Origin of the sequence: Streptococcus sanguinis (assembly GCF_008329445.1) — a bacterium.
Taxonomy (GTDB): Bacteria; Bacillota; Bacilli; order Lactobacillales; family Streptococcaceae; genus Streptococcus; species Streptococcus sanguinis_O.
Genome location: NZ_VIBR01000001.1, coordinates 1 through 57,671, shown reverse-complemented (window position 1 = coordinate 57,671; position 57,671 = coordinate 1). Strand labels below are relative to the sequence as shown.

At 43.4% G+C, this 57,671-nt stretch carries 56 protein-coding genes, 2 tRNA genes and 1 pseudogene (1 of these 59 running past the window's edge); 12 read left to right on the top strand and 47 right to left on the bottom strand.

The genetic code is table 11. The annotated features are described in order from the left end of the window. Together trkA and FKX92_RS00290 are read left to right on the top strand one after the other, a co-directional pair. Positions 1 to 1,191 carry the 3' portion of a Trk system potassium transporter TrkA gene (gene trkA / locus FKX92_RS00295; protein WP_149565176.1) on the top strand. 159 nt of this gene lie to the left of the window's left edge, so 1,191 of the gene's 1,350 nt are visible here — the last part of the coding sequence; its start codon lies beyond the left edge, outside the window; it ends in the stop codon at positions 1,189 to 1,191. Between the two features lie 4 nt (positions 1,192 to 1,195). Then, positions 1,196 to 2,635, top strand: a complete 1,440-nt coding sequence (locus FKX92_RS00290; protein ID WP_149565175.1) for a TrkH family potassium uptake protein — start codon at positions 1,196 to 1,198, stop codon at positions 2,633 to 2,635. Between the two features lie 49 nt (positions 2,636 to 2,684). Here the strand turns inward: FKX92_RS00290 and yidD are convergent, their stop codons facing one another. The 14 genes from yidD to FKX92_RS00220 all read right to left on the bottom strand — a co-directional run bounded on the left by yidD (position 2,685) and on the right by FKX92_RS00220 (position 12,154). Continuing rightward, positions 2,685 to 2,939, bottom strand: coding sequence for a membrane protein insertion efficiency factor YidD (gene yidD / locus FKX92_RS00285; RefSeq protein WP_033179204.1), 255 nt, complete (start codon positions 2,937 to 2,939; stop codon positions 2,685 to 2,687). Then, positions 2,936 to 3,664, bottom strand: a complete 729-nt coding sequence (locus tag FKX92_RS00280; protein WP_002894611.1) for a pseudouridine synthase — start codon at positions 3,662 to 3,664, stop codon at positions 2,936 to 2,938. Before FKX92_RS00280 ends, yidD begins: the two co-directional genes overlap by 4 nt. Then, positions 3,651 to 4,220, bottom strand: coding sequence for an SMC-Scp complex subunit ScpB (scpB, locus tag FKX92_RS00275; protein ID WP_002894610.1), 570 nt, complete (start codon positions 4,218 to 4,220; stop codon positions 3,651 to 3,653). Before scpB ends, FKX92_RS00280 begins: the two co-directional genes overlap by 14 nt. Continuing rightward, positions 4,213 to 4,923: a segregation/condensation protein A gene (locus FKX92_RS00270; RefSeq protein WP_149565174.1), complete on the bottom strand. Its 711-nt coding sequence runs from the start codon at positions 4,921 to 4,923 to the stop codon at positions 4,213 to 4,215. Before FKX92_RS00270 ends, scpB begins: the two co-directional genes overlap by 8 nt. 2 nt (positions 4,924 to 4,925) lie before the next feature. Beyond that, positions 4,926 to 5,657 carry a site-specific tyrosine recombinase XerD gene (xerD, locus tag FKX92_RS00265; protein WP_149565173.1) on the bottom strand — a complete coding sequence of 244 codons (732 nt, stop codon included), beginning with the start codon at positions 5,655 to 5,657 and terminating at the stop codon, positions 4,926 to 4,928. Further along, positions 5,654 to 6,115, bottom strand: coding sequence for a cyclic-di-AMP-binding protein CbpB (gene cbpB, locus FKX92_RS00260; protein WP_002897025.1), 462 nt, complete (start codon positions 6,113 to 6,115; stop codon positions 5,654 to 5,656). The genes xerD and cbpB overlap by 4 nt, the downstream gene beginning before the upstream one ends. Further along, positions 6,112 to 6,633 (bottom strand): metallophosphoesterase, encoded by a 522-nt coding sequence (locus FKX92_RS00255; protein WP_002923538.1) that lies wholly within the window; start codon positions 6,631 to 6,633, stop codon positions 6,112 to 6,114. Before FKX92_RS00255 ends, cbpB begins: the two co-directional genes overlap by 4 nt. Next, positions 6,612 to 7,616 (bottom strand): nucleoside-triphosphate diphosphatase, encoded by a 1,005-nt coding sequence (locus tag FKX92_RS00250; RefSeq protein WP_149565172.1) that lies wholly within the window; start codon positions 7,614 to 7,616, stop codon positions 6,612 to 6,614. The genes FKX92_RS00255 and FKX92_RS00250 overlap by 22 nt, the downstream gene beginning before the upstream one ends. Continuing rightward, on the bottom strand, positions 7,613 to 8,407 hold the full coding sequence (racE, locus tag FKX92_RS00245) for a glutamate racemase (RefSeq protein ID WP_002923530.1): 795 nt from the start codon (positions 8,405 to 8,407) through the stop codon (positions 7,613 to 7,615). The genes FKX92_RS00250 and racE overlap by 4 nt, the downstream gene beginning before the upstream one ends. A gap of 98 nt (positions 8,408 to 8,505) precedes the next feature. Beyond that, the gene (locus FKX92_RS00240) at positions 8,506 to 8,754 is read right to left on the bottom strand and encodes a YneF family protein (protein ID WP_002918462.1); all 249 of its coding nucleotides are present in this window, start codon (positions 8,752 to 8,754) and stop codon (positions 8,506 to 8,508) included. Positions 8,755 to 8,810: 56 nt separating this feature from the next. Beyond that, positions 8,811 to 10,061 (bottom strand): diaminopimelate decarboxylase, encoded by a 1,251-nt coding sequence (locus tag FKX92_RS00235; RefSeq protein WP_048772955.1) that lies wholly within the window; start codon positions 10,059 to 10,061, stop codon positions 8,811 to 8,813. Between the two features lie 107 nt (positions 10,062 to 10,168). Beyond that, entirely contained in the window at positions 10,169 to 10,852 is a 684-nt protein-coding gene (locus tag FKX92_RS00230; protein WP_149565171.1) for a Bax inhibitor-1/YccA family protein, read from the bottom strand. A 25-nt stretch (positions 10,853 to 10,877) separates the two neighbouring features. After that, positions 10,878 to 11,369, bottom strand: coding sequence for an HD domain-containing protein (locus FKX92_RS00225; RefSeq protein ID WP_002899728.1), 492 nt, complete (start codon positions 11,367 to 11,369; stop codon positions 10,878 to 10,880). 44 nt (positions 11,370 to 11,413) lie between these two features. Further along, positions 11,414 to 12,154 carry a TrmH family RNA methyltransferase gene (locus FKX92_RS00220; protein ID WP_149565170.1) on the bottom strand — a complete coding sequence of 247 codons (741 nt, stop codon included), beginning with the start codon at positions 12,152 to 12,154 and terminating at the stop codon, positions 11,414 to 11,416. A gap of 84 nt (positions 12,155 to 12,238) precedes the next feature. Between FKX92_RS00220 and FKX92_RS00215 the strand changes: the two genes are divergently transcribed. Together FKX92_RS00215 and yidC are read left to right on the top strand one after the other, a co-directional pair. Then, positions 12,239 to 12,517 (top strand): acylphosphatase, encoded by a 279-nt coding sequence (locus tag FKX92_RS00215; protein ID WP_002897016.1) that lies wholly within the window; start codon positions 12,239 to 12,241, stop codon positions 12,515 to 12,517. A gap of 81 nt (positions 12,518 to 12,598) precedes the next feature. Then, positions 12,599 to 13,522, top strand: coding sequence for a membrane protein insertase YidC (yidC, locus tag FKX92_RS00210; RefSeq protein ID WP_125351257.1), 924 nt, complete (start codon positions 12,599 to 12,601; stop codon positions 13,520 to 13,522). Positions 13,523 to 13,638: 116 nt separating this feature from the next. On the opposite strand, the gene FKX92_RS00205 is transcribed toward yidC, so the two are convergent. The 30 genes and pseudogenes from FKX92_RS00205 to FKX92_RS00060 form a co-directional block, all read right to left on the bottom strand. Then, complete coding sequence (locus FKX92_RS00205) at positions 13,639 to 14,874, bottom strand: sensor histidine kinase (RefSeq protein ID WP_002905871.1); 1,236 nt, start codon at positions 14,872 to 14,874, stop codon at positions 13,639 to 13,641. Next, positions 14,858 to 15,559: a response regulator transcription factor gene (locus tag FKX92_RS00200; RefSeq protein WP_295345560.1), complete on the bottom strand. Its 702-nt coding sequence runs from the start codon at positions 15,557 to 15,559 to the stop codon at positions 14,858 to 14,860. The genes FKX92_RS00205 and FKX92_RS00200 overlap by 17 nt, the downstream gene beginning before the upstream one ends. Positions 15,560 to 15,563: 4 nt before the next feature. After that, positions 15,564 to 16,184 carry a GTP pyrophosphokinase gene (locus FKX92_RS00195; RefSeq protein ID WP_125402421.1) on the bottom strand — a complete coding sequence of 207 codons (621 nt, stop codon included), beginning with the start codon at positions 16,182 to 16,184 and terminating at the stop codon, positions 15,564 to 15,566. Between the two features lie 153 nt (positions 16,185 to 16,337). After that, a complete protein-coding gene (gene greA / locus FKX92_RS00190; RefSeq protein ID WP_002894584.1) occupies positions 16,338 to 16,820 on the bottom strand; it encodes a transcription elongation factor GreA in 483 nt (160 codons plus the stop codon). Positions 16,821 to 16,965: 145 nt separating this feature from the next. Then, positions 16,966 to 18,465 (bottom strand): endolytic transglycosylase MltG, encoded by a 1,500-nt coding sequence (gene mltG / locus FKX92_RS00185; protein WP_061595072.1) that lies wholly within the window; start codon positions 18,463 to 18,465, stop codon positions 16,966 to 16,968. A 50-nt stretch (positions 18,466 to 18,515) separates the two neighbouring features. Next, positions 18,516 to 19,031 carry a GNAT family N-acetyltransferase gene (locus FKX92_RS00180; protein ID WP_149565168.1) on the bottom strand — a complete coding sequence of 172 codons (516 nt, stop codon included), beginning with the start codon at positions 19,029 to 19,031 and terminating at the stop codon, positions 18,516 to 18,518. Then, positions 19,028 to 19,543, bottom strand: coding sequence for a GNAT family N-acetyltransferase (locus FKX92_RS00175; RefSeq protein ID WP_149565167.1), 516 nt, complete (start codon positions 19,541 to 19,543; stop codon positions 19,028 to 19,030). The genes FKX92_RS00180 and FKX92_RS00175 overlap by 4 nt, the downstream gene beginning before the upstream one ends. An 11-nt stretch (positions 19,544 to 19,554) precedes the next feature. Next, positions 19,555 to 20,889 (bottom strand): UDP-N-acetylmuramate--L-alanine ligase, encoded by a 1,335-nt coding sequence (murC, locus tag FKX92_RS00170; RefSeq protein ID WP_149565166.1) that lies wholly within the window; start codon positions 20,887 to 20,889, stop codon positions 19,555 to 19,557. Between the two features lie 281 nt (positions 20,890 to 21,170). Continuing rightward, positions 21,171 to 21,830 (bottom strand): cystathionine gamma-synthase, encoded by a 660-nt coding sequence (locus FKX92_RS00165; protein WP_149565165.1) that lies wholly within the window; start codon positions 21,828 to 21,830, stop codon positions 21,171 to 21,173. A gap of 54 nt (positions 21,831 to 21,884) precedes the next feature. Continuing rightward, complete coding sequence (locus tag FKX92_RS00160; protein WP_149565164.1) at positions 21,885 to 24,986, bottom strand: DEAD/DEAH box helicase; 3,102 nt, start codon at positions 24,984 to 24,986, stop codon at positions 21,885 to 21,887. Positions 24,987 to 25,113: 127 nt separating this feature from the next. Next, a pseudogene (gene engA, locus FKX92_RS00155) lies at positions 25,114 to 25,302 on the bottom strand (ribosome biogenesis GTPase Der); the annotation flags it as partial. Next, positions 25,302 to 25,640 carry a hypothetical protein gene (locus FKX92_RS00150; protein WP_149565163.1) on the bottom strand — a complete coding sequence of 113 codons (339 nt, stop codon included), beginning with the start codon at positions 25,638 to 25,640 and terminating at the stop codon, positions 25,302 to 25,304. The gene FKX92_RS00150 and the pseudogene engA, both read right to left, overlap by 1 nt. A 47-nt stretch (positions 25,641 to 25,687) precedes the next feature. Next, complete coding sequence (der, locus tag FKX92_RS00145) at positions 25,688 to 26,998, bottom strand: ribosome biogenesis GTPase Der (protein WP_149565162.1); 1,311 nt, start codon at positions 26,996 to 26,998, stop codon at positions 25,688 to 25,690. 42 nt (positions 26,999 to 27,040) lie between these two features. Then, positions 27,041 to 27,757, bottom strand: a complete 717-nt coding sequence (locus FKX92_RS00140; RefSeq protein WP_149565161.1) for an NADPH-dependent oxidoreductase — start codon at positions 27,755 to 27,757, stop codon at positions 27,041 to 27,043. Next, complete coding sequence (gene dnaI, locus FKX92_RS00135) at positions 27,754 to 28,653, bottom strand: primosomal protein DnaI (RefSeq protein ID WP_149565160.1); 900 nt, start codon at positions 28,651 to 28,653, stop codon at positions 27,754 to 27,756. The genes FKX92_RS00140 and dnaI overlap by 4 nt, the downstream gene beginning before the upstream one ends. Continuing rightward, positions 28,654 to 29,808 carry a replication initiation and membrane attachment family protein gene (locus tag FKX92_RS00130; RefSeq protein WP_002903252.1) on the bottom strand — a complete coding sequence of 385 codons (1,155 nt, stop codon included), beginning with the start codon at positions 29,806 to 29,808 and terminating at the stop codon, positions 28,654 to 28,656. Next, positions 29,809 to 30,282: a transcriptional regulator NrdR gene (gene nrdR / locus FKX92_RS00125; protein ID WP_002894570.1), complete on the bottom strand. Its 474-nt coding sequence runs from the start codon at positions 30,280 to 30,282 to the stop codon at positions 29,809 to 29,811. 170 nt (positions 30,283 to 30,452) lie between these two features. After that, positions 30,453 to 31,268, bottom strand: coding sequence for an endonuclease/exonuclease/phosphatase family protein (locus tag FKX92_RS00120; protein ID WP_149565159.1), 816 nt, complete (start codon positions 31,266 to 31,268; stop codon positions 30,453 to 30,455). A 17-nt stretch (positions 31,269 to 31,285) separates the two neighbouring features. Further along, positions 31,286 to 33,478, bottom strand: a complete 2,193-nt coding sequence (locus FKX92_RS00115; RefSeq protein WP_049553179.1) for a PTS transporter subunit IIBC — start codon at positions 33,476 to 33,478, stop codon at positions 31,286 to 31,288. 288 nt (positions 33,479 to 33,766) lie between these two features. Next, complete coding sequence (locus FKX92_RS00110) at positions 33,767 to 34,456, bottom strand: response regulator transcription factor (protein ID WP_049553178.1); 690 nt, start codon at positions 34,454 to 34,456, stop codon at positions 33,767 to 33,769. Between the two features lie 9 nt (positions 34,457 to 34,465). Beyond that, positions 34,466 to 35,890: an NADP-dependent phosphogluconate dehydrogenase gene (gene gndA, locus FKX92_RS00105; protein ID WP_002905853.1), complete on the bottom strand. Its 1,425-nt coding sequence runs from the start codon at positions 35,888 to 35,890 to the stop codon at positions 34,466 to 34,468. A 197-nt stretch (positions 35,891 to 36,087) separates the two neighbouring features. Continuing rightward, positions 36,088 to 36,963: a hypothetical protein gene (locus FKX92_RS00100; RefSeq protein ID WP_149565158.1), complete on the bottom strand. Its 876-nt coding sequence runs from the start codon at positions 36,961 to 36,963 to the stop codon at positions 36,088 to 36,090. Between the two features lie 3 nt (positions 36,964 to 36,966). Next, complete coding sequence (locus tag FKX92_RS00095; protein ID WP_149565157.1) at positions 36,967 to 39,084, bottom strand: ATP-binding protein; 2,118 nt, start codon at positions 39,082 to 39,084, stop codon at positions 36,967 to 36,969. Positions 39,085 to 39,096: 12 nt separating this feature from the next. Beyond that, on the bottom strand, positions 39,097 to 40,260 hold the full coding sequence (locus tag FKX92_RS00090) for a DNA cytosine methyltransferase (RefSeq protein WP_149565156.1): 1,164 nt from the start codon (positions 40,258 to 40,260) through the stop codon (positions 39,097 to 39,099). A 70-nt stretch (positions 40,261 to 40,330) separates the two neighbouring features. Beyond that, entirely contained in the window at positions 40,331 to 42,982 is a 2,652-nt protein-coding gene (locus tag FKX92_RS00085) for a valine--tRNA ligase (protein ID WP_149565155.1), read from the bottom strand. A 12-nt stretch (positions 42,983 to 42,994) separates the two neighbouring features. Then, positions 42,995 to 43,957 carry a ribosome-binding factor A gene (locus FKX92_RS00080; RefSeq protein ID WP_149565154.1) on the bottom strand — a complete coding sequence of 321 codons (963 nt, stop codon included), beginning with the start codon at positions 43,955 to 43,957 and terminating at the stop codon, positions 42,995 to 42,997. Next, positions 43,957 to 44,517 (bottom strand): GNAT family N-acetyltransferase, encoded by a 561-nt coding sequence (locus tag FKX92_RS00075; protein ID WP_149565153.1) that lies wholly within the window; start codon positions 44,515 to 44,517, stop codon positions 43,957 to 43,959. The genes FKX92_RS00080 and FKX92_RS00075 overlap by 1 nt, the downstream gene beginning before the upstream one ends. Positions 44,518 to 44,859: 342 nt before the next feature. After that, the gene (locus tag FKX92_RS00070) at positions 44,860 to 45,114 is read right to left on the bottom strand and encodes a DUF1912 family protein (RefSeq protein WP_149565152.1); all 255 of its coding nucleotides are present in this window, start codon (positions 45,112 to 45,114) and stop codon (positions 44,860 to 44,862) included. 26 nt (positions 45,115 to 45,140) lie between these two features. Beyond that, the gene (locus FKX92_RS00065) at positions 45,141 to 46,502 is read right to left on the bottom strand and encodes a DUF438 domain-containing protein (RefSeq protein WP_149565151.1); all 1,362 of its coding nucleotides are present in this window, start codon (positions 46,500 to 46,502) and stop codon (positions 45,141 to 45,143) included. Positions 46,503 to 46,504: 2 nt separating this feature from the next. Then, complete coding sequence (locus tag FKX92_RS00060; RefSeq protein WP_149565150.1) at positions 46,505 to 46,735, bottom strand: DUF1858 domain-containing protein; 231 nt, start codon at positions 46,733 to 46,735, stop codon at positions 46,505 to 46,507. Positions 46,736 to 46,989: 254 nt separating this feature from the next. Here FKX92_RS00060 and FKX92_RS00055 point away from each other — a divergent pair, with 254 nt between their 5' ends. The 4 genes from FKX92_RS00055 (at position 46,990) to FKX92_RS00040 (ending at position 52,748) form a co-directional block, all read left to right on the top strand. Beyond that, positions 46,990 to 48,414: a helix-turn-helix domain-containing protein gene (locus tag FKX92_RS00055; RefSeq protein WP_149565149.1), complete on the top strand. Its 1,425-nt coding sequence runs from the start codon at positions 46,990 to 46,992 to the stop codon at positions 48,412 to 48,414. A gap of 158 nt (positions 48,415 to 48,572) precedes the next feature. Beyond that, the gene (gene glpK / locus FKX92_RS00050; protein ID WP_002914506.1) at positions 48,573 to 50,081 is read left to right on the top strand and encodes a glycerol kinase GlpK; all 1,509 of its coding nucleotides are present in this window, start codon (positions 48,573 to 48,575) and stop codon (positions 50,079 to 50,081) included. 67 nt (positions 50,082 to 50,148) lie between these two features. Then, the gene (gene glpO, locus FKX92_RS00045; protein ID WP_011837394.1) at positions 50,149 to 51,975 is read left to right on the top strand and encodes a type 1 glycerol-3-phosphate oxidase; all 1,827 of its coding nucleotides are present in this window, start codon (positions 50,149 to 50,151) and stop codon (positions 51,973 to 51,975) included. 68 nt (positions 51,976 to 52,043) lie between these two features. Further along, positions 52,044 to 52,748 carry an MIP/aquaporin family protein gene (locus FKX92_RS00040; protein WP_011837395.1) on the top strand — a complete coding sequence of 235 codons (705 nt, stop codon included), beginning with the start codon at positions 52,044 to 52,046 and terminating at the stop codon, positions 52,746 to 52,748. A 197-nt stretch (positions 52,749 to 52,945) separates the two neighbouring features. On the opposite strand, the gene rlmD is transcribed toward FKX92_RS00040, so the two are convergent. Beyond that, the gene (gene rlmD, locus FKX92_RS00035; protein ID WP_011837396.1) at positions 52,946 to 54,316 is read right to left on the bottom strand and encodes a 23S rRNA (uracil(1939)-C(5))-methyltransferase RlmD; all 1,371 of its coding nucleotides are present in this window, start codon (positions 54,314 to 54,316) and stop codon (positions 52,946 to 52,948) included. A gap of 55 nt (positions 54,317 to 54,371) precedes the next feature. On the opposite strand from rlmD, the gene FKX92_RS00030 reads away from it, so the two are divergent. From FKX92_RS00030 to FKX92_RS00015, 4 genes are all read left to right on the top strand, one after another. Continuing rightward, positions 54,372 to 55,148 carry an aminoglycoside 3'-phosphotransferase gene (locus tag FKX92_RS00030; RefSeq protein ID WP_149565148.1) on the top strand — a complete coding sequence of 259 codons (777 nt, stop codon included), beginning with the start codon at positions 54,372 to 54,374 and terminating at the stop codon, positions 55,146 to 55,148. Between the two features lie 26 nt (positions 55,149 to 55,174). Further along, positions 55,175 to 55,951 carry a recombination regulator RecX gene (recX, locus tag FKX92_RS00025; protein WP_149565147.1) on the top strand — a complete coding sequence of 259 codons (777 nt, stop codon included), beginning with the start codon at positions 55,175 to 55,177 and terminating at the stop codon, positions 55,949 to 55,951. 86 nt (positions 55,952 to 56,037) lie between these two features. After that, positions 56,038 to 56,571: a nucleoside tri-diphosphate phosphatase gene (gene ntdP / locus FKX92_RS00020; protein ID WP_002920515.1), complete on the top strand. Its 534-nt coding sequence runs from the start codon at positions 56,038 to 56,040 to the stop codon at positions 56,569 to 56,571. A gap of 127 nt (positions 56,572 to 56,698) precedes the next feature. Beyond that, a complete protein-coding gene (locus tag FKX92_RS00015) occupies positions 56,699 to 57,016 on the top strand; it encodes a DUF960 domain-containing protein (RefSeq protein ID WP_149565146.1) in 318 nt (105 codons plus the stop codon). Between the two features lie 339 nt (positions 57,017 to 57,355). On the opposite strand, the gene FKX92_RS00010 is transcribed toward FKX92_RS00015, so the two are convergent. Together FKX92_RS00010 and FKX92_RS00005 are read right to left on the bottom strand one after the other, a co-directional pair. Further along, positions 57,356 to 57,429: transfer RNA gene (locus tag FKX92_RS00010), tRNA-Pro, on the bottom strand. Positions 57,430 to 57,475: 46 nt separating this feature from the next. Beyond that, a tRNA-Arg gene (locus tag FKX92_RS00005) sits at positions 57,476 to 57,549 on the bottom strand. Positions 57,550 to 57,671: the final 122 nt, after the last annotated feature.

Here is a 57,671-nt window from a genome sequence, read left to right as displayed (position 1 = left end):
AACTTCAAAATCTTAGAACAAGCGGATGTTAGTCACTGTGACATCTTCATCTCTATGACTGAGCATGATGAAGTAAACATGGTCTCAGCTGTTCTGGCCAAACGTATGGGGGCTAAGGAAACCGTCGTTCGAGTGCGTAATCCTGAGTATTCCAATCCTTACTTTAAGGAGAAGAACATCCTAGGCTTCTCGCTGGTGGTCAATCCTGAGCTCCTAACTGCTCGCTACATCGCTAATATCATTGACTTCCCTAACGCCCTGTCAGTAGAGCACTTTGCCAATGGCCGGGTGGCACTGATGGAGTTCAAACTCAAGGAAGACAGCAATCTCTGCCAGATGAGTATTTCCCAGTTCCGCAAGAAATTTGGAAATATCATTGTTTGTGCCATTGAGAGAAAAGGGCACTTGGAAATTCCTGACGGCGACTTCACTCTGGATGCCGGCGACAAGATTTATGTCACAGGTAACCGCCTGGACATTGTTCAATTCCACAATATGGTACGTCCACGGGTTGTTAAGAGCCTGATGATTATCGGGGCTGGAAAGATCGCCTACTACTTGCTCAATATTCTCAAGAATAGTAAAATCGAGCTCAAAGTCATTGAATCTAACCATGAACGGGCAAACTTTTTCAGTCAGGAATTTCCTGATCTCTATGTCGTTCATGGAGACGGTACTGCCAAGGATATCCTACTGGAGGAACGCGCCAATAACTTTGATGCCATCGCTACCCTGACTGGTGTAGATGAAGAAAATATCATTACTTCCATGTTTCTTAATAATCTGGGTGTACAGAAAAACATCACTAAGGTCAACCGTACTAGTTTGTTGGAAATCATTGATAACCAAGACTTTGCCAGCATCGTGACACCTAAAGGTATTGCTGTTGATACGGTTATGCACTTTATCCGCGGTCGCTACAATGCTCAGTTCTCTAACCTAGAAGCTCTGCACCATGTAGCCAACGGCCAAATCGAGACCCTGCAGTTCCAAATCAAAGAAGAAAACAAGATGACTGGTATTCCTCTATCTCAGCTTCATCTGAAGAAAGATGTCCTGATTGCGGCCATTATCCGCCAAGGTAAAGCTATCTTCCCTACAGGCGATGACAATCTGCAAGTTGGAGATAAAATTGTCGTGACCACTCTGCTGCAAAATATCACGCAGATTTACGATCTGTTAGCGAGGTAGACCCATGAATAGATCTATGATTCGCTACCTGCTGGCAAAATTACTGCTGATTGAGGCGGCACTGCTGATTGTACCTATTATCGTCGCTCTAATCTACGGTGAACCTTTAAAGGTCTTTCTCTCTATCGGGGCAACCATGGCTATCCTGCTAGTTTTAGGTGGCATAGGCTCTTATTTAAAGCCCAAGGACCTGCATATCTACGCCAAGGAAGGGGTGCTGATTGTAGCCCTTTGCTGGATTCTCTGGTCCTTCTTCGGAGCCCTGCCCTTTGTCTTCTCTGGTCAGATACCGGACATCATTGATGCCTTCTTTGAGATCAGCTCCGGCTTTACAACCACGGGAGCAACTATTCTCAACGATGTCGGCGTTCTCTCTCATTCGCTGCTCTTCTGGCGCAGTTTTACTCACTTAATCGGAGGGATGGGAGTGCTGGTCTTTGCCCTAGCTATTATGGACAATGCTAAAAATGGCCACTTGGAGGTCATGAAAGCAGAAGTTCCGGGCCCAGTCTTTGGCAAGGTTGTGTCTAAGCTCAAGAGTACGGCCCAAATCCTCTATATCATCTATCTGGCTCTCTTTGCAATTTTCGCCTTGCTTTATTTCCTGGCGGGCATGCCGCTCTTTGACAGCCTTGTGATTGCCATGGGAACAGCTGGTACAGGAGGATTCACCGTATACAATGACGGTATTGCCCACTACAACAGCTCACTAATTACTTATCTGGTCAGCTTTGGGGTCTTGGCTTTCGGGGTCAACTTTAATCTCTACTATTACTTGCTGATTCGCAAGTTTAAGGCCTGCTTTGGCGACGAGGAGCTTAGAGGCTATCTCTGGATCGTCTTTCTTTCCACTGCCTTGATTGCCTTTAATGTCTTCCACCTCTATCAAGGCTTTGCCAAGAGTGTGGAAATTTCCTTCTTTCAGGTCTCTAATATCATCACAACGACTGGATTCGGCTATGGGGATACGGTCAAGTGGCCCCTCTTTTCTCAGGTCATCCTGCTCCTGCTCATGTGTATCGGGGGTTCGGCTGGATCAACCGCTGGGGGATTCAAGGTTATTCGGGGGATTATCATTTCCCGCATTGCAAAAAATCAAATTCTCTCTACCCTATCACCCAATCGGGTCCTAACCATGCATGTCAATGGTGCAGTCTTAGATAAGGATACCCAGCACAAGGTCCTCAAATATTTAGCAACCTATGTTTTGATCGTGCTGGCACTCATTTTCATCGTCAGCCTGGATAACAACAATCTCATGACAGTTGTCAGTGGTGTTCTATCCTGCTTTAACAATATCGGTCCTATGATTGGGACGACGGATACTTTTTCTATCTTCAGTCCTTTTTCTAAGCTATTGCTATCCTTTGCCATGATTGGCGGACGTTTGGAAATCTACCCAATTCTCCTGCTCTTCCTGCCTAAGACTTGGTCTAGAAGATAGGAAATATTCGGAGAATATAGATATATTAAAAAGTCGCACTAGCTATTAGCTAGTGTGACTTTTTGCTTGTATCGTTCCTTTTCAGGCTGAAATGGTCTGGTACAGGATCCTCTCCTGGCTGAGACCAGGGATGACAGCGGAGAATTCGCGCCAAACCCATCAAAACTCCCTTGGCACCATGCTTCTGGATAGCCTCTATCATATAGTTAGAGCAGGTGGGACGAAAGCGGCAAGATGGAGGAAAAGCAGGCGATATGAAGCGCTGATAAAAACGGACAGGAGCAATGAGCAGTTTCTTTATCATTTCTTGGTCTTGGTTACAGCCAGTGTGTGCAGTTGGCTGACTTCTTTTTTACTGAGCTTACGATACTCACCAGGCTTGAGGCCCGTCAGGTCCAAATGACCAAAGCGAGTCCGTGACAGCTTATCCACTTGCAGTCCGACCGCCTGGAACATCTTCTTGACCTGATGGTTACGGCCTTCATGGATGGTCAACTGAACGACCGAGCGATTTTTTGCCGGATCAACCTTGATAATCTCATAAACTGCTGGCTTGGTTTTGCGCCCCTCTATCTCAATACCGCGAGTCAGAGGACGAAGAACTTCTTTATTAGCCAATCCTTTGACACGCGCCACATAGACCTTGTCAATCTCATTTCGGGGATGAATCATCTCGTCGGTAAAGTCCCCGTCATTGGTCAAAATGAGGATACCAGAAGTATCCCAATCCAAACGACCAACTGGATAAATCCGCTCCTTGACCTGAGGCAAAAGATCCACGACTGTCTTACGTCCCTTGTCATCACTGACAGAGGAGATAACCCCGCGCGGCTTATTGAGGAGGTAATAAACCTTCTCCTCATTGTAGATAGGTTGGCCTTCTACTTCCACACGGTCGCCAGACTTAACGTTCGTCGCCAGCTCACGTACCACTTGGCCGTTTATACTGACCTTCCCCTGCCTGATTAGCTCTTCTGCCTTACGGCGGCTGGCTATCCCAGCATGAGCGATGTATTTATTGATTCTCATCGATATCTGTCCTTTCAATAAAGAGCTGGCTTTCTTCAGCAACTAGCTCTGTTTCTTCGACAATCGGCAGCTCATCTAGGTGATTGATTCCCATATAGTCTAAGAAATAATCCGTTGTCACATAGAGATTTGGCCGGCCAATGACTTCCTTTTTGCCATCCTCTCGAACCAGTTCAAAAGCCAAGAGCTTAGCCAAAGCTCCACTGGAATTAACCCCGCGAATGTCATCTATTTCTACTCTTGTAATCGGCTGCTTATAGGCAATGATAGACAAGGTCTCCAGTGCTGCCCGCGACAAACTTTGATTGATTGGTGCCCGCGAATAAGCCCGCAGAATCTCAGCAAATTCTGGCTTTGTGACCAGCTTGTATGTCTTTGATGTTTCCAGTAGGGTCAGGCTAGAGTCTGGATTGGCTTCATATTGCTCAGCCAGCTTCTCCAAACTCTGAATAACCCCGGTCGGCGGCAAAGAAAGGATTTCTGCCAATTGATGAACCTTGAGTCCATCTTCACCCGCCACAAAAAGCAGGGCTTCAATCTCTGCTAACTTACTCATTTCCTCTTCCTACTAAATAAATATTTCCAAAATTTTCTTCCTGAATGACTTGCACTTCCTGCATCTTGACCAATTCCAATGTCGCCAGAAAGAGAGTAATAACTTCATTCATGTCCTTAGTCTCTGCAAAAATCTCCTGCAGAGCCAGACGGCTCTTACCAGCACAGCGCTGACGCACCACATCCATCATGTCCTCAATCTTGTACTCGTCTCGCACAATGGTTGTATGGCTCTTAGAAAACTCCTCTTGCTTCTTGGCGATAACTTTGGAAAAAGCCAAAAAAAGATCAATCGTTGACTTGTCATGCAGGAGCTCAGCGTCTTCATAAACCAGCTCCAGCTTGGGCTTAGAATAATAAAGCGCTCGGTCATCATGCTGGAGCGACATTTTCTCACCTAAGAGCTTGAACCTGCGGTATTCCTCAATCTGGCTCAAAAGGTCTTGCTCCAAATCATCTTCCAGCTCAGCATTATCCGCCACCTTAGGCAGAAGCTTGCGGCTCTTAATCAGCATGAGCTGGCTTGCCATGACCATGTACTCCCCCGTCACTTCCAGCTTCATGGCCTGCAAGGTGGCCACATAAGCCAAATACTGCTCAATGACCTCCGTAATGGGCACATCATAAATATCCACCTGGTACTTAGATACGAGGTGGAGCAGCAGGTCCAGCGGGCCTTCAAAATCTTTTAGTTTGATATCCATTTTTATCTGTATTTTTCTAGTGTAATCATGGTTTTCAAGCCCAAATCTTGGGCAATATCATAAAGGCCAATTCCCTTCTCCCGCTGACGCAAAATAAACTGCTCACGCAGGCTTTGGGCAGATAGACTGGCTTGTCCCTGCTCAATCAAGAAGGCCTCTAGCTGACGGAAGCCCCATTGACGAGAATAGGATTTGCCGTTTTTCTCAAATAAATACGTCCCCGTCAGATAGTCTTCTAACTCACCCGTCAGGCTCTCAGGAATCTTGATAACCCGCTTCTGACCGGCCTTTTCAATCTTCAAAACCTGAAAGTCAAGATTGACGTCTGCCACTCTGACCTGCAGAATCTCGCTGGGCAGTAAGCCCATTTCCAAGATAAGAAGAGCCATCAGCCGCCCCCTGGGAACGCTTGATTCCTGCCAAAAAGCAGACAGATCCAGCAGTTCATTTTCCTGCTCCTTCGATACGGAAACCTTGGGCAAGACCAAGCGGTGAAACTCCTCAATAAGCTGCTGCTGATAAAGGAAGTAGAGAAATTGATTGACTGCTGAGAGCTTCCGCTTCTGAACAGCTGCCTTAAAATCCTTGATAGAGGCCTGATAAATCCGCAAATTGGTCTCGCTAATCCGGCCATGTACTTCCTCGACAAACTGCTCCAAATCATAAGAATAGGCAATTTTAGAATTTTCTGAGATGTTTTTTTGATTTAAAAACGGTCTAATGTATTCTTTCATTTTTTGCGAATTTCGTACTTCTTGCTAAAGCCGTGCAACAAAGAATTGACAGCTTTCAAAATAGACTTTCTAGTAATAATTCCGTAAAAATGCTGATCCTCGCCCACAACCGGCAGAAACGACTCGTCGACCAGCTTATGAAGCACATCTGATACAGTATAATCTGGCCCAACTGTCAAATCGTCCATTTTGGTCATGTGGACGATATCTGTCATCATGAATTCCTCTTCTGGCAAATCATGGCGCATGCGATAGGACATGATGTCTGTCAGGGAAATCGTGCCAACAAACTTTTTATCTGCTGTCACGACTGGTACACGTGAGTAAGTCATCTGGCTCAGCAGTAGGATTGCATGATCCACATTGTGGGTGTCAATCATAACCGCCAGATTTTCCCCAGGCGTCAAAAAAGTTTCTTCATGTTGCAGCAGATAGTCTTCAAATTCCTTAGCAATCATCGGCTAAACTCCTTGGACAAGCTTGGATAGAGTTCATGATTTCGTGTATAGAAATCAACTTTAAAGCGGTCATCATCAATCTCTACCTTAGCGTAGAGGCGTTCGTTAATCAGGCCGCGTGGCTGGCTGATGGAGCCCGGATTCAGAAAGAGCGTTTTGCCTTCCATTCGAGCATCTGGGATATGCAGGTGACCATAAAGGCAGATGTCTGCATTAACCTCTTGCGCCCACAAATCCAGCTTTTGAAAAGAAAAGTTAATATGGAAGAGATGCCCGTGGGTCTGGGCAATAATGGTCCCCGCCAAATCCGTCACCAAGCGTTCTGGATAGCCGTCGTAAAAGTCCATATTCCCTGCAACAACCTGAATCCCTTGCCATACCTCATCATCAGAAGGAAGCTCAGAGTCTCCGTTATGGAAAATCGCATCTACCTTTCCAATATAATGATTCCTAATTTCTTCTACAATAGCACGGTCGCCATGAGAATCACTCATGACTATAATGGTTTGCTTTGCCATGCTGGAAATACCTCCACTAATTTCTTAACTGCCTGAGCCCGATGGGATTGCGCATTTTTTTCTTCCATCGTCAGCTCAGCAGACGTTTTTCCTGTTTCTCCCACTAAGAACAAGGGATCGTAGCCAAAGCCATTTTCCCCTTTTGGCTCATGGGCAATGTAGCCCGGCCAATCCGCTTCAACTACCAGAGACTCCCTATCAGGACTAGCCACCACAAGGGTCGTATGAAAATGGGCCGAGCGGTCCTTGACATCAAAAACCATAGCCAACTCATGCAGGAGCTTGATGTTGTTTTCATCGTCTGTCGCGCCTACTCCAGCGAAGCGAGCCGACCAGACTCCAGGCAAGCCGCCTAAAACATCGACCTGCAGACCTGAGTCGTCAGCTAGCACCATTTTACCGGTCAGCTTACTGATTGTCTCTGCCTTGAGCCGCGCATTTTCCTCAAAGGTGGTTCCCGTTTCTTCCACTTCTGGCAAATCAGGATAATTATTGAGATTTTCAACCTTATAGCCCAGCTTATCAAAGAGTTTGCGAAACTCTGCTGTCTTACCTTCGTTGCGAGTCGCAATCAAGATGATATCTCCGACAGCCATCTCGGTCTCCTGCCCCTGACCAAAAAAGTCGGTCATTTTAACTCCATCCTTAGACAGGAAGAAAACCTTGCGCAGCAAGTCCTTTTCTGTAATCAGAATAGCCCCCTTATGACTGGTCGCCTTAAAATCCCGCTCTTGGCGGTCGTTAATCATATTGAGGACAAACTGGATATAGGACATGGGCGAGCCGTATTTGACCACAACTGTGGTAAAGGCGTTGTATTCTTCATCCAAATCCCGCTCAATCAGCTCACTCAACTCTGCATCTATATGCTCCAAGAGCCTGTATGGGATGTCGTTGAAATGATAGCCAGCCTTGCGAAAGCGGGTCCATTCTCCAATATACCAATTGTTCTCGTCAATGTATTCATAAATTTTATTTGTCATAAGCTTACATGCTCCACATTCACTTTCAGGCCCAGCCAGCTTTCTGCAATCTCCGAAAAGCTTTTGGCATTGGCAGTTGTGTAAAATTGGTGATTGAGCTCCTGTTTTTCCCGACTGCGGTTGATTTCAAAGTAATTGAGTAGGACAGAAATATCCCGTACGCACTCTGCCCCGCTGTCAATCAGCTTCACATCCGGTCCCATCCTATTTTGAATAATAGGGCGGAGCAAGGGATAGTGGGTGCAGCCCAAGACCAGGGTATCTACCCGACCAGCCAGAGGTTGCAGGGTTTCATAGACAACTTTTTTGGTAAGACTGGAATGAAGTTCATTGGACTCTACCAAAGGTACAAACTTAGGGCAGGCCAAACTTTCTACCTGCATCTCTGGCGAGAGCGCTTCAATTTTCTGCCTATAGATATCAGAGGAAACAGTCATTGGCGTTCCAATAACACCGATGCGGCCGCTGACAGTTGACTTAATAGCTGCACTAGCCCCCGGCAGAATCACGCCCAGTACTGGAATATCCAGCTTTTCCTTCACTTCTTCCCAGACAACAGCAGTCGCTGTATTGCAGGCAATGACAATCATCTTAACATCCTTAGTCAGGAGGAAGTTGACCAATTGCCAGGTATAAGCGCGAATCTGCTCAGCAGGCCTAGGACCGTAAGGAGCCCGCGCTGAATCTCCGATATAAATGACCTCTTCGTGGGGGAGCTGCCGCATGAGCTCACGGACTACAGTCAAACCGCCCACTCCTGAGTCTAAAAAACCGATTGGTCGATTATCCATAAGGTCTTCTTTCTAAAACAAGGGACTGGAAGCCGATTCCAAATCCCCATTTTTTTATAGATTTTCTCTACTGGTATTAAAAACCAGCCTCTAGAAAATTATTTTTTCTTTTTGCTCTTAGCAAGCGCAGCTTTCTGCTGGCTGATAATTTGACGATAAACTTGCTGTACTTTCGCTTCATTTGGCCGTTGACCGCTAGCGCTAAGCAAGGTCCGAACTGCTTCTACATTCAAACGCGGATTTTCTGCAAATTCTTTCTCAACTTGCCGACGAAGCAGATACATACCCAAGATCACGCCTCCAGCAAATGCCGCTAAAATCAAGATAATCTCTAAAAATACATTCATATCAAGAACTCCTCTATTTCCATTTTTACATTGCTCTTCATTATATCAAATTTTCTCTATTTTTCAAAATCAAAGCCATACAGTGTCGCAAAATAATCTTCTGGTTTTTCGGCTCTGCGAATCATGCGAACATTGCCATCTTGCTCCAAGAGAATTTCGCTGGAACGGAGCTTGGCATTGTACTGATAACCCATAGAGAAACCATGCGCACCTGTATCGTGAATCACTAGTGTATCCCCAATTTGGCTGACGGGCAGCGCGCGATTAATAGCAAATTTGTCGTTATTCTCACAGAGGCTGCCGACAACATCCACAATCTCTGTCTCACCCTCAGGTCGAACCATATTGGTAATGTGGTGATAAGAGCCATACATAGCCGGACGCAGCAGATTGACCGCTGAGGCGTCCACTCCCAGATAGGTTCTGTATGTCTGCTTCTTATGGGTAACCTTGGTGACCAGAAGGCCATAAGGCGCCAGCATAAAGCGGCCCAGCTCCGTATAAATCTTGACCTGTCCTAGGCCAGCCGGAGTTAGAATAGCTTCATAGGCCTGACGAACTCCTTGACCGATGACCGCAATGTCATTTTCCTCACCTTCAGGCTGATAATTAATGCCGACACCGCCAGATAGATTGATAAAGTCCAGCTCAACTCCTGTCTCAGCAACTACTTCCACAGCCAGTTCAAAAAGCTGACGGGCCAGTTCAGGATAGTAGTCATTGATGACAGTATTTGAGGCCAAGAAGGCATGAATCCCAAATTTCTCAGCTCCCAACTCCTTGAGCTCTTTGAAAGCTTGAATCAGCTGGTCCTTGGTCATACCAAACTTGGCTTCTTCTGGATTATCCATGATGCTGGTTCCCAGCTCAAAGACACCGCCAGGGTTGTAACGGCAGGAAATAATCTTTGGAATACCCGCTGACTCCTTCAAAAAAGCAACATCTTCATAGGCATCCAGATTGATAGTCGCTCCAAGGTCACGCGCAAACTGAAATTCCTCAGCTGGTGTGTTATTGGACGAAAACATAATATCCTGTCCAGCAAAGCCCAGCTTTTGGCTCATGAGCAGCTCAACATAGCTGGCACAATCCACCCCACAGCCTTCTTCTTTGAGGATTTTTAAAATAGCAGGATTGGGAGTGGCCTTGACGGCAAAATATTCTTTAAAACCTGGATTCCAAGAAAAGGCCTCATGCAGGGCACGCGCTCTTTCCCGAATCCCCTTCTCATCATAAAGATGGAAAGGTGTTGGAAACTGATCCGTAATCTCAGCTAGCTTTTCACGACTGACAAAAGGAGTTTTCATACTATTCTCGCTTTCTATTTGCTGGCTTTATTATACCATAAATCCATAGGAGAAACAAAAAGCACTGGGCAAGCGCCCAATGCTTGAGTCTTATTTAGCTTACTTAGTTATTTGTTTCTTCCAAAAATACGCAACAAGCTGAGGAAGAGATTAATGAAGTCCAGATATAGATGCAGAGCCAGCGAAATTGCCCAGCCATTCCCTGGATTGCCATTGGTCTGCTCATAGACATAGCGGATCTTCTGATTATCCCAAGCGATGAGTCCTGAGAAAATAATGACACCAACGATACTGATGATAAAGTCCAAGCCACTGCTTCTCAAGAAGATATTAAGGAAGCTAGCAGCAATAATACCAATCAAACCGGCCATACAAGCTCTGCCCATTCCGGAAAGATCCTTCTTGGTCACCTTGCCGATGAACCCCATGGCAAAGAACATAACGGTCGTTGTCAGAAAGGCTAAGAGAACAGTTGACTGAAGATACAGCGCCATGATAATACTTAAGGTAAAACCATTGATGGCTGAATAAGCTAAAAACATAGGCAGCGCCGCTGGACTATTGCTCCGAGCAGTTCCAGATGCTACCAACACAAGGATAAACTCAACTGCAATAGCCGCATAGAAAATCCAAGTGGAGCCTGTCAGAACAGAGATAATAATGTCCTGAAAGAAGTTCAGCATCAAGAGAGACACGACTGCTGAGATTCCAATACCGACACCAACGATAGAATAAATCTTGGCATAGAAAGAATTAATATCTGATTGATCTTGAATAATAGAATGATTCATAGTTACTCCTTTTATAATAAAACATTTACGGTTTCAGCATCTTTCGATGAAAGAGCTTGCGATTACTGCCCTTGCGTCTCCAAGGTGCCGTTGCTTCTTTGACGGCCCAATACTTGTCCACCATCGTCACAACGAATGACTCTTTGTAGCGAGGCGGTGCCAAGGTCAGGCCCCACATATGCTTGACGATAATGTCCTCTTCGACTTTATTAAGCTTGGTAATCTTACGAGCATTGCGAACTGCCAGCCTCGGATGAACCCAAGCATGACTCTTCTTAAACTTGGTCACACGCCAGTCATAGTAGAATAAGTCATGAAGCAGGGCACCGCGTGCCGTGCTGCGAGCATTCCAGCCAAATTTTTTGGCAATTCTGTAACTAGTATAACTTACATTGATGGAATGTTCAAGTCTATTGGAATGAATATGATGGGGAATTTCTTTCAGGCGCTGCACACTGGGCTTTTCAATCAGGTGCCCAACATAGGCCATAAATTCCTCGTCCTTTTTGTAAGGCATAGAATCACCTCCCTTGCCAACTATTATATCTCTTTTTCTGATTTTTAGCTTAAATGAAAGATTAAAATACCAGCAGCGACAGCAACATTGAGACTTTCTGCCTGCCCCTTCATGGAAATATGGACCAGAATATCAGCTGCTGCCGTCATTTCTGGACTAATCCCCTGCCCTTCATTGCCCATAACTAGGGCAAAGCTCTCTCTGCTGTTCACTTCTCTGTAGTCGATAGATGTTGATGACAAGGTTGAAGCCAGAATCGGTAAATGGGAAGATTGAGCCAGCCTAATAAAATCAGCCGTATCCATCCGATAAACGGGCAGGTGAAAATGACTCCCCTGCATAGAGCGCAGCGTTTTTAAGTTATAGATATCTGCCGACAATTGAGAGATGAAAACCCCGTCAAAACCAGCTGCATCAGCTGTCCGAATGATGGTACCGACATTACCTGGATCCTGAACGTCCTCCAAGAAAAGATAGCGTCCGCTTAACTCCAATGGTATTTCTTTCCTTTCAAAAGCCACTTCTGCGACAATGCCCTGTGGCGTCTTACTATCAGCCAAATCTGCTAAAATTTCCGAACTGACAAAGATCACCTGAGAAAAATCGGCTAATTGTTCTGCGTATTCCGCTAAAGCAAAAATCCGAATCAGCTCTGCCCCGCTGCTGACAGCTTCCTCAAATAAATGCCAGCCTTCGATCAAATAAGAATCCTTGCGGTATTTTTTGTGATGAAGTTTTTTAGCTTTTTTTACCACATTATTGGCTTTTGAGGTTATAATATTCATAAGAACATTATACCACAATTTAGCAGACTTGCACTCATACTGAGGGCTTAAATCCCCTCGGTCCGCTCACTAAAGGAGGACGCCATGCAGAAAGTAAAAATGATAGCCCAAGGACGAGTACAAGGGGTCGGATTCCGCTGGGGAGTTTATTCTCTAGCGCTGGAAATCGGAGGTATTACCGGCCGGGTCTGGAACAACGACGATGGCACTGTTGGCATTCTGGCTCAAGCTGATGACCCAGCTCTGATGGCCAAATTTATCCAAGAAATCCGCAAGGGACCGACACCTTTTTCTAAGGTCAGCTATTTGGATGTGACCATGGCTAATTTTGACTCCTATCCTGACTTCAAAATTTCAAATTAGGTCTGCAGAACTATTGTATATTTTGCAAAAAAACAGTAGAATAGATAGGTATTATTTTTTAGAAACAAAGGATATGAACTCGTGAAACATTTCAAACGCTTTTTATTCTCCGGTATGGGACTGGCTGCGCTTCTTTTCCTGTCTGGCTGTGTGGGCCGCGACAAGGCCGGTAATCCTTCTGGTCTGATCTGGGACGTGATTGGTCAGCCTATGGCGGATGGTATCCAATTCTTTGCCAAGAATTCAGGTCTGGGTTATGGTCTGGCGATTATTATCGTTACGCTCATCGTGCGGATTATCATTCTTCCGCTGGGAATCTATCAGTCTTGGAAGGCAACGCTTCAGTCTGAAAAGATGAACTACTTTAAGCCGATTTTTGCCCCAATCCAAGAGCGAATCAAAAATGCTGAAACTCAGGAAGAGAAGATGCAGGCTCAGCAAGAACTGATGGCTGCTCAAAAAGAAAATGGACTCAGCATGTTTGGCGGTATAGGCTGTCTGCCTCTGCTCATCCAAATGCCTTTCTTCTCAGCCCTCTTCTTTGCAGCCCAATATACTCAAGGGGTTGCAGGCAGTTCCTTCCTCTGGATTAAAGACCTAGCCAAAAGCGACTGGGCTTTGACCGCCATTGTCGGTATCCTCTACTATATCCAGTCAGTGCTCTCTCTGCATGGTATTGAAGATGAAACTCAAAGAAACAGCATGAAACAGGCTTCTTATATGAGTCCTATCATGATTGTTGGTTTCTCATTCCTCTCTCCTGCCGCAGTTACTCTCTACTGGGTAGTCGGTGGATTTATCCAAATCATCCAGCAATTTATCATCAACTACATCATTCGACCTCGCCTGAGAAAACAGGTGGTAGAGGAATTTGAAAAAAATCCTCCTAAAGGCTTGAAAAAAGCGAGTCGAGCTAAAGATGTTACTCCAAAAGCTCAGCAGGCTATTGAGCAAAAGAACAAAAAGAAAAAGAACCGCAATGCTGGTAAGCAACGGTCAAGATAAAGAAAAAATCTTCTAGCTAACACTAGAAGATTTTTTTTAATCTCGAGTAAGAATCGGCGTAACCGATACAAAAAGCTCAGCAAAGAAAGCAATAACTGATGAACGAGGTGACGCTATCATAGTAAAACGGTAAAGCCAATCAAGCCTTTCTTATATGAAACCCAAATCCTGCCCTTGAAAATCCGCACCAGACTTTCTGCCATGGATAGGCCAATCCCGTAGCCAGGCTGCTTCTGATTGTGCGATTCGTCTTCGCGATAGAAACGGTCAAAGAAACGACTGTAATCGACATTTTTACCGTCCGCGTAACTATTGGCTACCGTCAGCCGGGCTCGTTTCCCGCGCTTGGCCTTAGTCAAGGTGACAAAAATTTGTCCATCTTCGTCACAATACTTGCAGGCATTGTCAATCAGGATACTAACCAATTCATAGAGTTCATCTTCAGTTGCCTTGACATGGATGTCTTCCTGCAGCTTGATCTCGTACTTCTTGCCTGCCTTCTCGATGACAGACTTGAAGTTTCCTGCTACTTTTTTAACAACTTCTGAAAAATTCACATCTACCAAAGTAACATCTGGCTGCTCTTCCAGACGGGCCAGAACGACCATTTGATTGATTAGATTGCTGAGGCGCTTGACCTGGTCCTTGGTGCTTTCTGTCCATTCATTTTCGCCAGTCATCAGCTCTTGCAGCTCCGTATTGGCTGATATGATTGCCAATGGCGTCTTCAGTTCATGTCCAGCATTAGTGATGAAACGTTTTTGGTTTTCATAGTTTTTGATATAGGGACGGATGGCAAAGTTGGAAAATCCAGACACGACCAAAACAAAGAAAATAAAGCTATAGAAGCATAACTGGATAGACAGCCAGAAAAAGTCATTGCGACTTTCGAGATAATTGGTCGAATCTAAGACCACCAGTAAATAGCGCTTGGTCTTGGAATCCTGCGTTATCTGGTAGGAATAAAATTGACTGCCTACCTTAAAAACCCCACTGCTGCGGCTGTTCTTAATCACTTTATTAGCGTAGCTGAGCGCCTGCTCCTTAGATAGATTGGAAAGATGATCCAAGTTGGTGGAGTAAAGTGTTTTGTCTTCGTTATAGACCACGCTGAAATAGCGGTATTGGTAGATGGTATCAATGGTGATACGGTCGTTTTGCAAGCTCTCTGCCGTTTCTTCTACACTGGGAAAATCTCCATTATTGGCAGATAGAATATTGAGAACGGCTTGGATTTCTCCGTTGGTCTGCAGAAAACGAACAGAGTTTAAGACAGCAATCATAGTCAGCAAAATACAGACAATAGCCGCCGAAGCCAGCAGAATGAACCGAATTTTAAGCTTCCGAAACATGGCCATCTCCTTCCAGCGGCACCAGAGTGAAACTGCCGCCTTCCTCACCCAAGATAGCAAGATCAGCATGAATAGCCTTCAGCTTCTGGCGCAAATAGGAAATATAAATCCAGACGAAGCCCTCGTCCAAATCCTTATCCTCGTCTTTGGACCAAACATGACGGAAGATTTCCTGAGTGGAAAGACTCTTCTGGGCATTGAGCATGAGAAATTCCATCATTTTAGATTCCTTACCGGCTAGTCGAATAGAGTTGGAGCTAATGAGTTCATGCTCTCCGACATTGAGACTGGTTTGGCCAATCTGCAGCAAATTGGGTGTGAACGTCGCTACCCGTCTGGACATGGACCGCAGGCGAGCCAGAAGCTCTTTCAGAGAGAAGGGCTTGGTCAGATAATCATCTGCACCGGCATCCAGCCCTGTGACCTTGTCATCTACCTCTGACATAGCTGTCAGCATGATGACGTGGGTCGTATTGCCGGTTTGGCGGATTTCTTTCAACGCTTCAATGCCTGTCTTGACAGGCATCATGATATCCAGAATCATCAAATCATAGGCATTTTCCTTGGCCAAGTCCACAGCTTCTTGCCCATCAAAGGCTGTATCAACTTGATAACCTTCATGGGTCATCGCCGTTTCCAAGACACGGGACAGCTGTTGCTCATCTTCAGCTAATAAAATCTTCATCATCTTACTCACTTTCTCGAATCAAATTCCGGATGGTCTGCATGGTCACATCACAGGACGCCAGCTCATCTGCACAGCGTTTCAGCTCGCGGACAATCCGCTTACTGTCTTTAATCTCATGCTTGTACTTCATCTGATGCTCTAAGCTGGCCCAAGAATCCATAGCAATGGTCCGAAGCTGGATTTCTACAAAATAACGGCCGGGATTTTGACCATGACAGTCCTCATAAGGAGTCTCCACCTCTAATATCAAGTGGTAGGAGCGATACCCATTAGGCTTGGCAGCTCGGATATAGTCCTTTTCCAGAACAATCTCACAGCCCTCTAGCTGACGAAGCACCTCAATGGTCTGATAGATGTCCTCGATAAAACCGCAAACAATCCGAATCCCAATCGCATCACGAATTTCTTTCAGGGCAGACACTGGCACCCTAGGCAGATTCTTGCGTTGACATTTCTCTTCCATACTGGCTGCCTGCTTGACTCGTGCGTTAAAATGCTCAAAAAGCTTCTGCCCTGTTTCCTGCTTGACTCGATCATTTGCCTCTTGAATACGCTGACTAAGATCATCTAAAATCTTGGGCAGGTAGACGCCGTATTTCCCATAAATATCTTGCTCTTGCATACAATTCTCCTACTTTTCTAGCTTATCCTCATTATAGCATAACCATATGTCTTTTCTCTATTTTTCCCCTGCTCTTCTTATCTATCCTATACTCTCTATCTTAAAAGAAACGAAAAAAGAACCAGTCATCTAGCCAGTTCCTTTTGGTATTTATTAAACGGTTTTTTCAACCTTGAGAATTTTAACGTCGTAGCTGCCAACCGGTGTTTCAACTGTTGCAGTATCACCTGTTTTCTTACCAATCAAAGCTTGTCCAATCGGGCTTTCATTGGATACCTTGCCTGCGAAAGCATCTGCACCAGCAGAACCAACGATAATGTAGACTTCCTCTTCGCTTTCACCTACTTCTTGAATGGTAACTGTTTTGCCGATAGCTACCTCGTCCTTGGCTACAGCGTCACTGTTTACAATCTCAGCGTAGCGGATCTTGGTTTCCAGACTAGAAATCTGTCCTTCCACAAAAGCCTGTTCGTCCTTTGCAGCTTCGTATTCACTGTTTTCTGACAAATCGCCGTATGAGCGGGCAATCTTGATACGTTCTACCACTTCTGGACGACGCACCAATTTCAATTCTTCTAATTCTTTTTCTAGTTTTTCCTTTTCCTCTAGGGTCATAGGATAAGTTTTTTCAGCCATTTTTTCTCTTTTCTTTTATTTTCTTTTATTTTAAAACTAAAACAAGAGGCTGAGACAAGTCTGTATCAGTCCCTTTTTTATATAGCAGGACTGAGAAAGCTAGAACTAAATGCACTAGCTTTTTCTCGTCTGCAATGATAGCAGTCTAATTAGAACTGCTGCTGGATTGAGTGAGCTTGCTGTTGACATGCTCCTCAACATTTTTGGCGTGTTCCTCATAAGTATTAGCGAAGTAAACAGCGCCTGTTTCAACATTTGCCACAAAGTAGAGGTAGTCCGTCTTACTTGGGTTAATGGTAGCTTCCAGAGCTGAAAGGCTGGGACTATCAACTGGTCCAGGCATAAGCCCTTCTTTTTTATAGACATTGAAAGGCGAGTCGATATTGGTATCAATCTCAGCGTCCTCTTTCAGAGTCGTTTTCTTTCCTAGCTTGCCTTGAGCATAAAGGATAGCGATATTACTCTGAAGCGGCATCGCTTGATTGAGACGATTGTAAAATACGCTGGCAATATCTTTACGATCCTGGTCTGTCGAACCTTCTTTTTCCACCAGAGAAGCAAGTGTCAAAACTTCATTAACCGTTAGGTTCTTCGCTTCGATGGTAGAGTAATAAGAAGACAGATTGGTATTCATTGCGCCCAACATCTGATCAATCAAGCTTTCCAAATCCGCATCCTCGCCATAGTTATAAGTGGCAGGGAAGAGATAACCTTCTAAGCGGTACTTGACCCCGCTGTCCTTGCTTGGCAAAGTACCCAGCAACTGTGGATATTTAGCCACCATCTTGGAAATGAAAGCTTCATCCTGCACCTTAGCTAGGAAATCGTCCTTACTAAAAGGTGTCTTACTAGTCTTCTTAGAAGTTGCAGCTGCATTAACCGTCACAGCCTCTGCAATCTGCTCCAGCGTATAGCCTTCAGGAATAGTAACCTTACCAACAACTGGTGGTTGTGGCGTATCCGTTCCACCTTCCTGAAGCTGACGAGCAATGGTATCTAAGTCCATGCTCTTCTGGAGATTGTAATAGCCGGACTGGTAATTATTAAAGCTTTTAATCTTGGAATACAGACTAAAAACTTGGGCATTTTTAATCAGCCCCTTTTTCTCAAGGATTTCTCCAATCTGCTTAGAGCTAGAGCCTTCTGGCACTTCAACCGTCACATATTCTGTTGCGTTTGCATCAACAGGTTTAAGAGCTGAAGATACATAAGTGTAGCCGACAACTCCTGTGACCACAAGTCCCAGCAGGACAATCAGCAGAACCGTTGTCATAATCCTGCGGGCTAAGGTGTTTTGACGTTTTTTCTTGACCGTGTTGTTGGCCCGATTAGCCCGAGATAGAACCTCATTGGGCTTCTTATCTTCCTCATCCACTCGGCCATAGACCTGAGGGTGAGCCTTTTCATTCTCTGCAACCTTGTAGGAAACATCTACCGAAGCCGGTCTAGCTTCAAAGTCCTCAGCAGCTGCTGTTTCTTTTGCAGAAGCAGCATCCGCTTCTGATTGGCTAGTTGAAGAGGGTGTTTGTTCTTCCTTTTCTCCAGCTAAGTCTTTCAAAATCTGCTCTTTAAAGCTCAGATTCTTCTCTTTGTCTTGTGATTTTTCAGTCAAAAATTTGACCTCCTTCATCATAATCCCTAACATTATATCTTAAAAGTCAGATAAATGCAATAAGAGTAGGATTTTCTAGCTTATTATTGGTTTTTTTGCAGTTTGAGACTAGGATTTTCCCAGACCATATCAAACCAAGTAGCGCCTGCATAAGTTGATTTTGACAAACCTTCATTTACAAAGGCATGCTTCTCGTAGTAAGCGGTGAGGTAGTCGTGGCAGGTCAGATTGATGCCGTGGCGTTCATCTGCTATAGCAATCTCTTTCATAGCTTCCAATAGCTTGCGGCCGACCCCCATCCCCTGAGCATCTTTCGAGATAGAAAGGCTGGTCAATGAGATAAAGCCACCGTCCAGATGACTATAATCTTCAATCTCCTCTGTAAAGGAAATATCCTTTAAATAACGTTCTGTACGGACAGGTCCCTCCAGATAGCCTAGAATCTTACCATCCTTTTCCGCCACCAAAAAAGTCGAAGATAGGGTTTGGATATGAGCTGCTAGACTTTCGCGGCTAACAGCCTCTTCTGGACTGAAATTTCCCAATTCAATCGCATAAATGGCATCTAAGTCAGCCATTTGAGCTTGACGGATAATCATTCTTTCTCCTTAAAATTGGGATTTTCCCACACCATATCAGACCAAGCAGCCCCACCATGAGTTGAGTCAGAAATCCCTTCGTGGACGAAACCATTCATCTCATAATAAGGTATCAGCTCATCATGACAAGTTAGGCTAATGCCCTGTCGATTTTGCTGAACAGCTGTCTCCTTGAAAGCTGCAAGCAACAAGGTTCCGACTCCCTGCCTCTGAAAATCCGGATGGACGGACAGACTTTGGACAGCAATGAAGCCACCTTCTGGAGGATTAGCACCCACCTTGCTAAAGAGATCATCTGTCAAATATCGCGCCTGAACAGCTGGTCCAACAATATAGCCCGCCAGCTGACCATGCAGCTCTGCTAGCAAAAAAGTATCAGCAATCTGCTCAATCCGCTCTTTGAGAACTTCTGCACCGGCCGCTTCTGCTGCTGGAAAATTCAGCTGCTCAATTGCAAGAATTTCTACCCAGTCGCTCAAGTCGGCCTGTCTGATTCGAATCGGTGCTTCCATCAAGTCTCCTCCTACTGAACGTTGCTGGTAAGATTGGACAGGAGACGTTCAAAGGAATATTCATAGGTCTGGATGTCACCAGCTCCCATAAAGACATAAACGGCATTATCGTGGTCAAGAAGCGGAGAAACATTATCCACGTCAATAACCTTGGCCCGCTTCACAATCTTTTCAGCCAGATCTTCTACCTTAACATCACCCTTGTCCACCTCACGCGCAGATCCGTAAATCTGAGCTAAATAGACTGAGTCAGCCTGATTGAGGGCTTCCGCAAATTCGTCCAAGAGAGCAATGGTCCGAGTGAAGGTATGCGGCTGGAAGATCGCCACGATTTCCTTGCTTGGATATTTCTGACGGGCTGCATCCAGAGTCGCAATAATTTCCGTCGGATGGTGAGCAAAGTCATCAATAATAACTGTTTCGTTAACAATCTTTTCAGTAAAGCGGCGCTTAACCCCGCCAAAGGTCTTGAGGTGCTCCCGAACTAGATTCAAATCAAGACCTGCAGTGTACAAGAGGCCAATTACTGCTGTCGCATTCATAATGTTGTGGCGGCCAAAGCTTGGAATCTGGAACTCACCCAGTTCTTTCCCGCGGAAAGAAACTTTAAAGCCTGAACCGCTGGTAGATCGCAAGAGATCGTGAGCGACAAAGTCATTGCCCTCTTCCTTGAAGCCATAGTAGTAAATTGGAGCCTTGGACGTAATCCGACGCAGCTGCTCATCTTCTCCATAAATGAAAAGCCCTTTGGTAATCTGCTTGGCATAGTCATTGAAAGCGTTAAAGACATCTTCTAGGCTCGTGAAATAATCCGGATGGTCAAAGTCGATATTGGTAATGATTGAATATTCCGGATGATAGGGCATGAAATGACGCTCGTACTCGTCTGACTCAAAGACAAAATACTTAGCATTGGCAGAACCGCGGCCTGTACCGTCCCCAATCAGATAGCTAGTATCCGTGATATTAGACAGAACGTGGGAAAGAATACCCGTTGTAGAAGTCTTCCCATGGGCACCAGCCACTCCCAAGCTGACAAAGTCACGCATGAAGCTGCCTAAAAACTCATGGTAGCGTTTATAGCTGATACCGTTTGCGTCTGCATAGGCAATTTCTACATTGTTATCTGGACGAAAGGCATTGCCGGCAATGATTTCGAAGTCTGGCTGGATATTCTTTTCATCAAAAGGCAGGATGGAAATGCCAGCCTGCTCCAGACCGCGCTGAGTGAAATAATATTTATCAACGTCACTGCCCTGAACCTTATGGCCCATCTGATGCAGCATCAAAGCCAAAGCGCTCATACCAGAGCCCTTAATCCCGATAAAATGATAGGTTTTCGTCATGATTACTCCTTAAGATACAAGGCCATAAAAGCAAGTCCAAAGAGGAAAATCTCCGCAGACCCTAATCAGCCCGCAGGGATTTTCTTTATGTACAAGCTTTTAGGCACCACCAAAACACCAAAGAAGCCGGACCAATCAGTAAGTCCCAGCTTCTAGCATCGGTCTTCTTCAACCGATGACGGATGTTATATGCAGATAGATTTTACATTTACATAACCAAACAGCAATTTCCTTATAAACATCAGAAAACTGCAGGCAGAAAAGGCTCAAGCAATCCAGCTTTAATCGCTGTCCAAGCCTGTCAAGTTCAGCTCTTGAACCTTGGAATGCTTCAACTGCTCCTCCTTAGCTCTATCCTGATTATAGATCTGACTGGTTTTTAAAAAATCATAATTATTTTTCTTAGGCTTTTCTTCCGGCTCCTGCGGCTGAGGACTATACTCAGGCTGAATATCTGCCAAAATATAGTTATCCTGCTGAAGCCTGTCGCCAAACTTCGTAAATTCGCCCGATGTATTCTTCTGAAAAGGGGCTGTTGGCTTAGGTCTTTCCGCATTAGAAGCAGTCGGAAGTTTTCTGCTGCGGACCTTAGTCGGAAGGTCGCTGGTCAGATAAGGCGCTGAACGCTTCTTTTTCAAATCAGCCCGAGCTTCCTCGCGTGCCTGCTCAGCATAACGAATGGCCGGATCTTTCTTATCAATCGGCTTTTTAAAATCCTTGAAAGCAGACTGCTTTTGCAGCGGTCTTCTGATAGTCTGACTGGCAGCGATGGGAGCATGCCTGCTAGAGTCCACAATCGGCATCCATTCCAAATAATTACGGTCTGTATAGTCTCCGGTAATGTTGCTAATGAGATCCAGTTCATCATAAAGATTCATATGCGGCATTTCCGTCAGCATGATTTCATCATCTGACACCAGAGGAAATTGTTTATCAGTCATATCTTTTTCCTTTCAACCCTTCATTATTATAAACTATTCAGGCTATTTTTCAAGCTATTCTGCCGAAATTCCCAGAATTTCTCGAATTTCCTCCACAGAGAGACTGGATTTGGCTTCTGCTCCGTCCAGAATAGTCGAAACCAGATTGCGCTTGCTCTCTTGCAGCTCCTGTATCTTCTCCTCAATCGTTCCCCGTGTAATCATCCGATAGACTTCGACATTGCGCTCCTGTCCGATACGGTGGGCACGGCCGATGGCTTGAGCCTCAACCGCTGGATTCCACCAGAGGTCGACCAAGATGACTGTGTCTGCACCAGTCAGATTGAGACCGACACCTCCAGCCTTGAGGGAGATCAAAAAGGCTGAACGCTGACCGTCATTGAAGGCTGTTGTCATGTCCTGACGCTCCTTAGCCGGAGTAGAGCCTGTAATCTTAAAGGACTCCATGCCCATCTTGTCCAGCTCACTCTCGATAATATCCAGCATACCACGAAATTGTGAAAATATGAGGACACGACGATTACCATCTTGTATCTGTTCAAGTAATTCCCGCAAACTTTCCATCTTACCGCTCTCGCCCTCGTAATCTTCCATAAACAGCTTCGGAGTATCACAGATCTGACGGAGGCGCATAAGACCTGACAGAATCTCTATCTTGCTGCGGTTGATTTCATCTTCTGTCGCATGGATAATTCTGTCCTGCATCTGCTTGAGCAGAGCCAGATAAATAGTCTTCTGGCTATCTGCCAATTCATTGCGATAGGCAACTTCAATCAAATCAGGCAATTCCTGCAGCACATCTTCTTTCTTGCGCCGCATGACAAATGGTTTGATATAGCGAGCGACTTTCTCAGCCGGCAGTTTTAAAAATTCCTTTTTGTTTGGCAAAAGTCCTGGCATGACAATCTGGAAAATAGACCAAAGTTCTCCCAGATTATTCTCAATCGGCGTCCCAGAAAGAGCATAAGTATGCTCCACTTCAAAATCCCGCAAATACTGGGCAATCTTGGTCTGGTCATTCTTCATCACCTGAGCCTCATCCAAAATCAGATACTGGAAGTGGTTATCCTTGTATTCTTCCACATCCTGCCTGAAAGAAGCATAGCTAGTAATGGTAATCTGATGTTTCTCCGCAATCAGCTCATCACGAACATTTTTCAGACCATACACCACCGCCACATCCAAATGCGGAGCAAATTTAGCAAACTCATCGCTCCAGTTGTAAATCAGGCTGGATGGCGCCAGGATTAAGACTTTCTTAGAGTCATCTATACTCGAACTCAGAAAAGAAATCGTCTGCAGGGTCTTTCCCAGCCCCATATCGTCAGCCAAGATGCCACCGAAGCCATACTTATCCAGCATGGATAGCCACTTGACACCCGTCTCTTGGTAATCCCGAAGGTCAGCCTTGACTTGTAGATGGGGAAGAGGAAATTCCTCAGGGTGAGTCAGGTCAAAGGCTAGCTGCTGCACATCTTTTGAAAACTGTACCCTATCCTTGCCCTTAAAAAACTCTGCCAGTTGATAAGCCGCCAGACTGCTGGTCTGAATGAAGCCATTTTTAGTCCGCTTACTCCGCAGCTGCTGCAAAGTCCGACTCATCTCCTTGGTCTCTTCATCGAAAATCAAGACTTGCCCGGACTTACTGATAAAGAAGTCCTGCTCCTTAAAGAGTGAATCAAGCACTGCGTCTATCTCTGACTGCGCAATGCCAGCAAAATCGAAACCAACATCTAAGAGGCCGCCCTTCATCTTGACAGAGATCCTTGGACTTTCTGTCTGTGCCAGTGCCTCTAACTCTTCTGTCATGCTAACACGGCCCAAAGCCTCAAAATTGGGAATGACTTCTGAGAAGAAATGATAAATTTCTTCCGGCTTCAGAGGCGGTCGCTGGCTGTAAAAGTCTGCCACAAAACCTGCCTGCAGCATTTGCTTAAATACCTGCTGCTCATGCTCAAAATTACCTGCAAAAGGAAGACGTTCCAAATCTTTGCGAGTCGTCACCTTCCTGTCTCCATAGTCAAAGACAGTATCTAAAATCAAACGCTTGTCAGGACCGATGTCAAAGTCAAACTTGGCTGTAAAGTCATGAATCATCATACTTTCAGGTGCTTCTACTCGGCCAACTTTTTTAAACTCAGACAAACTGGAAGCCAGTTTAGTCCTTTCTGACAAGTCGAATTGCAGGCGCTTCAACCGATCATGCTCTATAGGCAACTCCCGTAAAGCCTTCATCAGTCTAATCTGCTGAGGATTTAGCTGATAGAAGGTATCTCCATAAAAGATAAACTGCCCATCATAAAGCATCTTATAATTCTTCTCAGCAATGACTAGCTCAAAATGCTCTTCATTCTCTTCCACTTGGAAAGTATAAACTTCTGCCTCTTCATGTAAATCTTGGAAAAAGACTTCACTGTAGTCATAAAGGCTGTACTCTAAGCGGAAAGAAGACAGATTCATCAGGAAGATAACTCCCTCTTCAAAGATACTGGCTGGGAAGAAAAGATTGCGCCCAGCATTTGGGAAAATCAAAGAAGAATCTTGCCCCTGATAGTCAGACACTAGTCCTTGCAGAAAAACGAGCAAATCTTGACTGGCTTCATCAAAATCCTCCAAATGAATAGCCTCATAGTAACTCTTACCAATCTGATAATGCCCGCCCTTTTCCAAGGTCCGAAGGAAGGAAAGAACGTCTCGGACAACATAAGAGCGCTCGTCCGGCAAGCGACTGATTCGGAGACTCCAGAGAAACTGTCCTGTATAAGAATCCTCTTGACCAGTAGCCGAAAGCTCATAACGAACCTGTTGATCGGATTTCTCCGGCAAGACCTTATCCAAGAACAAGCTTCCGAAAGAAACCAGCTCTTGGGTCTCCTGACTAGTCAACTCCTCTTCTTCCATACTCTTTAGCACATCTTTTCCAGATGGGGCATTTTTCAGATAATACTCCAAGGCTGCCAGATGAGCACAATATTTTTTCTTCTGGAAAAAGTCGCAATAACAAAAGATGACATCATCATCCAAGCTATAGCGCAAATTACACTCATCTACACGAGCATATAAAAGAGAATCACTGACCTCAAGGATTACTACCTTATTGTTTTCAACCAGGGCAATTCCTTCTGTCCGAATCTTACCAGGAATTAATTTTGCCATAATTACCACCTTACATTTATCTCACCATTATACCATACTTTCGACATAAAAAAAGAAAAGCAAGCTCTTATGCTTACTTTCATTTTTACATATAAACGTATGTTTGTCAAATTGCTATTTTCAAACTCTACTTCCGCTTCCTTACAATCAAGTGAATTGGGGTCCCTTCAAAGACAAAGGCCTTGCGGATTTGATTTTCTAGGAAACGCAGGTAAGAGAAGTGCATGAGTTCTTCTTCATTGACAAAGATGACAAAGGTCGGTGGTTTGGTCGCTACCTGAGTCGCATAAAAAATCTTGAGACGCTTGCCCTTGTTTAAGCCGCTGTGCTTTGAGATGAATTTTTCACTAAGAACATACCAATTGTAACATAAAGTGATATAACTAGAATAAGCTTAAACAAAGACCATAGCATAAGCAAAAAAACAATAGTCTTCTCATAAAAACTATAATAAGTTTCACTCAAATAGTGACCTTGCACTTGTACTTCAACTCCACTGAAAAAAAGTTGCCAAAGCAGAAGAAAGAAAGCCAGTAAATAAATAGTTGCAAGTATCCAAAACACTATATTATTCCCTAGATATCTCCTTAATGCCCAAACTACAAGCAGAAATACAGACAAGAAAGTTATTATAAATAATTCAAAATATGACACTTTCTATCTCCTCATAGTAAAAGTAGAAATCCCCAATCTTCCAGCTTCTACTTTCGCTTCCTTGCAATCAAGTGAATCGGAGTTCCTTCAAAGACAAAAGCCTTGCGGATTTGATTTTCCAAGAAACGCAGGTAAGAGAAGTGCATAAGCTCTTCTTCGTTGACAAAGATGACAAAGGTTGGAGGTTTGGTTGCTACCTGAGTCGCATAGAAAATCTTAAGACGCTTGCCCTTGTCAGTCGGTGTCGGATTAATCGCGATAGCATCCATGATGACATCATTAAGCACTGCTGACGGAATACGGGTATTCTGACTCTGACTGATTTGCTTAATCATGTCCGGCAGCTTATGGAGACGCTGCTTGGTTAGAGCAGAGACAAAGATAATCGGTGCATAAGACAGATACTGGAACTGGTCACGAATATCTGCTTCCCAGTCTTTCATGGTATGGTTATCTTTTTCTAGCGTATCCCACTTATTGACAACGATGATTATTCCTTTTCCTGCTTCATGGGCAAAGCCAGCGATTCGCTTGTCGTACTCACGAATTCCTTCTTCAGCATTCAGCACCATCAGAACGACATCTGAGCGGTCAATCGCCCGCATAGCCCGCATGACAGAGTATTTCTCTGTGTTTTCATAGACCTTACCTGACTTGCGCATACCAGCCGTGTCGATCATGGTAAATTCCTGACCCTCACTGTCCGTAAAGACCGTATCAATAGCGTCACGCGTAGTACCGGCAACAGGACTGGCAATAACCCGCTCCTCACCCAAGATAGCATTGATCAAGCTAGACTTGCCGACATTAGGCCGACCAATCAAGCTAAACTTAATCATATCAGGATTTTCAGCTACTTCTTCATTTGGCAGATTTTCAACGATTGCATCAAGAACATCTCCTGTACCAATCCCATGGACTGAGGAAACTGGAAATGGATCACCCAAGCCCAGCGCATAGAAATCAAAAATCTCATTGCGCATTTCAGGATTATCCACCTTATTGACCGCTAAAATAATCGGCTTATGGGTCTTGTAGAGCATGCGAGCCACATACTCGTCCGCATCCGTGATACCTTCCTTGCCAGACACGACAAAAACGATAACATCTGCTTCGTCCATAGCAATCTCAGCCTGGTGTTTGATTTGCTCCATAAAAGGCGCGTCAACATCGTCAATTCCGCCCGTGTCAATAATACTAAACTTACGGTTGAGCCAGCTTGCTGTCGCATAGATTCGGTCGCGGGTCACCCCTTCAACATCTTCCACAATAGAAATTCGCTCACCGGCAATCCGATTGAAGAGCGTTGATTTGCCGACATTGGGACGGCCGACAATGGCAATAGTTGGTAAGGCCATGTTTTTCCTCTTTCATTCTTTAGGACAGAGCCAAACTCCGTCCTATTTTTCTAATTTCTTTTCTTTAAACAATTGGTCGATAGCCTGATTTGGCTCTTGACCAAATTGAGCAGCTAGGCGCTGACTCCAAGTTTCCTTAGCTCGCTCGCCAGCATATTCAGTCTGTACGCGGTCATAAGCTTGAATAGTGGAACGATCCTGTTCACGATATTCTTCCTCAAAGGCCACTGCTTCATAAGGCAGCCGCGGTTTGACTGCATGGTTCTGGTTGGGAGTTCCCAGAGCAATCCCAAAGACTGGATAAGTGTAGTCCGGTAGCTTAAAAAGCTCTGCTATTTGACTGGCAGCATATCGAACCAGTCCAATGATTACTCCACCATAACCCAAACTTTCAGCTGCTAACAGGGTATTTTGTCCAGCTAAAGCAGCATCTACTGAGCTTATCAGGAGATTTTCTGTTCCCTCAGGATAAAAGTCTTCCGTATGCATGTGAACGCCCTTTTGGGCACGATTGAGGTCGCCAACAAAAAGCAGGAAAGCCGAAGACTGCCGAATGGCTTCTTGGGGCACCAAGCCAAAGAGGGCTTCTTTTTTTTCTTTGCTTCGCACTACAATGATAGAGTAAGACTGGAAATTCTTCCAGCTGGACGCAGCCCGACCCGCATTAATGATGGCACGTAATTCCTTATCCGAAATCTGCTTCTCCGTAAAGCGGCGGACAGACGTGTGAGCATTCATCAAGTTAATTGTTTCATTCATCGGCGGTTCTCTCCTTCTAGGCGTACCTCCTGAGCCAGAAACTTAATTCGCTCCATAACTCGCTTGGCCTGCCAAGTCTCATCGCCATTCTTAGAGCTGGCAAAGTGACGCTCCAAATCCGCAAAACTAAAGTTAGAAGTAAAAAAAGTTGGCAGATTTTCCTGCATACGGTGCTGGAGAATGACCTGCAAAATCTCATCGCGCATCCAAGGGCTAGACTGCTCTGCACCGATATCGTCCAAAATCAGCACTTGAGCCGTCTTGACCTGATCAATCTTTTCCTTGACCAAGCCGGAACTGATCGCATTCTTAACATCCAAAACAAAGCTCGGATAGTGGAGCAGTGTCGTTGAAACACTGCGTTTTTCTGACAAATCGTGCGCCAGAGCAGCCATCATGTAGCTCTTTCCGACTCCAAAATCTCCATAGAGGTAAACAGCCTTCTGATAATGTGGAAACTCCGCAACGAAGTTGGTCAACAGTTCAAAAGCCTTGTAGCGACCAACATCATCCAGATCCACCTGTGCTAGACTGGCCTCCTTGAGACTGGCTGGTAGGCTGATAAGATTGAGACGGCTTCTAATGGCCTCCTGTCTCTCTTGCTCAATCAACTCAGGCGTCTCCTCATAGGCAACATCCGCATAGCCTTCATTTTTCACCAAGATTGGCTTATAGCCCTTAGCAATATAGGTCTCATCCCCCAGCAAAAAGCGGTTGCGCTCCGTAATATACTGGTTAAACTTGGAGACACTGCGCTGAATCTCAACTTGGGGCAGCTTTTCCTGTTGGATAAAGGCCGCGACATCTGGGTCCGCCATAATCTGCTTGACCAGCTCCTGATAGTCAAACTGCCGCACCCTATTCATATGAGGCATATTCTGTCCTATTTTCTCCATTTATTCGCCTCCTCCTTCAAGTTTGGCTAAGAGCCGACGTTTCTGTTCTTCTAGCTCGGCCTGCTTCTCTGCACTCGTTTCGTTTTTATAATCCGGCTGACTCCAGTCAGGTACATTGCTCTTGGTAGAGCCTTGTCCAGATTTAGCTGGACGGTTCTGGGGCTGCTGGTTGCGCTCACGGATTTTCAAGACTGCTTCCTCAGCTGTCGTCACCTTTTGATAAGAAAAATCATTAGCTACCTTGAGGGCATACTTTTCATTGAGATTGGCTGAATCCACCTTATTAAAGGTCAAGAGCAAGATTACGTTGATAACCTCGTCCAAAAGGCCTAATTCAGCTAAATCTAGCAAAAGCTTTCTCTCCGTCCGCGTAATAGCAGCCTGACGAATTTTTTTGATTTCTGCCAGGAAGACCATTGGTGATGTTCGTTTCGCTTCTTGGATAATAGACTGCTCCTGCTTAGAAAACTGACCTTCTGCCGGCTTCTGAGCAAGCTTTTGCTTCATCCGCTTGGTAGAAATAACCTGAGAAACAGCAGTTTCTCTAGCCAAGACATAGGTCTCATACCAAGTCCACTTCTTCTGCTCAGCAATTGCAAACAATTCTAACAAATCTTCCTTTTCATTGGCAAAGCGAAGATTGTCCTGAGCCATCCGTTGTTTGAAATACTCCAAGTCAAAATCATTGGCCTTTCGCACTGCCCTTGCTTGCTCAGCTTCCATACCAAACACCTGCATAAAAGGCTTGACCAATTTCTCTCCACTAGGATTTTCTGGTCGCAGGGCATCTGCAGCAGCTTCACCGATTTTCTTTTCCAAGAGCCGACTGTACACATTATGGCTGAAAAATTCCTCCGTCGTTAAGGTTGGGTGGAGTTGAACCAGATAGTGGTCATCTGTTTGATAAAGATCTACTAGCTTAATCGCCGCTAAACGCTCAAAACTTTCTTCTAAAATATTAAGTCCAAAATCTAAATGATTAAGAATCTGACTGAAGAGATGCTGCTTTTGTCCATTATCCACAAAAGACAGCAGATAAAGATAAAGTGCTGCTGCTTCTCTCCCCAAAATCGGCAGATAGAGCTTGGTCAAGATAGCAATATCTGGGCTGACTGCATTATTGCGCAAGAAAGAAAACTGATGGTTCGGTTTCATTTATTTGTCCTTTTTCTTCTTGGACCCCTTAGTAATCTGCTTGAGCAGGCTTTCTAGCTCTCCCACATCCTTGAAACTCCGGTAAACACTGGCGAAACGAACGTAGGTGATTTCATCCAGCTCTGCCAGTTCATCCATGACTAAGGATCCAATATACTCACTATTGATTTCATTGTCGCTCTGACTGCGGACCTTTTGCTCGATTCGGTTGACAATCTCCTCTATTTCGTCACTAGATACTGGCCGCTTTTGAGCGGAGCGAATAATACCGTTAAAAATCTTATCCCGAGAAAATTGCTCGCGTGTCCCGTCCTTCTTGACAACAACTAGGGTTCTCTCTTCAACACGCTCGTAGGTCGTAAAGCGGTGTTGACATTCCTCACACTCACGGCGGCGACGGATTGTATTCCCATCTTCTGCCTGTCTGCTATCAACTACACTTGATTTATTCCCACCACATTTCGGACAACGCATACCATTTCCTCCTAGAATCCTAATACTTCATTATAACACGTTTTCAAGAATAACAAAAGACAGCCGTTTGGGGTGTAATATTTCACCATTTTGCCCTAAAAATGTGTTTATCAAAAATAAAAAGCGAGACAAATCTGTTGCATTCTCAGTCTTGCCTCATCTTTTTACTATTATAATGCCACTTGCACTTCTAAACCAAAGTGGTCACTGACAACAGGGGTTTCTTTCCCGTCAAAAACAACAGTGGAGCGCTCAACATCCATCCCTTGGCTAGTGAAAACATAGTCTATCTTCAGAGCATGCTTATTATCATCCCAGCCTGCAATAGTACCTTCTACTGTCGCCTCTCCGATAGCTTCTCTCGCAACGGCATGACTATCCTGCAGCTTCAGCGGACTGGCTAAGATAGTCTGGTAGCCTTGCTGGCCGACTGGATTGTTGAAATCGCCCATGAGGACCAGAGGAGTTTTAACCTTGAGAAGCTCTTCTTCAAGCTTAGCCCATTCTCCCTGGAAACCTTTGTCCCACCAAGACAGATGGCAGGAGGCAATTGTCAACAATTGACCATCAACCTCAGTCTCGGCTAGCAAGACCTTACGAGTATGGTAATCCCTAGGATCATTAGCCTCTGAAACCAGAACTTCTCTAGGAGCTATAGGATTTCTAGATAGGATTGCCACTCCTTCGTTGTAAATATCAAATCCAATATGATTATAGGCCCAGGACCAATGATAGTCCAGTCCTGCCTCAGCCAACTTTTCTACCAGACATAGAGCAAAATGGTCTTGATGGATTGCAATCGCTCCTTCAACCGCCTGATAGAAAGGAGCCTGAACAACCTGTTCAGACTCCGTTAATTGATTGACTTCCTGCAGGCAAATGACATCATATTTTTCTTGAAGAATGCGTTCTGCAAGCTCATTAAGCTTGGTTTCTTGCTCTTCTTCCATCCAACTATGAGTATTTAATGTCAGGAATTTTGCCATGATTTCTCTTTTCTATTTTACAATTCAACCTTAGCAACAACTGTCTTAGCAGATGCTTGACCAAGTTTTTCTACTGTTACAGACTTGATAGCTGCTGCATTTGTGAAGACTACGATTGTTGAAGTTTCACGTCCTGCTTCCTTGATTGCTTCCAAGTCAGCCGTGACTAGAAGATCTCCAGCTGCAACTTTTTGACCTTCTGAAACATGAACTTCGAATGGTTTACCTTCAAGGCTAACAGTTTCCAAACCAATATGTACCAAAACTTCTAAGCCGTTATCTGTTACAAGACCGATAGCATGCTTGCTAGGAAAGACGCTAGTTACTGTACCGGCAACTGGTGAATAAATCTTACCGTTTTCAGGCTCAACTGCAAATCCGTCGCCCATCATTTTTTGTGAGAAGACTGGATCTTTAACGTTTGCCAAGTCAATGACTTGACCGTCCGCAACAGTTTCAACCTCCTCAGTCACACCTTTGTAAGTAACTTCGGCAGCTGCTGATTCTGCTTTTTGGCTAGGAAGTGTTTCAGGAATCACTTCACCAGAATCCAACAAGTCTTGAATATCAGATTTGAGAACGTCAGCTTTTGGTCCGTAGATAGCCTGAACGCCTTGACCTTTCATAACCAAGCCCATAGCGCCTTCAGCTTTCCACTGTTCTTCTGTTCCAACTTTTTCAGCATCTTTGACAGTCACACGCAGACGAGTCATACATGCATCTACATCTACGATATTAGCGCGACCACCCAGAAGGTTGATAACATTTACTGCTTGAGATGCTTCAGCAACTTTACCACCAGTTGACTCTGATGAAGAAGCTTCATCTGAACCGTCTGCTGTTTCATAGTTACCGTTACGTCCTGGAGTTGCATAGTTGAACTTCTTGATCATGAAGTTAGAAATGAGGTACATCACAACACCAAATAGGATAGTTACCCAGATGAAGTTGATGATATCCATCCCTAAGCCAGCATTGATGGCCATAGGAGTACGGGTCAAGAATTCGATAGAACCGAATGAGTGCACACGAAGGTTAACGATGTCAGCCATTGCAAACGCAGCACCTTGTACAAATGCATAAATGATATACAGTGGTGTTGCAACGAACATGAACATGTACTCGATTGGTTCAGTAACCCCTGTCAAGAAGGTTGCCAAAGCAGTCGCAATCATCATACCTTTGTATTTGTGCTTCTTGTCAGCATCCACATTGTGATAGATAGCCGCCGCTACCCCCATAAGGATACCGAATGAACCAATCATCTGACCAACTTTAAAGCGAGCTGGATGAACTGTATCAAGCAAGTGTTGGTAAGTAGAAGGATCAGCTGATTTCGTACCAACCAAGTCAGTTACCCAAGCCAACCACAGTGGATCTTGACCAGCTACAGTTGTTCCCGCACCAGAACCAGTAATAACGTGATAAACACCACCTAGTTCTGTGTAGTTCATTGGGATGGTCAACATGTGGTGCAAACCAAATGGAAGCAAGAGACGTTCCAAAGTACCATAGATGAATGGTGCCAAAACTGGTGCAGTATCTTGTGAGTTAGCAATCCAAATACCAAAGCTGTTGATACCTGATTGAACAACTGGCCATACGAATGACAAAACAATTGCTACGATTACTGAGCGCAAGATAACAACGAAAGGTACAAAACGCTTACCATTGAAGAATGACAAGGCATCTGGCAATTTACGGAAATTATAGTATTTGTTATAAGCTGTCGCTCCGACAAAACCAGCGATAATTCCGACAAAGACACCCATGTTCAGAGCTGGTGACTCCAGAACGCTGATGAAATAATCAGAAACCTTAATTGATGCACCAAACATTGTTTTAACTACAGCAGCCTTATCTGAGAGCATATCGTTGGTAACGCCAAACATAACACCAGTGATACGGTTAATCAGGATAAAGGACAGACCTGCTGCGAAGGCACCGCCAGCACGTTCTTTTGCCCAGCTTCCACCGATAGCCAAAGCAAAGAGGATATGCAGGTTACCGATAACCCCCCAACCAATCTGCTCTAAGACACCGCCGATAGTGACTAAAACACCTAGATTTGGATTAATCATCGGGATCGATTTACCGATACTAATCATCAGTCCTGCTGCCGGCATAACAGCAACGACCACCATCAAAGCTTTACCGAATTTTTGCCAAAATTCAAAGCTAAAAATGTTCTTGAATGAATCTTTCATCATTCAGACCTCCTTATATTTTTTACAAACAAGTCCGTTTTGTGAAATCGTTTGCATATCGATACATCTATTATAGCACGATTTTTTATTTTGTAAAGGCTTTTATAAAAAAATTTTCTCTTTTTTTGCACCTAAAATACTGCATTTTCTCTTCAAGAGTTATATTTTTGCTATATTCCAACGAAAACGATTGCATAAAATAGTTAGAAAAATCCCATTAGTTCTCCTATCTATACTGTAACAAGCGCAAAAAAAACTCCGTCTCCTAAGGAGAACAGAGTTTTGATTTTTTTATTCTTGCATGGCATAACCAACACCGCGAACGGTTTTGATATAGCTTGGCTGCCCTTCCACATCAATTTTACTGCGCAGATAACGAATATAAACATCTACAACGTTGGTCTCCGTTGCACTCTCGTACTTCCAGACACGCTCCAGCAGCTGCTCACGGCTCATGACCTTATTGCTACCCATCAGGGTTACCAGCAGATCGTACTCCCGCCGCGTCAGTGCAATAACTTCCTCACCGCGGTAAACTGTATGATTTTTAATATCCACTCGCAGATTGCGGTAAGAGGTCGGAATTTTCAAGAGGCTGCAGTGCTGGTCGATAAAGTCGCGCCCGCGGAAAATGATGGAGACACGCTCCACTAAATCACTGATAATGAAAGGCTTGACTACGTAGGAAACAGCAAAATGCTGGATTGCTTCCTGCTGATCTGCAATCTCTTCACGACTAGCCAGAACGATAATGACGGACGCTGGCTTTATCAAGCTCAGCTGCTTAGCAAAATCGCTGGCAGTCATATCTTGAAGATCGTAGTTGAGCAGGAGCAAGTCATAATCCACATCTTTAGCCAAAGCCAGTCCCTCTTGACCAGTCTCAGCCAAATCTACAAGAAAGCTTTCCTTTTGCAGTTCCAAACTCACAAATCGGGCAAGATTTTTTTCATTTTCTACTAGTAAAATTCGCTTTGCCATAGGCCTATCCTATTTTTCGTCGTACCAAGAATAGTGGTAGGTACCTTCTTTGTCTTTACGGTTGTATGTATGAGCACCAAAGTAATCACGCTGCGCCTGAATCAGATTAGCTGGCAGATTTTCCGCACGGTAGCTATCAAAGTAAGCAATGGCACTGGAGAAGGTTGGCACTGGTACTCCCGCTTGCACAGCTAAGCTGACAACATCACGTACTGCCTGCTGATACTTAGCCGTAATATCCATGAAGTATTCATCTAAGAGCAGGTTTGCAAGGTCAGCATCACGGCCGTAAGCGTCTGTAATTTTCTGAAGGAAGCGGGCACGGATGATACAGCCAGCACGCCAGATAGAAGCAATCTCACCGAACGGCAGATTCCAATTATTTTCCTTAGAAGCTACACGCAATTGAGCAAAACCTTGAGCATAAGACATGATTTTTGAGAAGTAAAGAGCCTGGCGGATCTTTTCAATCAACTCTGCCTTATCTCCCTCAAAGGTGAAAGCAGCTGGTTTTGGCAATACCTTGCTAGCAGCCACACGCTCATCTTTGTAAGTAGAAATGTAACGCGCAAAGACTGACTCTGTAATCAGTGGCAGCGGCACACCTAGATCCAAAGAAGATTGACTGGTCCACTTACCAGTTCCTTTATTACCAGCCGCATCCAGAATATAGTCAACGATTGGGCCAGCTTGACCTTCATCGTCCTTCCGTGTCAAGATATCCGCTGTAATCTCAATCAGATAGCTATCCAACTCGCCTTTGTTCCACTCTGTGAAGATGTCTGCCATTTCACTAGCTGAAAGTCCCAGCAAGTGCTGCATAAGGTCATAACTCTCAGCGATCAGCTGCATATCTCCGTATTCAATCCCGTTATGGACCATTTTTACATAGTGACCAGCACCATCAGGACCGATATAGGTCACACATGGTGCACCGTCTTCAGGAGCTTTAGCAGAGATTTCTTCCAAGACATCGGCTACCAACTCATAAGCTTCTTTTTGACCACCTGGCATAATAGATGGTCCTTCCAATGCGCCTTTTTCACCTCCGGAAACACCTGTACCGATGAAGTTAATACCAGAGTTAGCCAACTCTTCATTACGGCGAATGGTATCTTTGTAGAAAGTATTCCCACCGTCAATCAGGATATCACCCTTATCCAAGTGAGGAAGCAAGGCCTGAATAGTCGCATCTGTACCAGGACCAGCTTGAACCATCAGCATAATCCGACGTGGTTTTTCGATAGAGTTTACAAAAGACTCTACATCATAGCTTGGCACAAAGTTCTTCTCCGGATGAGAGGCAACAACATCCTCCGTCTTATTTGCTGAGCGGTTATAGATGGCAACTGTATAGCCACGAGATTCGATATTTAGGGCAAGGTTACGGCCCATAACAGCCATACCAACAACACCAAAATTTGCTTTAGTCATTATGTTCTCCTATAGTTTGTTTGTCTTATTTTATCATTTTTAAGGCTTAAAAGAAAGTATTAAGTCGGTGACGGATTGTGAGGGGGGATGGGGAGAAAAACAAGTACAGATGTAACTGAACTTGCCTACTCTTTTAAAAACATTATTGCGAATTCTTTAAAGCTCATATAGAAAACAATTGGGGTAAATTTTATGTGTCATGGCCTTTTGCTTCCTCGTAACACTTTGGGCCTTGACTGTATCAATGTTTTTACTTTTTCTGTTAAATCTATTAAAGTTTTTCGTTCACTATCAATCGTACATTCTAAAATTTGTACATTCCCCTCTTCAATTGTCGATATTACATAACCATCATGCTCACTACTAAACTGCTCTTTAGAATGAGCCAATGCATTTCGTTTCTTTATCATTTGAAACCATTCTGTCAACAATTGATCATTGTCTTTTATATCACGATAGCTAAGGTGAGTATTTTTAAAATCTGTGTAAAGAGATTTATAATTTCTGTGATCCTCAAGTTGAACTCCCAATATTGTTTTTAATTCATGTTCTATTTCAGCATTTTCACTCATGTATTCTCCCCTCAGAGCATTTAGTTCATCCCACTTTGACAAACTAATCTCTACGGCCTTGTTGAATTCCCGTTTAATTACTTCGTCACTTGGTGAAGATAAATTGATAATCATCGTATTATTCAATAATCCTAGATTATCTTCCGTTTCAATTTTTGTAATAACTGTTTGTTTTATTTCCTCATAATTTTTTGAATATAAGATAAAAAATTGTTTAAATTTGTTTTTATTCCTTACATCGTTTAAAAATTCAATTCCATTGTCAATACCACTTTGCCCCTCATCGTCTCCCAAATTAAAATCTGAAATAAAGAAGTCAATTCTTTTGGAGCTATCATTCAATATTTCTCTTGCCTGTTCAATAGTCTCACATAAATGACAATTTTCATCTAATAATTGATATCCCTTATATTCAATTGATTCTTTAACAATACTTAAATGTTCTGAAAATGCATCTTCCATCTCATCTTCAAGCCAAATAATACTGATATCTCTACGCATTTTTTAATTACCACCTAAATTAATTTTAAAGCATGTTTTGTTCTCGTCTGAATCTACTACAATTTCCCACCTATATCTATGGCATGTTTGTTTTATGATATACATCCCTACTCCCGTTCCGTTTTCTTTTGTTGTAAAACCTAATCTAAATATATCGTCCTTATTGTCAATCTCAGATGCTAATGGTTTATTTGAAGAAATAATCAAACAATTCTTTTCATCAATAAATTTGAAAATAATTTTATCAGCATCTTGATCCATTGCATTGATTATAAAATTATCGAGTATCATGCCTAAATCAAATATATTCACCCTAGACATATGAGGAACATCTGAAAAATCGGTCAAAATATCAATCTCTCTATAACTCAAACTATCCAAATAACTTTGCATATATTTTTTTATATTAATATATTTTTTCCCCTTTACTTCAGAGGTACTTAGTTTAAGTATTTGATTTTTTATTGTATATAACTTCCCTGAGGATTTTTTTAAACTTACTACATACCCACTCACTCTGTCAAAATCTCCAGTGGATTTAAAATCAGCAACTATCTTTTTATTAACTGAGTTTATATTTTTATAAATTCCAGTTAATTCATGAGTCAATAAATTTTGTTGCACAGAATTATTTTTTTCAATTAAAACATCTTTCCTTTGATTTTCTTTTTCGGCCATATCTCTAGCAATTTCCGCTTCTTGTTGTTTTGTCTCGGCTATTTTTCGAGCAAATTCTGCCTCTTGATGTCGCCGCTCAGCAATTATTTTCGCCTCCTCTTCTTGCCTACGTTTTTCCTCAGCAAGCCGTTCTTTTCTTTCAGCCTCCTCCCTCTCTTCTTGTCTAATCTTTTCTACTTCTTTACGAACCATACTGCCTATATTAACACGTTCACTGATTAATTTATTGACAATCGGCTTTAGTAATTCAATTAATAAAGTAATTCTTTCATCATTTCCTGATAATCCTTCACGATTTGAAGTCGAAATATCCTCTAAGAAATCATTGTCTAAAATGTCAAATGATATTTCTCCTTCGATATAATTACTGAAAGCCTGAGTATTATTCAACTGTGGCATGAAATTTGAAACTGCCAATTTATCTCTCACATAAAGCCTTAACTGATTAGCTTTGTAGACGGAATTTCTTATAAATCTATTACTTTCCCCATCTCCTGTATTTTCATCCGCTTCTAGCATATTTATTGTGCTATGGATTCCTATCCATCCTGTTAATTCATACTCAAATTCCCTATAATCTCCATTTATAGTAGAAAATTTTCTTTTCCCTTTCAAATCAATCTTAGCGATATCTGAAGGAGTTAATCTTTTTACCTTTCGCTTTTTTTTAGACACTTGCTCTAAATCTGCACTTATTTTCACTGAGTCATTTAATAACCCACCATCAATTAAATTTTCTGAAGTTTGAAAAAAAGCATAAAAATTTTTAAATCCAATAACTTTAGAAACCTTTGAAAAGATTATTTCCTGTTCCTGTTTAGTCTTATAAGCAACTTCAATATCAGCACCAATATTATCTAACAAATAGTAATTGGCTAAAGTCATCTTCAATGAATCTAATTTTCCCTCTGCAAATCCTACTAAATTAACTCCGATTGATTTTATTAAAGTTCCTGATTCAAATGAATCCCAAATATCTCTATTTTCAATACATACATCATCAATATTTACGCGAATTAATTCAGGAATATCACTATCAGATGCATTTGTTGAATCTAACATCCACGCCGATTCAATTCCATCTTTTTTAGATACAATATAATATTTTTTTGATAAAAACAGTGTTGCTAATTTCCCTATTCCTTTTCTTCCTTTTGTCTTTTCAGAAAGTTCCTCATTTGACAAACGCCGATTTCTTCCGATTAAGGCATATTTAGTCGTTAAATCATCATAGCTCATTCCGCTTCCATTATCCAAAATTTCTAATATTGAATTTTCCTTGTCGATTGACTCTATATAAAGTTTTACATTCGCAGCCCCAGCGTCTAAACTATTAGCTATTAATTCAGATATTGCACTCCAATTATTAGTATACATCTGTTTTCCGAGTAAGTTTAAAGCAAAATACGAAAAATTAAATTGGATTGTGTTGTTTTCTGTCATAGTAGTTCCTTTTCACAAGTTGTTTTCTTCAAAGAAATCTTTTATTCTATTCGCTAAATGAATACTTAAAATTGGAGGAACAGCATTACCAATCTGGGTATTAATTGCTTGTAGACCTCCGACAAACTTATAATTATCTGGAAAAGATTGTATTCTTGCACCTTCCCTGGCAGTCAAAGCTCTATTTTGGCTAGGATGAATGCAACGTAAGGAAGATGGGGTTGATAAATTATTTGTTATAGTCGTTGAAGGTCTATCCCACCACAATCGACCATAAGTATTACGATATCCTGAGGTTAAATAAAGGTCTCTATCTAACAATCCATCTTCTACCATTCTATTTATATCATTCTTACCTTGTCCTTCCTTAAGCGCAGCCATAATTCTCTGCAATCTTTCTCCATGATTCCGGCTTACATGATTAAATAACTTATCTTGATTACCTCTCATTAAAATTTGATAATCAGTTAGTGGATCTTCCACATATTGGTCCGCTCTATCATTATTTCCTAAACTAGGTAAATCTCCAATAGCATCCCTTAAATTGAAGGGATTTTTAGAAGTATGTTTTTCTGGAAAACTCCATTCAAACTCAATATTTAAATCATTTCTTACACCAATCAAAAAGACTCGTTCTCTATTTTGTGGAACGCCGTAGTCCTTAGCATTAAGTAATTTTGTATAAACATTATATCCATGAACATCTCCAAAGCTAGATAAATCTTTAAAACTTTCTTTTACATTTCGAATAATTGGTCCATTTTGCTCATTTTTCATGGTTAACAAACCATAAACATTTTCAAAAACAAACATTTTAGGTTGGATAAATGAAAGTATCCTTCGATATTCACGATACATTTTTGCTCTCTTATCATACTGCCTCTTGCCAACCGTACTAAATGATTGACATGGTGGACCACCTATAACTAAATCAACTCCTTTAAAATTAATTCCATTTTTCTTTAAAAATAATTTATCAATATTCGCAATATCATCTTCTATCATGGTAATCTTTGGGTAATTTTGTCTAAATGCTTCAGCAGCATCAGAATTAAACTCATTGGCAAATCGAATATTAAAATCTTCTCTAGAAACAAAAACATTATTTTCAATTTTTTTCTGAAAACCAAAGGTTAAACCTCCAGCACCAGAAAATAAATCAATTACATTAATCATAATTTATCCTTTTTAAACTCTAGTAAGACTATTATACCAAAAAACACGGCATTCCACCGTGTTTTTGTACTTATTTAACCAACTTCTTCATCTCCTCAATCCGCGCCACAGTCGCATCGTACTTGGCTTGGTAGTCGGCTTGTTTGTCGCGTTCTTTTTGGACAACTTCTGGTTTGGCGTTGGCTACGAAACGCTCGTTAGAGAGTTTCTTGCCGACCATATCCAGTTCTTTCTGCCACTTGGCTAGTTCTTTTTCGAGACGAGCCAGTTCTTCCTCGATATTGAGGAGATCTGCCAGCGGCAGATAGATTTCTGCGCCTGTAATGATGCTAGACATGACCAGCTCTGGTACTGCAAGGTCTGCCGCGATTTCCAAATGCTCAGGATTGGTAAAGCGTTTGATGTAGTTGACATTATCCTTGAAGAAGGTTTCCAGCGCACTATCTGTCGTCTTAATTAAGATGGTAATCGGCTTGCTTGGCGCCACATTGACCTCAGCTCTGCTATTGCGCACCGAACGAATCAGTTCCTTAAGGGATTCCACGCCAGCTGCTGCCTCGGCATTTTCAAACTCTGGACGAACCACTGGATAAGCCGCTGTCACAATGGTGCCTTCTGAGATTTGACCAAAGATTTCCTCAGTCACGAAAGGCATGATTGGGTGAAGCAGGCGCAGGATTTGGTCCAGCGTGTAGAGGAGGACAGAGCGAGTGATGACTTTCTCGTCTTCATTATCGCTGTAAAGCACTTCCTTGGTCAGCTCCACATACCAGTCCGCAAATTCATCCCAAATGAAGTTGTAGAGGATGTGACCAGCCACACCAAACTCAAACTTATCGAAGTTTTCAGTGACCTTACCAATGGTTTCGTTGAGGTTGTGGAGAATCCAGCGGTCAGTGACATTGCCAGCTTCCTTGTTGGCAACTTTTTCAACATTGGCAGTTGCTTGCTCAAGGGTCAAGCCTTCATTGTTCATAAGGATATAGCGGGAAATGTTCCAGATTTTGTTAATAAAGTTCCAAGAAGCATCCATTTTCTCGTAAGAGAAGCGGACGTCTTGGCCAGGGGCAGAGCCATTTGACAGGAACCAACGCAGGGCATCGGCACCGTATTTGTCAATGACATCCATAGGATCAATCCCGTTACCGAGAGATTTCGACATCTTGCGTCCTTCCTCATCCCGAATGAGACCGTGGATGAGCACGTTTTGGAATGGCTGACGACCAGTGAACTCCAGAGATTGGAAGATCATCCGAGATACCCAGAAGAAGATGATGTCGTAACCTGTTACCAAGGTTGAAGTTGGGAAGTAATGTTTAAAGTCTTCTGAGTCGACATCAGGCCAGCCCATGGTTGAGAATGGCCAGAGAGCAGAACTGAACCAAGTATCCAAGACATCTTCGTCCTGAGTCCATCCGTCACCTTCTGGAGCTTCTTCGCCCACATAGATTTCGCCGTCTGCATTATACCAGGCTGGGATTTGGTGACCCCACCAGAGCTGACGGGAAATTACCCAGTCATGGACATTTTCCATCCATTGCAGGAAGGTATCGTTGAAGCGTGGCGGGTAGAACTCAACCTTGTCTTCTGTATCTTGGTTGGCAATGGCATTCTTAGCCAATTGGTCCATCTTGACGAACCATTGGGTAGATAGACGCGGCTCAACCATAACACCAGTCCGCTCTGAGTGACCAACACTATGGACACGTTTTTCGATTTTAACAAGAGCACCGATTTCTTCCAGTTTCTTGACAACCGCTTTGCGGGCTTCAAAACGATCCATGCCTGCAAATTCTAAGGCCAAGTCATTCATGGTCCCGTCGTCATTCATAACATTGACTTGTGGCAAGTTATGGCGTTGACCAACCAAGAAGTCGTTTGGATCGTGGGCAGGCGTGATTTTCACGACACCTGTACCAAATTCAGGATCTGCATGTTCATCCGCAACGATTGGAATCAATTTATTAGCGATTGGAAGGACAACATTTTTACCGATCAAGTCCTTGTAGCGTGGGTCTTCTGGATTGACCGCAACGGCAACGTCTCCGAACATAGTCTCAGGACGAGTAGTCGCAACTTCAAGAGCGCGTGACCCATCTTCTAGCATGTAGTTCATGTGGTAGAAGGCACCTTCAACATCCTTGTGGATGACCTCGATATCAGACAGAGCTGTGCGAGCTGCTGGATCCCAGTTGATGATAAACTCGCCACGGTAGATCCAGCCTTTCTTGTAAAGCTCCACAAAGACCTTGCGAACCGCTTTTGACAAACCTTCGTCAAGAGTGAAACGCTCGCGAGAGTAGTCTACAGATAGGCCCATCTTGCCCCATTGTTCCTTGATGGTCGTCGCATATTCGTCTTTCCATTCCCAGACCTTAGTCAAGAAAGACTCACGACCGAGGTCATAGCGGGAAATTCCTTGCTCCCGCAAACGCTCCTCGACCTTAGCCTGAGTGGCAATCCCCGCGTGGTCCATCCCCGGAAGCCAAAGCGTATCAAAGCCTTGCATGCGTTTTTGACGAATGATAATATCCTGCAAGGTCGTATCCCAAGCATGACCAAGGTGGAGTTTCCCAGTAACGTTTGGTGGTGGAATCACGATCGAATAAGGCTTAGCCTTTTGATCTCCAGAAGGCTTGAAAACATCAGCATCAAGCCATTTTTGATAACGACCAGCCTCAACCTCGGCTGGATTGTATTTAGGTGAAAGTTCTTTAGACATGTGTATTCTCCTTTAATTACTTTTATTGATAATTTTAACCAAACCAATTTTTGAAAGTTCAATATAAATCTCTTCAATTTCAGCAAATGCTGCAAGTGGTGACATAGTATAATTTCCAGGATTATATTTGAGATCGTACTTGCTTATCTTTGAAATATAATACCTAGAGTGTTTCAATTTTAATGCTTTCAACTTTGATTTAATATCTACTAATGTATTATGGTTTAACTTTAAAAACAACTTATTATAATTACCATAGAGCTCTGTGAGAGCATTAAAGTATTCTTTCACTAGGGCTATAGCATCAATCTTAGATGTTTCTTGGTTTAGTTTTATCAACTCCACTTTCAATTTTTTCCATTTAAAGTTGGAATTTAAAAGATAATCTAAATCAATATAGAAATCGATTATAACAGTTTCATCATCTGGGCTAATAGCTTTTACTTCATTTATTGGTAAGTCAATATGTTGTGAATAATTCCTCAAAGAATGGCAAAATCGATAAGCAAAATTGGTATCATACTGATAGCTTGCAAAACCATGTATACAATCAAACTCCTCACTATCCTTGGAATATTTTTGTTTAATTTGGTTTTCGTTAAAATCGACAAACAATTTTCCACTGGATAATAAATGAATCATGAAACGATTCACGTCTGCCTCTTCAATTTCTAATTCCTTTGACTCAAGTTTATTCTTAATACTTAAAAAATCCGAGACATCTGAAATAAACAATTCGAACATATTCTTGATTTTTTGAAAATCCTTTTGAATCTCAAAAATTTGGTTCGAGACTGACATTATTTCCTTGGTTGGTTCAATATCAGAGATTACAATACGTTTTTCATTGTTGTTAATTTCTAAATAAGCTAATTGCTCGATAATATCACTATCATTTAATTCAGAGTATTGCTCATCAATTTGACGTAACTGCTCCTCTGATAATGAGATTAATTGTTTGTCTTCTTCAGACATCAAATTACCTCCCACTCACTCCTCAGCAAGCCATATCTCAAATCATCACAGCGATTGCCTCGGGCATCTTTGCGTTCTCGGATGCGAGCTTCAAGAGTAAAGCCAAGTTTCTCAGCGACTCGTTGACTTTGAAGATTATAGCCAAAGCAAGACAATTCAATTTTATGTAGATTCAATTCTTTAAAAGCCAGGTCAATCAAGGCACGCGCTGCTTCTGACACATATCCTAAGCCCCAATAGTCTGGATGCAAGATATAGCCAATCTCCAGCACATCATCTTCATGGCGATGGTTGAAATCAACAGAGCCAACCATTTTATCCGTCCCTTTGACGACAATCCCGTAGCCCGCTGGGAGATTTTGCTTTTGATTGCGCTCGGGCAGAATATGCTCTAGATAATAAATCTCATCTTCCAAGGTCTGGACGGGCGGAAAGCCTGCTGGATAGGAGACTTCTGGCCGACTGGCATAGTCAAAGATATCCACTGCATCAGCCACGGTGCGGACTCGTAAAAGAAGACGTTCTGTTTCGATTCTTTCTGGCAACTCTGCTCTTGTCATCCTTCTCCCTCGCTTTCTATAAAAAATCGCCCCTGCCATCTACATGACAGGGACGAATGTGTTTATCCGCGGTACCACCCAATTTCGGGCAGATGCCCGCAACTTTTCTCTTCTTCTTTCTCATTTATGACGTCGTTAAGTCGCTTTGGCATATGCTAGTATAGCCTGCAACTCGCTGCCTAGTCCTAAAAGAAAACAAAAAGACACTTTTATTTCAATTTTTCATCTCATCAGCAACCAGTCTTGACACATTTGTGGATTTCTCAGCACCGCCACTTTCTGTAAAATGCTTGACTCAAAACACCTCTGATGAACCCATTCTATCACCTTTCCAGCGAAAAATCAATAATTTCTCTCCCCCAAAAGTCGATCTGGCAGGTCATGAAATCCCTTGCCCGCCTGATAGTTAGCGAATTTTCCTAAAAGGAACTGGTAGGCATCGAGACGACTCTCATAGCGAATAGCCGCTTCCCTGGCCCGCTCGTCCTGGTCCGACTCGTAGACTGCCTGACTCTCCTTGAGGGCCATCTCGTTAATCATGACCTGGGTCTTGACCCAAGCTTCAAACTCCTGTAAAAATTCCTGTTCGTAACTCATTTTTCTCACTTTCTAACTGCAAATAGCTAGTCCAAATCTCGGTAAAAATCACTGTCAATGTCACGGAAGGGCTGAATGTCCTGTACATACTCCAGCACCCCCTGAAATTCACCGGCCTCATCCCGCACCGCCGCATAGGTCACATGGACAAACTTGCCCCGTGATTCCGACTTGAACCACATCTCAAACTTGTCCCTCTCTCCCTCACGCAGAGCATTGAAAATCCGCCGTACCTTATCCAAAAACTTGGGCGGGTGACAGAGCTCGACATTGCGCCCTATCTGGGACGGCGTCCGCTTGAAAATCATCTCATCCGCCGACACACTGTCATTATAATACTGAAAAATATCGTCCTTATTGACAAAGGTAATCTCCATGGGCAGATGATCCAAAATCAGATTGGCCTCCGCCACAGACAAATAGCCATGGCCAAAAGGCTGTTGTGAGTCCCGATTAAAGGTTTGCTCCTTCTTTTCCTTAGGCTTAAAGGAAATGGTGACCTGACCATCCGGCGTATCAATGACCTGCTGAAACCTGCCATCACTAGTCTGTTCTATACTGGCTGGCGCTTCGCTTCCTTCATCAGCAGCATCCCCAGCTTCCTCCTCCGAGAATGAGTGCCGCGCAGGAATCCATTTCTCCGTTGGCTTGACGATGGCATAACCATAAGCATCGCTCTCCTCAGCAATCTTGAGCCAGTCATCCTGATGAAAGGACTCGAGGAGAATCATGAGAAGGATAGACTCTTCCTTAAAAATCATAGCTTCAAACTCAGCAGCAAAAGTCTCAAACTTGTCCTTGACTTCTTGAATCGAAGTACCAGGCAGCTGCTCTGCAGCAACCTTAGCCTCTTGGAAAAGGTCTCGAATCTGATCATCCACCCCCCACATGACCTTGGGCGGCGAATCGTGGCCGTAGCTCTCCATGATGGGAAACATGAGCTCTTCCTTGCGCTGATAGTGGATATCAAACTGTCCTACCAAACCCAGCTGGCGCTGGAGTCCCTTGCGGATTTCAGGAAGAAACTCCTCATCTTCTGTGTTTTCATAGGTAGATAGGAGCCTGCGAACCCGCATGAGGGCAGCTCGAAGCGCTAGATTTTCTTGCTTGAAGATCTGAACCGGATGGCCTGGATGGTCAGTATCCGCCACCTCTACATCCTGAATGGCACCTTTAAAGAGGTTGGCATGGACATTGCAGAGAGACATGACATCTTCAAAGGTCACTCCCGTATCTGAGTTCATTAGCTCATGCTCCATCAGGCTGATTTCAATAGCGGATACACCTGCAAAATGCTCGTTGAAAAGCTCCTGAACTGACTCTGCAGAAGCTCCATTATGTAGGTCCAGCAAGATAGACTTGAGGACTTCAATGCGTTCAGTAGCCATTCCTAAATCCCCACCACTTCATAGCCGTTTAATTCCAGAGTTCGCTTGATTTTATTCAGGTCAATGCCATTCATACCAGCGCCTTTTTTGATAGAAACCACGCGCCCGACTGTATTGCGCATGACAGGATTGGCCAGAGGCGTAAAGCCCAACTCGACCAAAACATCCAAAACTTCAGGTTGCTTCTCAATCACTTCTGCCACTGGAATAGACAAATCAATCACATTATCCATAGCTGCTCCCTCATCCTTATTTTTCTACAATTATACCATAAAAAAGCTATCAGACTCAAAGCAAAAAAAGTGTGAGTGTCTGCTCCTCTTATACTTGTTCAAAAGAAATGGAATAGCGAATTAAGATATACATGATGACAGATTGTTTCAGTTTATTATTTACTTATACAACGATAAGAAAATATAAAGCACATTGCTTCGTCTTTTTTCCCTTTTGTGATAAGCTAAGATTAGTGAATTGAGAGGGTTTTCGTATGTATCTTGCAGACTTAATGGAAAAGAGTGAAGCGGGGCAGTTTATTGTCCTGTCCTATTTACAGCAGCATTCTACATCCAGTTTGAAGGACGTTATGTCTGAAACAGGCTTCTCGAAAGCAACCTTGACCAAGTACATTAGCCTGATTAACGACAAGGCGAACCATCATGCAGCCTTATCCATCCAGCTTCAGGACGAAACACTCAGTCTGTCTGTCGGACCGGATACCAAGGGACGGGATATTCGCAGACTCTTTTTGGGCAATGCCGTCAAATATCAGATTTTAACCTACCTGCTCTACCATCAGCAGTTTTTAGCCCATCAATTAGCCCAAGAGCTCATGATCAGTGAAGCAACACTCGGCCGTCATATATCCGGTTTAAATCAGATTTTATCAGAGTTTGAGCTATCTATCCAAAACGGCCGCTTGAAAGGGCCAGAGCACCAGATCCGCTATTTTTATTTCTGCCTCTTTCGCAAGGTTTGGTCTAGTCGAGATTGGGAAAAGGAACTTCAAAAATCAGAAAGAAGGCAGGAAGTTGCCGTCTTAGAAGAACTCTGTGGAGCCCAGCTCTCTCAAGGACAGCGATTAGACTTGGCTCTTTGGGCACATATCACTCAACAGCGCCTAAGAGTCAATGCCTGTCAATTCCAAAACATTGAGCAGAAAATGCAGGGCTATTTTGAAAATATCTTCTACCAACGCTTGCATCGCCGGACTAATGATTTCTTTGCCGGGCAGCACATTACTCTAAGTCAGGAAGATGGGGAAATGATGATTTTCTTTTCATTTCTGCTTTCCCATCGGATTTTACCCCTGCACACCATGGAATATATACTGGGCTTTGGCGGTGAAATTGCCAGTCTAATTACGCAACTGATTCAAGAGATGAAATCTCAGGACTTGCTAGGTGACTACATTGAAGACCAGGTGACCTACGAACTCAGTCAGCTCTGCGCCCGCGTATTTCTTTTCAGAGGCTATCTCTTACAAGACAAATACAAGCATGATCTGGAATTGCGCCATCCTTACTTATGGAGCGAATACGATTATCGAAAAGTGGCAGACACTATTTTTAGTAAACTCCCTATTTTTCAGCAGGGAACATCTCTGGATAAAAAGGTTTTGTGGGAATGGCTCCAGCTGATGGAGTACATTGCTGAAAACGACGGTCAAGTCATCAAGATAGGAATGGACTTGATAGATAGCTTTATCGTTGTTTCTAGAATGACAGCCATTTTAAGGCGGTACTTAGAGTACAATCGCTTTATTACGATTGAATCCTACGACCTTACCCGAAATTATGACCTCATTATCACCAACAATCCTATTCATCGGGCCCAGCAGGTTCCTATCTATTATTTAAAAAATGACTTGGATTTGGAAGATTTGGCTCAAATCCGTCACATGATATTTCATTAAGAAACTTGGAGAAATCCAGGTTTCTTTGTGATTTTCGCACAATCTCCTCAATTTTTTTAAAAATTTTAAAAAAGTTGATAAAAAAGAAAGCGTTTTATTTTATATACTAGTTACTGTAAGAGGAAACAACCTCAAGATTTTTACCAGGAGGACAGTTCATGTCACAAGAAAAATACATCATGGCTATCGACCAAGGAACTACTAGTTCCCGCGCCATCATCTTTAACAAAAAAGGAGAAAAAGTTAGCTCCAGTCAAAAAGAATTTACTCAGATTTTCCCTCAAGCTGGATGGGTTGAGCACAATGCCAATGAAATTTGGAACTCTGTTCAGTCTGTTATCGCTGGTGCCTTCATCGAAAGTGGAGTCAAACCCAACCAAATCGAAGCCATCGGAATCACCAACCAGCGTGAAACAACTGTCGTCTGGGATAAAAATACAGGTCTTCCTATCTATAATGCTATCGTTTGGCAATCTCGTCAGACTGCTCCTCTGGCTGAACAGCTGAAAAGCCAAGGCTATGTGGAAAAATTCCATGAAAAGACTGGTTTGATTATTGACGCTTACTTCTCTGCTACCAAGGTTCGCTGGATTTTGGACCATGTAGAGGGAGCGCAAGAAAGAGCTGAAAAGGGCGAATTGCTCTTTGGTACCATCGATACCTGGCTGGTTTGGAAATTAACTGACGGCGCGGCTCACGTGACCGACTACTCAAATGCAGCCCGTACCATGCTCTATAACATCAAGGATCTTAAATGGGATGATGAGATTTTGGAAATTCTTAACATTCCAAAGGCTATGCTTCCAGAAGTTCGTTCTAACTCAGAAATCTATGGTAAGACTGCTCCATTCCATTTCTACGGCGGAGAAGTTCCAATCTCTGGTATGGCTGGTGACCAACAGGCGGCTCTCTTTGGACAGCTAGCTTTTGAGCCTGGCATGGTCAAGAATACTTACGGAACTGGTTCATTCATCATCATGAATACTGGTGAAGAGATGCAGCTGTCTGAAAACAACCTCTTGACAACCATTGGCTATGGAATTAATGGCAAAGTTTACTATGCTTTAGAAGGTTCTATCTTCATTGCTGGAAGTGCTATTCAATGGCTGCGCGACGGTCTTCGGATGGTTGAAAATTCACCAGAATCTGAAAAATATGCCCTCAATTCTCACAACAATGACGAAGTCTATGTCGTACCTGCCTTTACAGGCCTGGGCGCTCCATACTGGGATCAAAATGCACGTGGATCTGTCTTTGGCTTGACCCGAGGAACCAGCAAGGAAGACTTTATCAAGGCTACTCTTCAATCCATCGCTTACCAAGTACGCGACATCATCGATACCATGCAGGTGGATGCTAAGACTGCTATTCAAGTCCTCAAAGTCGACGGCGGTGCTGCTATGAACAACTTCCTCATGCAGTTCCAGGCTGACATTTTGGGAATCGATATCGCCCGTGCTAAAAACTTAGAAACAACGGCTCTCGGTGCAGCCTTCCTGGCAGGATTATCAGTAGGCTACTGGAAAGACTTAGATGAACTCCGCACTCTCAATGAAACCGGAGAACTCTTTGAACCATCTATGAATGAATCCCGCAAGGAACAACTCTACAAAGGATGGAAAAAAGCCGTTAAGGCAACTCAAGTCTTTGCAGAAATCGATGACTGATACTGATTTATTTTTGATAAAAAAGTCAGTAGAAGCAGGAAACGACTAAGTTAGAAAGTGTGTAATTATGGAATTTTCAAAGAAAACACGTGAATTATCGATAAAAAAAATGCAGGAACGCACCTTGGACCTCTTGATTATCGGTGGTGGGATTACCGGTGCTGGGGTAGCCTTGCAAGCGGCAGCTAGTGGACTGGAGACCGGTCTGATTGAAATGCAGGACTTTGCTGAAGGGACTTCTAGCCGTTCTACCAAATTGGTCCACGGAGGCCTTCGTTACCTCAAGCAATTCGACGTAGAGGTGGTCTCAGATACAGTTTCTGAGCGTGCTGTGGTACAGCAAATTGCCCCTCATATTCCAAAACCAGATCCAATGCTACTTCCTGTCTACGAAGAAGAGGGCGCTACCTTCAGTCTCTTCCGTCTTAAAGTAGCTATGGACCTCTACGACCTCTTGGCCGGTGTCAACAACACTCCTGCTGCCAACAAGGTCTTGAGTAAGGAAGAAGTGCTAGAACGGGAGCCTGAACTCAAGAAGGAAGGCCTGGTCGGCGGCGGTGTCTATCTTGACTTCCGCAACAACGATGCTCGCCTTGTGATTGAAAATATCAAACGCGCCAACCAAGACGGTGCTCTCATTGCCAACCACGTTAAGGCAGAAGGCTTCCTCTTTGATGAATCCGGAAAGATTACAGGTGTTGTTGCGCGTGACCTCTTGACGGATGAAGTCTTTGAAATCAAGGCTCGCTTGGTCATCAACACAACTGGACCTTGGAGCGACAAGGTGCGCAATCTGTCAAATGATGGTGAGCAATACTCACAAATGCGTCCAACCAAGGGTGTTCACTTGGTAGTTGACTCTAGCAAGATCAAGGTTTCTCAGCCAGTCTACTTTGACACAGGCTTGGGAGACGGCCGGATGGTCTTTGTTCTTCCACGTGAAAATAAAACCTACTTTGGTACGACTGACACTGACTACACTGGTGACCTGGAGCATCCAAAAGTAACACAAGAAGATGTAGATTACCTCTTGGGCATTGTCAATAATCGCTTCCCAGAAGCAAACATCACAATTGACGACATCGAAAGTAGCTGGGCTGGCCTGCGTCCTCTAATCGCAGGAAACAGTGCTTCTGACTACAACGGCGGAAACAACGGTACCATTAGCGACGAAAGTTTCAATGCACTGATTGCGACCGTTGAAAGCTATTTGGCTAAAGAAAAATCCCGTGAGGATGTCGAAGCGGCTGTTACCAAACTCGAAAGCAGCACTTCTGAAAAACACTTGGATCCATCTGCTGTGTCCCGCGGTTCCAGCTTGGAACGTGATAACAATGGCCTCTTGACCCTTGCCGGTGGTAAGATTACGGACTATCGTAAGATGGCTGAAGGCGCCATGGAGCGCGTGGTTGAAATCCTTAAAGCGGAATTTGACCGCAGCTTCAAGCTCATCAACTCTAAGACCTACCCTGTTTCAGGCGGAGAGCTCAATCCAGCAAATGTGGATTCCGAAATCGAAGCTTTTGCTCAACTTGGTGTCTCACGCGGCTTAGACAGCAAAGAAGCCTTCTATCTTGCAAACCTTTACGGTTCAAATGCTCCTAAAGTCTTTGCCCTCGCACACAGCATCGAGCAAGCACCAGGTCTCAGCCTAGCGGATACCTTGTCACTGCATTATGCTATGCGTAACGAATTAGCACTCAGCCCTGTTGACTTCCTGCTGCGCCGGACAAACCACATGCTCTTTATGCGGGACAGTTTAGATAGCATCGTTGAGCCAGTTCTGGATGAAATGGGACGGTTCTACGACTGGACAGAAGAAGAAAAAGCAGCTTATCGAAAAGATGTTCAAGCTGCCCTTGCAAATAACGATTTAGAAGAATTAAAAAAATAGAAAATACGAGAAGAGGCGGTAGGCAAAACAACTGTCTGCCACCCCTTCTTTTAAATGGAGTAACATAAATGATGAAAGAAATATTTGGCGAATTTTTAGGAACACTGCTCTTGCTCCTTCTGGGTAATGGTGTAGTTGCAGGCGTGGTTCTTCCCAAAACTAAGAGTCACAATTCAGGTTGGGTTGTGATTACCATGGGATGGGGGATTGCCGTCGCTATCGCTGCTTTTGTATCCGGCAACCTTGGCCCAGCCCATCTGAACCCTGCCCTAACAATCGGAGTAGCTCTGAAAGGTGATTTGCCTTGGGCATCTGTTCTTCCTTACATCCTCGCTCAGTTTGCAGGTGCTATGGTCGGACAGTTCCTCGTCTTCCTACAGTTCAAACCTCACTATCTCGCTGAAGAAAATCCGGCTAACGTCCTGGGGACATTCAGCACAGGCCCAGCTATCAAAGATACCTTCTCTAACCTGATTAGCGAAATCCTTGGAACTTTTGTCCTTGTGCTGACTATCTTCGCTCTTGGACTTTATAAGCTGCAAGCGGGCATTGGCACTTTTGCAGTCGGAACATTGATTGTCGGGATTGGTCTCTCACTTGGTGGAACAACTGGCTATGCCCTCAACCCAGCTCGTGACTTAGGACCTCGTCTCATGCACAGTCTCCTTCCGATTCCAAACAAAGGAAATGGTGATTGGAGCTATGCTTGGATTCCAGTTGTCGGACCAATTATTGGTGCCGTCCTTGCAGTCCTAGTCTTCGGTTTATTCTAATATAACTGATTGCCATTGGAGAACACTTAACGAGTGTTCTCTTTTTTACTAAGTGATTAGACGGAGACTAACCTTCCGAACTTACTCTTCCGATAAAAACCATTGTAATTTTGACAAAAGAAAAGACTCAGCCCTGTATTACAAGAAAACTAAGTCCTTTTTAGAATGATTTATCAACTTTAGCGAGCTGTTTCTAATTAACTCAAACGAGTGCTATTTCTCTTAGACAATTTCACTACTGCCTCGGTCCGAGCAGTATGCGGAAACATATCAACCGACTGGATGTAGTGGACATCGTAGACCTGACAAAGCTTGACCAGATCCCGAGCCAGAGTTGAGACATTGCAGGAAACGTAGACCATCTTTTCAGGTGCATAACGGACAATCGTCTCCAGCAGTTTATCGTCCAGACCAGTTCGCGGTGGGTCAACAATCAAGGCATCCGCCCGATAACCTTCAGCGTACCAACGAGGAATAATCTCCTCTGCCGTTCCAGCTTCGTAGAGTGTATTGTCAAAGCCCATCTTTTTTGCATTGCGCTTGGCGTCTTCAATGGCCTCAGGGATGATGTCCATGCCACGCAGAGACTTAACCCTTTTAGCAAAGGCAAAGCCGATGGTCCCCACTCCGCAATAGGCATCAATCAAATGATCTTCTTTCGTCACATCCAGCGCCTTAACCGCCTCCCCGTAGAGCACCTCTGTCTGCTCAGGATTGAGCTGATAGAAAGCTCGAGGCGATAGGGAGAACTCATAGTCCAGCACTCCTTCTTGGATGGCCTTCTCGCCCCAGATAATCTCTGTCTTATCCCCGTAAATCTCACTGGACTTGCTCGTATGATAATTGACCGCCACTGTCTCCAACTCTGGAAATTCAGCCACCAGGTCTCGAACGACTGGAGAAAAGTCCAGCTTACGCCCCGTCACAAAAATCATCTGCACCTGACCTGTCTTTCTGGCCCTGCGAATCATAACGGTGCGCACTCCAGCAGTCTTTCTCTCATCATAGATGGGCAGCCTATACTTGCCTAAAAGCCGAGCCACCTTATTTATGATCTGTTGCGTCACCTTGTCCTGAACCAGACAGTTTTTCAGCGAGACCAGATAGTGGGAATTCTGGGCATAGAGCCCCGCCTTGACCTCATCCTTGAACTTCCGAGTCTGAAACTGCAGCTTAGCCCGATAATAGAGCGGCTCCTGCATACCAATGGTCGGACGAATCTCATAGTTCTCATAGCCAGCTGGCGCAAATTTTTTCAAGGCCTGACGCAGCAAATCTTCCTTAAACTCCAACTGCTTGTCATAATGGAGGTGCATGATTTGACAGCCCCCACAGCTATCATAAATCTCACAAGGTGCTTCCACCCGAAATTTTGACCGCTTGTTGATGGTCAAGAGCTTGGCCTCGATGAAATTACGCTGAACCCTGGTCACCTGACAGTAGACTTCTTCACCCTTCAAAGCCCCTGGCACAAAGACCAGCGTTTTCTTATAAAATCCAATCCCTTCCCCATTAATCCCCATTTTCTTAATTTTCAAAGGGATTCTTTGCTTCACTTTCACATTCATGATTCTATTATACCACGCCGCCTCGCATTAGTTGAGAATATGTTACAATAAAAGTATGAAAGCAGAAAAAATATCCCTTTCACTAGCCCAATTCCCTGAGCAAATACGAACTTATCTAGAGGGAGCCAACTTTTACGACAGCTCCTCACATTCTGCAGCCAGTGTTTTCTATACCGATACGGGCTATTATTTGAAAATCGACCAAAAAGACCAGTTAGCCCAAGAAGCCACACTTGCCAAATGGTTTGAAGAGCAAGGGCTTGGTGTGCCTGTCGTTCACTACTTGACAGCAGATAAAGACTACTTGCTGACTAAAGAAGCCGAGGGCAAAGACGCCCTCGCCTTTCTCCAACAGCCAGAAGAACTTTGCCAAACGATGGCTGCCGCGCTCAGAAAACTTCACAGCCTCCAACCCCAGCATTTCCCAATCCAGCATCGCCTCCAACACTATAAAGAGCAAGCAGAGGAAAATTATCAGAAAGGCTGCTTTTATCAAAAAGCCTTACTGCCTCAATTCCACATCCAAAGTCGAGAGGAAGCATACCAGCTTATCCAAGAACAGGGACACCTACTGACGGCGGACGCCTTGATTCATGGAGATGCCTGCTTGCCCAATTTCATTCTGAAAGACGCAGCAACCTTCTCCTGCTTTATCGACGTTGGCCTCGCTGGCCTTAGCAATCGCCACATTGACCTTTACTGGGCAATCTGGTCTCTTACTTATAATTTATCTGATCCTCAATATGCAGAGCTATTTCTTGACTACTATGGCCGGAAGGATGTTGATACAGACAAACTGCGCTTGATAGCTGCCTTTGAAGCATTTGGCTAAAAGAAAGGATTCTACCAAAATCTCTTATGAAAATCACAAAAATCGAAAAGAAAAAAAGACTCTACCTCTTGGAGTTGGACGACAGTGAAAAGCTCTATATTACAGAAGACACCATCGTTCGCTTCATGTTGTCTAAAGGGATGGAAATCACAGAGCAAGAGCTATCAGAAATTCAAGACTATGCCCAATTTTCTTACGGAAAAAATCTAGCTCTCTACCATCTCTCCTTCAAGCAAAGAACTGCTAAGGAAGTTAAAGACTTCTTAACGCAGCACGACATCCAACCAGAAATCATCAGCCAGGTCCTGGATAATCTAAAAAAGGATAATTGGATTAATGATAGAAAATATGCTCATTCTTTTATCCAATCCAACCTTCTCACTGGTGACAAAGGCGCTTTTGTTCTCAAGCAAAAACTCAGTCAAAAAGGTATATCTAGCACTATCATAGAAGACGAATTGAGCCGGTTTGATTTCGCTGAACTAACAGACAAGGTTGCCGAAAAGCTGCTCAAAAAATACCAAGGAAAACTGCCCTGCAAGGCCTTACAAGATAAAATCCTTCAATCCTTGATAAACAAAGGTTTTTCCTATAGCCAAGCCAAAACCGCCTATCAACATTTGGAAATCGAAGAGGACCAAGAAAATCAGCAAGAGCTTCTCTATAAAGAGCTAGACAAGCAATACCGCAAGTACTCAAAAAAGTACGACGGCTATGACTTAAAACAGCGGCTGACCCAAGCTCTAGCTCGCAAAGGCTATGATTTCTCCGACATCGCTAGCGCTCTGAGAGAATATCTTTAAGATTTTCTATGAAAACTTATGCATTTCTATGAAAATATGTTACAATAAAGAAGATAAACTTATAAATTGTAGAAAGTTGGTAAGTTATGAAACTTCCAAAAGAAGGCGACTTTATTACAATTCAAAGTTATAAGCATGATGGGAATCTTCACCGCACCTGGCGAGATACCATGGTACTAAAGACAACAGAAAACGCCATTATTGGTGTTAATGACCACACACTGGTAACAGAAAGTGATGGCCGACGTTGGGTAACACGTGAACCAGCCATTGTCTATTTTCATAAAAAATACTGGTTTAATATCATTGCCATGATTCGCGACAATGGAACTTCATACTACTGCAACCTAGCCAGTCCTTACTATCTGGATAATGAAGCTCTAAAATACATTGACTATGATTTAGATGTCAAAGTCTTTGCTGATGGTGAAAAACGCCTGTTGGATGTAGAAGAATATGAACGCCACAAAAGACAGATGCACTATTCTGATGATTTGGATTTCATTCTCAAAGAAAATGTCAAAATCCTAGTTGATTGGATTAACAACGGAAGAGGTCCATTTTCAGATGCTTATGTCAATATTTGGTACAAACGTTATGTTGAACTAAAGAATCGATAAAGTTGTCAAAGAGCGTAAGCTCTTTTTCTTTTGTCTAATTCGGTCTCACCAGAGCTCAAATTCTTGCAATCTCAAGCATTTTCGGGTATCATATAAGAAAATCCAGACTGTAAGAAAGGAGTCTCCCATGGCATTTACAAATACTCTCGGCCGATATGCCAGCTTTGGCATCATGACGAGCCTCCCTGAAGAAATTGTCGACTCATTCTGGTATATCATCGATAACAATCTCAAAGGTGTCTTTGAACTCCGCCCAGTCCTTAAGTTCGAAATCATCAACCGCAAAGGAAGAGTATCTCTACGATTCTCACAAAAAAACTTTAACACCATTATTTCATTTGATTTAAACTATCAATTTGACCCTTTCTTTCCTAGAAAAGTCTACATCGTTGATAACAAGGGCAAAGAAACCATTATGCTATCTGACGAATACTCTTTGATGTAGTAAATCATACTCAACACATATAAAAAACCTCTGAAGGCAACTATTCACCGCTATCAGAGGTTTTTATCTTTAATATTACTCATCTCAAGTGGAAAGTACATTTGAGCAGCTTGATACAAACTAAACTTCTGGAACACTAGACTTTAAAATCAAACTAAACCTAGTTGAATAATCAAATCCCTTGCTTTCAAATAGGATTATATAAAGAGACAAGACCAGAAGTTCTAAAAGATTCTATCGCTAATTAAATCCAATGTAAGCTAAGTCATAAATACTGTAAATACAGTTTTCTTAAAAACAAAAAGATAGATTAGTACATCTATCTTCTATGTTATCTAGTCGGGAAGACAGGATTCGAACCTGCGACACCTTGGTCCCAAACCAAGTACTCTACCAAGCTGAGCTACTTCCCGGTGCTTAAACAATCTAAAAACGGAGCCCTAAGACTTCGCTTCCAAATGCACCCTAGAGGAGTCGAACCTCTAACCGCCTGATTCGTAGTCAGGTACTCTATCCAGTTGAGCTAAGGGTGCTCACTATTCATATTAAAATCATTATAGCAAAAATTAAGAAAAAATCAAATAATTTAATGCACCCTAGAGGAGTCGAACCTCTAACCGCCTGATTCGTAGTCAGGTACTCTATCCAGTTGAGC

Coding starts and splice junctions, on each gene's coding strand:
- FKX92_RS00235 (WP_048772955.1), bottom strand. CDS start 10,061: ATGAAAACTCCTTTTGTCAGTCGTGAAAAGCTAGCTGAGATTACGGAT.
- murC (WP_149565166.1), bottom strand. CDS start 20,889: ATGACGAAAACCTATCATTTTATCGGGATTAAGGGCTCTGGTATGAGC.
- nrdR (WP_002894570.1), bottom strand. CDS start 30,282: ATGCGTTGTCCGAAATGTGGTGGGAATAAATCAAGTGTAGTTGATAGC.
- ntdP (WP_002920515.1), top strand. CDS start 56,038: ATGAAACTTCCAAAAGAAGGCGACTTTATTACAATTCAAAGTTATAAG.
- FKX92_RS00030 (WP_149565148.1), top strand. CDS start 54,372: ATGAAAGCAGAAAAAATATCCCTTTCACTAGCCCAATTCCCTGAGCAA.
- FKX92_RS00290 (WP_149565175.1), top strand. CDS start 1,196: ATGAATAGATCTATGATTCGCTACCTGCTGGCAAAATTACTGCTGATT.
- FKX92_RS00015 (WP_149565146.1), top strand. CDS start 56,699: ATGGCATTTACAAATACTCTCGGCCGATATGCCAGCTTTGGCATCATG.
- FKX92_RS00090 (WP_149565156.1), bottom strand. CDS start 40,260: ATGATTAATGTAATTGATTTATTTTCTGGTGCTGGAGGTTTAACCTTT.
- mltG (WP_061595072.1), bottom strand. CDS start 18,465: ATGTTAGGGATTATGATGAAGGAGGTCAAATTTTTGACTGAAAAATCA.
- FKX92_RS00140 (WP_149565161.1), bottom strand. CDS start 27,757: ATGAATGAAACAATTAACTTGATGAATGCTCACACGTCTGTCCGCCGC.
- FKX92_RS00110 (WP_049553178.1), bottom strand. CDS start 34,456: ATGGCAAAGCGAATTTTACTAGTAGAAAATGAAAAAAATCTTGCCCGA.
- der (WP_149565162.1), bottom strand. CDS start 26,998: ATGGCCTTACCAACTATTGCCATTGTCGGCCGTCCCAATGTCGGCAAA.
- FKX92_RS00230 (WP_149565171.1), bottom strand. CDS start 10,852: ATGAATCATTCTATTATTCAAGATCAATCAGATATTAATTCTTTCTAT.
- racE (WP_002923530.1), bottom strand. CDS start 8,407: ATGGATAATCGACCAATCGGTTTTTTAGACTCAGGAGTGGGCGGTTTG.
- yidD (WP_033179204.1), bottom strand. CDS start 2,939: ATGATAAAGAAACTGCTCATTGCTCCTGTCCGTTTTTATCAGCGCTTC.
- gndA (WP_002905853.1), bottom strand. CDS start 35,890: ATGACTAAAGCAAATTTTGGTGTTGTTGGTATGGCTGTTATGGGCCGT.
- rlmD (WP_011837396.1), bottom strand. CDS start 54,316: ATGAATGTGAAAGTGAAGCAAAGAATCCCTTTGAAAATTAAGAAAATG.
- FKX92_RS00085 (WP_149565155.1), bottom strand. CDS start 42,982: ATGTCTAAAGAACTTTCACCTAAATACAATCCAGCCGAGGTTGAGGCT.
- FKX92_RS00180 (WP_149565168.1), bottom strand. CDS start 19,031: ATGATTATCCGTCAAGCTCAAATGGCTGACTTAGATGCCATTTATGCG.
- FKX92_RS00165 (WP_149565165.1), bottom strand. CDS start 21,830: ATGACTGATAAACAATTTCCTCTGGTGTCAGATGATGAAATCATGCTG.
- FKX92_RS00080 (WP_149565154.1), bottom strand. CDS start 43,957: ATGTCTGAAGAAGACAAACAATTAATCTCATTATCAGAGGAGCAGTTA.
- FKX92_RS00270 (WP_149565174.1), bottom strand. CDS start 4,923: ATGGATATCAAACTAAAAGATTTTGAAGGCCCGCTGGACCTGCTGCTC.
- FKX92_RS00120 (WP_149565159.1), bottom strand. CDS start 31,268: ATGGCAAAATTCCTGACATTAAATACTCATAGTTGGATGGAAGAAGAG.
- greA (WP_002894584.1), bottom strand. CDS start 16,820: ATGGCTGAAAAAACTTATCCTATGACCCTAGAGGAAAAGGAAAAACTA.
- FKX92_RS00280 (WP_002894611.1), bottom strand. CDS start 3,664: ATGAGAATCAATAAATACATCGCTCATGCTGGGATAGCCAGCCGCCGT.
- glpO (WP_011837394.1), top strand. CDS start 50,149: ATGGAATTTTCAAAGAAAACACGTGAATTATCGATAAAAAAAATGCAG.
- FKX92_RS00070 (WP_149565152.1), bottom strand. CDS start 45,114: ATGAGTTACGAACAGGAATTTTTACAGGAGTTTGAAGCTTGGGTCAAG.
- FKX92_RS00115 (WP_049553179.1), bottom strand. CDS start 33,478: ATGATGAAAGATTCATTCAAGAACATTTTTAGCTTTGAATTTTGGCAA.
- FKX92_RS00225 (WP_002899728.1), bottom strand. CDS start 11,369: ATGCCTTACAAAAAGGACGAGGAATTTATGGCCTATGTTGGGCACCTG.
- dnaI (WP_149565160.1), bottom strand. CDS start 28,653: ATGGAGAAAATAGGACAGAATATGCCTCATATGAATAGGGTGCGGCAG.
- glpK (WP_002914506.1), top strand. CDS start 48,573: ATGTCACAAGAAAAATACATCATGGCTATCGACCAAGGAACTACTAGT.
- scpB (WP_002894610.1), bottom strand. CDS start 4,220: ATGAGTAAGTTAGCAGAGATTGAAGCCCTGCTTTTTGTGGCGGGTGAA.
- xerD (WP_149565173.1), bottom strand. CDS start 5,657: ATGAAAGAATACATTAGACCGTTTTTAAATCAAAAAAACATCTCAGAA.
- FKX92_RS00055 (WP_149565149.1), top strand. CDS start 46,990: ATGTATCTTGCAGACTTAATGGAAAAGAGTGAAGCGGGGCAGTTTATT.
- FKX92_RS00175 (WP_149565167.1), bottom strand. CDS start 19,543: ATGGAAGCACCGATTCGAATCAGACAGGCCGACTTGAGCGACTGGGTA.
- FKX92_RS00195 (WP_125402421.1), bottom strand. CDS start 16,184: ATGCAAGAGCAAGATATTTATGGGAAATACGGCGTCTACCTGCCCAAG.
- FKX92_RS00205 (WP_002905871.1), bottom strand. CDS start 14,874: ATGTTTCGGAAGCTTAAAATTCGGTTCATTCTGCTGGCTTCGGCGGCT.
- FKX92_RS00160 (WP_149565164.1), bottom strand. CDS start 24,986: ATGGCAAAATTAATTCCTGGTAAGATTCGGACAGAAGGAATTGCCCTG.
- FKX92_RS00250 (WP_149565172.1), bottom strand. CDS start 7,616: ATGACAAATAAAATTTATGAATACATTGACGAGAACAATTGGTATATT.
- FKX92_RS00095 (WP_149565157.1), bottom strand. CDS start 39,084: ATGACAGAAAACAACACAATCCAATTTAATTTTTCGTATTTTGCTTTA.
- FKX92_RS00240 (WP_002918462.1), bottom strand. CDS start 8,754: ATGAATGTATTTTTAGAGATTATCTTGATTTTAGCGGCATTTGCTGGA.
- FKX92_RS00065 (WP_149565151.1), bottom strand. CDS start 46,502: ATGGCTACTGAACGCATTGAAGTCCTCAAGTCTATCTTGCTGGACCTA.
- FKX92_RS00130 (WP_002903252.1), bottom strand. CDS start 29,808: ATGAAACCGAACCATCAGTTTTCTTTCTTGCGCAATAATGCAGTCAGC.
- FKX92_RS00075 (WP_149565153.1), bottom strand. CDS start 44,517: ATGACAAGAGCAGAGTTGCCAGAAAGAATCGAAACAGAACGTCTTCTT.
- FKX92_RS00200 (WP_295345560.1), bottom strand. CDS start 15,559: ATGAAGATTTTATTAGCTGAAGATGAGCAACAGCTGTCCCGTGTCTTG.
- FKX92_RS00255 (WP_002923538.1), bottom strand. CDS start 6,633: ATGGCAAAGCAAACCATTATAGTCATGAGTGATTCTCATGGCGACCGT.
- cbpB (WP_002897025.1), bottom strand. CDS start 6,115: ATGATTGCTAAGGAATTTGAAGACTATCTGCTGCAACATGAAGAAACT.
- FKX92_RS00215 (WP_002897016.1), top strand. CDS start 12,239: ATGCAGAAAGTAAAAATGATAGCCCAAGGACGAGTACAAGGGGTCGGA.
- recX (WP_149565147.1), top strand. CDS start 55,175: ATGAAAATCACAAAAATCGAAAAGAAAAAAAGACTCTACCTCTTGGAG.
- FKX92_RS00220 (WP_149565170.1), bottom strand. CDS start 12,154: ATGAATATTATAACCTCAAAAGCCAATAATGTGGTAAAAAAAGCTAAA.
- FKX92_RS00040 (WP_011837395.1), top strand. CDS start 52,044: ATGATGAAAGAAATATTTGGCGAATTTTTAGGAACACTGCTCTTGCTC.
- FKX92_RS00100 (WP_149565158.1), bottom strand. CDS start 36,963: ATGCGTAGAGATATCAGTATTATTTGGCTTGAAGATGAGATGGAAGAT.
- FKX92_RS00060 (WP_149565150.1), bottom strand. CDS start 46,735: ATGGATAATGTGATTGATTTGTCTATTCCAGTGGCAGAAGTGATTGAG.